Raw genomic sequence first — 57,671 nt, 5'->3', positions numbered from 1 at the left:
GCCACGACATCCGGCGTGCGAGCCACCTGGGCAGCGAACACCGCCGGAATTGACGTCACCGCGGTGACCGGCTGGGTCAAAACTGACCGGTTACCCCACCCGTTCAGGTGGTCCTGCTCAGCGTCATCCACCAAATCCACCGACGACAGCAGCAGGGTCGGGTCAGTGGTCAGGGCCGCCAACACCCGCTCTAACCGCTCCGCTAGCTCGGAGACTTCGAAGTTCGAAAATGGCAGCGCTGCGCCCACAGTGCTAAGGAAGAGCTGCTCACTGGCGCTGGAGAAGATTAAGCCGAAGCCGCCGACAATGCCGGGATTGCTGTACGACGCTGATGCAGCGGCAGTACCGAACGAAACAGTCGACGTAGACGGGAGGAAGTTAACACTCACCCGATCGGCTAGTTGCCCTGGACCGCGATGCTGAGTTTTGCGCTCAAGGGCTTGCACCGGAAACCGCTGATGCTCCAGTGCTTCCCGTATTCGTGTGTCAACGTACTGGCAAAAATTGGCAACGGAAGTTTCCGGCGAGACCTTCAACACCAGCGGTACGATGCCGGCAACCATTCCCGGAAGCGTCTTCGACTCTGGACGTACACGTCTGGTGACCGGGAAATCCAGCACCACCTCTGGGCCTTCGGCACACCACCCACGTACTAGAAGCGCGCATGCGGCGGTAATGACCGACGATCGTGGCACGTTCCACGCTTCGGCTGCTTCGTCAACGTAGCGAACGATGAGAGGGTCTATTTCAACCGGCGCAGAAAGCTGATTCTGATCACGTCTGCCCGAGGCTTTTGACAACCGGTAACTCGGTCCGCTTTCCGGTAAAAGGTTCTCCGCCCAATAAGCCTGGTCTTTGGAATAATCTTTGGAGCCTTCGTACTCTGATTCGAGGTCGACCAAGTCCTGCAATGAACCAAAAAAAGCAGGAGGGATGGGTGTGCCTGAAACTATCGCCGAGTACAGAGCGGCAATCCGATGGCCGACGAGCAGAATTCCGGTTCCATCAATAACTATATGATGACCCCAGGCGAACAAGTAAAATTCATCGGTCCCGGTTCGGAATAAGGCGAATCTGAACAGCGGACCGGTGAAGGGCATTGGCGTGCGTTGGATCGATGATGCGGTCTCGTGAGCTTGCTCCACCGGATTAGGCTCGGAGCTCAGGTCGTAGAAGGGCAGCTCGATGTCCGGATAATCCATCACTTTTTGGTAGATCTGGCCGTCTATCTCAAAGATGCTGGCCCGAGTTGGTTCCGCCTCTTGTATTGCTCGGCGGATCGCCCACTCAAGGACATCACGATCTACCGTTCCTTCGATTTTCAGGAACAGGCCGAGCTGCCATTCCGCGCCGGTGTCACCCGTTTCCTGCGCAAGCCATATGTCTAGCTGTGCACGTGTTAGCGGAAGCGCCCGGTCGTCAAGCTTTATTGGCGGTGTGCGCGTCGGCGGAAGTGCCCTGTCACCAAGTTCCATCGGACTTCCCGAACCCAGACGGTCTAATTATCAGAAGCCCGGCTCCTCGCCAGCCGTTCGCGCAGACTCTTGGGCCGTATATCGGTCCAGTTTTGTTCGATGTAGTCCAGGCACGCTGCGCGATCCGCTTCACCGAAAACCACCCGCCAGCCGGCTGGGACATCAGCGAAGGTTGGCCACAGGCTATGCTGCTCCTCGTCGTTGACCAAGACGAAAAAGCTGCCATTTTCGTCGTCGAACGGATTGATGCTCACTAGGTCCCCCTGTTCCCCCAGGCCTATCTAATTGACACAAGCGCAACCGTTCTGAACTATACGTGAGACCAACAAGGCGGGTCCGAGGTTTCGACAAACTCACTGAAGAGGGCTTCGGACAGCGGTGATTGGTGCGTTGTACTGGGTTTGCGCGTTGCCTTGCCGTTGCCCTTACCCGGGAAAGCGAAGGTTGGCCTGGCCTTGCTACGCGTGCTCTTAGTGCACGATGGCGTTTCGTAAGTCGGTTGTGCCGCCGAACCGGGCCTTCCGGCCATTCCTGCCAGCCACACCTCTGTATTTGGTGCGGCGAGGGACTAGTTGCACGCCCAAATTAAGCGCCGTTGCTGTCAGGAATCGAGATAAGCGGGATAGCAAATCCCTCTCCCCTTTAGGTCGGCTCTCCGGTGAGCCATGACGCGTTGCAGGCTCGATCGCAGCGCACACCATGGGGCAATAGGGCACCACGGCACGATTGCTGGCTCGCGTCGAGGTCACCGATGCAGCATGGTTTTCCTCAGCGGGCGACCCCAAGCGGACAACGATCGCCTCGACAGCACATGTTCTGAGTACGGCCGAGCGATAACGTAATCTCCACCGTGGCCGAGGATAACGGGCACCATGCGGTTCACGGGTCCGCGCGGGACGTCGGTGCCCTGCATTCCACCCACGTCGTATGCATTACGATCCCATATCACGCCCATATCGCGTTGCGAACGAGGCGATACGGAGGCCGTCGGCATGGTTTACTCATCAAGATCTGGCCGCGCTCCCGCGGGCGCCGCGGCTTGAGGGTGACCGCCGTATGGCTAGCCTGCGACGCGCACCGCACTCGAGGTGCCGTCGTCTGGCGTGTCGCGGACGACGTGTAGTTGCATGCTCGAGTGGCTCACATAGCGCCAGCTATGAAGACGGAGGGGATTCGCGATTTTCAGCGTTCTGAGGAGATTGTGGATCCCGTTGGTAATACTCGTGGTCATCGCCAGCGGAGGATTCACCGTGACACGGCTCCACAACGTTTTTGGCTCTGAGAAACGCCCCTCGTATGCCGACACCAAGACCAACGACACCAAGCCTTTCAACCCCAAACACATGACGTATGAGGTCTTCGGACCCCCAGGAACGGTGGCAACCATCAGCTACTTCGACGTCAATGCTGACCCGCGGCGATTGGATAACGCTCGCCTGCCGTGGTCGGTGCAGTTCGCGACCAGCGAGGCGACGGCCGTTGGAAGTGTCGCGGCGCAGGGGGACAGTAACAGCATCGGCTGCCGGATCGTGGTGGACGGTGAGGTCAAAGCCGAACGAATATCCAACGAAGTCAACGCCTTTACCTTCTGCCTGCTGAAGAACGGATGATCGGCGAGCACATGGCCAGCGAACACACCACGCCACCATTCGCAGCGCGGATGATCCATCGGTTCTCTGTGCCGGTCATCTTGGCGTGGTTGGCGATCGCCTTCATCCTGAGTGCCGCTGTCCCCTCACTGGAGCAGGTCGAGAAAGAACGTTCGGTATCGCTGGCTCCCAGCGATGCGCCGGCATTCAAGGCGGCGAATCGGGTCGTTGAGGACTTCAAGGAATCCAATTCCGGCAATGTTGCGGTGGTCGTCTTGGAGGGTCAGCAACCCCTGGGCGACGAGGCTCACCGGTACTACAACGATTTGATTCGCCAGCTGGAAGGTGATCCGAAGCACATCACCCACATTCACAATTTTTGGGGGGATCCTCTCACGGCGGACGCCGCGGAAAGCGCCGATAACAAAGCTGCGTATGTCCAGTTGGACCTCGCCGGCGAGCCGGGCCAGACCTCGGGGAACGAAGCCGCCGAAGCCGTCCGGGACATCGTGGGGCGGACGCCACCACCACCGGGGCTCAAGGTGTATGTCACTGGCCCGGCGGAGATTGCTGCGGACCTAGGGCGCAGTGGTGACAGGACGGTCATCACAATCACAGTGTTAAGCCTCGCCGTGATCTGCACTATGTTGTTCCTGGTCTACCGCTCGGTCATCACCGTAGTTCTTTTGTTGCTGATGGTCGGGGTGGAATTGCAAGTCGCCCGAGGCGTTGTCGCGTTCATCGGCCATCACGCGCATATCGGTCTTACTACCTTTGTCGTGAACCTCCTGACCTCCCTTGCTATCGCGGCTGGTACGGACTACGGGATATTCTTTTTCGGGCGATATCAAGAGGCGCGCCAGGCCGGCGAGGATCGCGTCACGGCTTACTACACCACTTACCGCGGGGTCACCAAAGTTGTCTTAGCTTCCGGTCTGACGATCGCCGGAGCCCTTTTCTGCCTTCGTTTTGCCCGGCTGAACGCTTTCTCGGCCATTGGGATTCCGTGCGCGGTGGGTATGGTCATTGCGGTGGCTGTGGCGACCACTCTGGTTCCGGCAGTTATCGCCTTAGGCGGCCGCTTCGGTCTGTTTGAGCCCAAGCGCATGGTCATGGGTCGTGGATGGCGGCGGATAGGCACGTCGATCGTCCGCTGGCCAGCGCCAATCCTGGCCGCGGCATTAGCAGTCGCGCTCATCGGCCTATTAGCGCTGCCGGGGTACATACCTAGCTATAACGATCAGAAGTATATTCCGAAAGATATTCCCGCCAACCTGGGCTATACAGCCGCAGCGCGCCATTTTCCCGAGTCGCGAATGCTGATGCCAGAGATGTTACTGGTCGAAACTGATCATGATCTTCGCAATTCGGCAGATATGCTGATACTGAACAAACTAGCGAAGGGCGTCTTCGCGGTTCCAGGCGTCGCCAATGTGCAGGCCATCACTCGCCCCACTGGAGACCCGATCCAACACACGTCGATACCGTTTATACTCAGCATGGGGCAGGCCAGCCAGCTGCAAAATTTAGCGTTCCAGAAAGAACGCATGAAAGACATGCTCAAGCAGGCTGACGAATTGTCGACAACGATCAGCCTGATGCAGCGCATGTATGCCTTGATGCAACAGCTCGCCGGTACCACTCATCGCATGGTCGGTAAAACGCATGAGATGGCAGAGATCACCGATGAGTTGAGGGACCACGTTTCGGATTTCGAGGACATGTGGAGGCCCATTCGCAGTTATTTCTACTGGGAAAGGCATTGCTACGACATTCCCATCTGCTGGTCGCTGAGATCAATATTCGATGCGATCGACGGTGTTGACGAGGTTACCGATAAGCTGCAGGACCTTGTCAAAGACCTGGATCAGATAGACGTGCTTATGCCCCAGCTACTGACCCAGTTCCCGCCGATGATTGCGACCATGCAGAGCTCGCGGACCATGATGCTGACCATGCACAGCACAATGTCCGGAATTTTCGGCCAGATGGAGGACAACAGCGACAATGCGACAGCTATGGGGAAGGCTTTCGACAAAGCCAAGAACGACGACACCTTCTACCTGCCGCCGGACATCTTCAAGAACAAGGACGTCCAACGGATCCTGAAGGTCTTTGTGTCGCCGGACGGGAAAGCCACCCGGATGCTTATCACCCAGAAGGGCGATCCCGCGTCACCCGAGGGCATCTCGCGGGTCGATGCAATAAAAACCGCGGCCGAGGAGGCGCTGAAGGGAACTCCGCTGGAAAACGCGAAGATTTACCTCACCGGCACCGCCGCGATGGCGAAAGACATAGTAGACGGCTCCCGATACGATCTGTTGATCGCGGCAGTGGCTGCGCTGTGCCTGATTTTCATCATCATGCTGATCATGACCAGAAGCTTCATCGCGGCGCTGGTTATCGTCGGTACGGTGGCGCTTTCGCTCGGAGCGTCGTTCGGGCTTTCGGTCCTCGTCTGGCAGTACCTCCTCGGCATACAAATACACTGGGTGGTGCTGGCGATGTCGGTGATCGTCCTGTTGGCGGTCGGATCTGACTACAACCTGCTGCTGGTATCACGTATGCGAGAGGAAATCGGTGCCGGCATAAAGACGGGCATCATCCGCGCGATGGGTGGTACCGGCAAAGTCGTGACGAATGCAGGCCTGGTGTTCGCTTTCACCATGATGTCCATGGTCGTCAGCGACCTGACCATCATCGCGCAGATCGGGACCACCATCGGCCTCGGGCTGCTGTTTGACACGCTGATCGTGCGCGCGTTCATGACGCCGTCGGTCGCCGCGCTGCTAGGACGGTGGTTCTGGTGGCCGCAACAAGTGCGTCCTCGGCCTGCCAGTGCATTACTTCGGCCGACAGGACCTCGTCCACTGGTACGGTCCTTGTTGCTGAGGAGCTAGCGATGGCTACCTTCTGCTGGCTTTGGAAGGCCGAATGAGGAACCAACCACCTCGGCAGGCGCTGGTGGCGCGCACAATCCACCGGTTTTCGCTCGTCGTCATCCTGGCGTGGGTGGCGCTGGTTCTGCTTGTCACCTTCGGGGTTCCATCGCTGGAGAAGGTCGGTCAGCAGCATTCGGTGTCAATGAGCCCCAAAGACGCGCCGTCTGTACAGGCCATGGTCCGGATGGGCAAAGACTTCAAAGAGTCCAATTCGGACAGTTTCGCGATGATCGTCCTCGAGGGGCAGCAGCCACTCGGCGAAGAGGCTCACAAATACTATGCCGAGCTAATTCGCGAGTTAAGAGCTGACCCGAGGCACGTTGAACACGTCCAGGATTTGTGGGGAGATCGGCTCACGGCGGCGGGCGCCGAAAGCGCCGATGGCAAGGCCGCATACGTGCAATTGAATCTGGCCGGCAACCAAGGCACCACGCTGGGCGACGAATCCGTGGCAGCGGTGCGGGATATCGTCAAGCGGACGCCGGCACCTCCTGGGGTCGCGGCCTATGTCACCGGCGCGTCTCCACTCATCGTGGACATGCAGCACAGTGGAAACAAATCCATTGTGAAGATCACCGCAGTGACGGTCGCAGTGATCTTCACAATGCTGCTTCTTGTCTACCGCTCGGTCATCACCGTGGTCTTGCTGCTGGTCATGGTTGGCATCGAATTAGCGGCGGCCCGAGGAATCGTGGCTTTTCTCGGCAACAACGATATTCTTGTACTTTCCACGTTTGCCATTAACCTGCTTGTGTCTCTCGCGATCGCGGCCGGAACAGATTACGCAATATTTTTCTTTGGCCGCTATCACGAGGCACGTACCGCGGGCGAGGATCCAGAAACGGCCTATTACACCACCTACCGCGGGGTCGCTCCCGTTGTCTTGGCTTCCGGTTTGACGATCGCCGGTGCGATTTTCTGCTTGAGCTTCACCCGGATGCCCTATTTCCAGACCATGGGTGTCCCGTGCGCCGTGGGCATGGTCGTTGCGGTCGCGGTGGCGCTCACGCTGGTGCCGGCAGCTATCGCCGCCGGCAGCCGCTTTGGGCTATTCGAGCCGAAGCGCACCGTCAGAGTCCGTCGCTGGCGTCGAGTAGGCACCGCTATTGTCCGCTGGCCCGCGCCGATTCTGACTGCCGCATGCGCGATCGCACTGATCGGTCTGCTGACTCTGCCGGGCTACAAGACAAGCTACGACGACCGCAAGTATATTCCTCAAGACCTCCCGGCCAATTTGGGTTATGCGGCAGCCGACCGGCATTTCTCGCAGTCACGAATGATGCCGGAAATCCTGATGATCGAGTCCGATCACGATATGCGCAATCCAGCAGACTTTCTGGTACTCAACAAACTAGCCAAGGCAGTCTTCCGGATTCCCGGAATCTCGCGGGTACAGGGCATCACCCGGCCGGAGGGAACACCGATTAATCATACTTCTATACCATTTTTGCTCAGCATGCAAAACGCGATGCAGCAGCAAGATATGAAATATATGAAAGCCAGAACAGACGACATGCTGAAGCAGGCCGATGACATGGCCAAGATGATCGGCATAATGCAGCATATGTACGGTGTGACGCAACAAATGACCGCTATAACTCATCACACCATTGTTACCACGAAGGAAATGATCGCTGTCACTGATGAGTTGCGGGATCACATTGCGGACTTCGAGGATATGTGGCGGCCCATTCGTAGCTACTTCTATTGGGAAAAGCACTGCTACGACATTCCGATCTGTTGGTCATTGAGAAGCATATTCGATACCATCGACGGTGTCGATGTACTTACCGAGAAGATGCATGAGCTCGAGAAAGACCTCGATCAAATGGATACGCTCATGCAGCAGATGCTCCAGTACTTCCCGCCGATGATAGCGAACATGCAGAACATGCGCACCATGATGCTCACCATGCACAGCACCATGTCCGGGACCTTCGACGAGATGGAAGACTCCAGCAACAACGCAATGGCCATGGGACAAGCATATGATGCCGCCAAAAATGACGATTCTTTCTACCTACCTCCGGAAGTTTTCCAAAACAAGGACTTCCGCCGCGCGATGAGTTCCTTCCTGTCGCCCGACGGGAAAGCAGCCCGATTAATTATCTCGCAGCGCGGCGACCCCGCTTCGCCCGACGGAATCAAGCGAGTCAACCAGATCAGGACGGCCGCAGAGGAGGCACTCAAAGGCACACCCCTGACGAGCGCGAAAGTCTATGTCGCCGGCACGGCGGCAACCTATAAGGACTGGTCGGACGGCTCTACCTTCGATCTATTGATCGCAGGAGTCGGTTCGCTCTGCCTCATTTTCATCATCATGCTGATCATCACGCGAAGTTTTATTGCCGCACTGGTTATCGTCGGCACGGTGGCAATTTCTTTGGGTGCTTCCTTTGGACTGTCGGTGCTGGTCTGGCAATATATCCTGGGCATCAAGCTGCACTGGATGGTGCTTCCGATGTCGGTGATCATCCTGTTGGCCGTGGGGTCTGACTACAACCTGCTGCTGGTGTCCCGGATGAAAGAGGAAATCGCCGCCGGAATTAAGACGGGCATCATCCGTGCAATGGGTGGCACCGGCAAAGTCGTGACGAACGCTGGTCTGGTGTTCGCGTTCACAATGATGTCGATGGCAGTCAGTGACCTGCGCATCATCGCACAAGTGGGAACGACTATCGGTCTCGGTCTGTTGTTCGACACGCTGGTCGTGCGCTCGTTCATGACACCGTCCATTGCCGCGCTGCTCGGCCGGTGGTTCTGGTGGCCGCAAACAGTGCGCCCCCGGCCCGCTAGCCAAATGCTCAGGCCGTACGGACCGCGTCCGTTGGTTCGGTCCTTGCTCCTCAGGGAAGAGCACGACGACGACCCGGACACAGTTGAATTACCGACGGTGTCCCTCCGGGGTTACCCACGCCGTTGATCAGCGCCACAACGGGCGACCATGCGGCAGTGGAATTCGAGAAGATTGGTTTAAACCACGATCACTAGCGAAGGAATTCGGCGCCATCGGAAGCAAGTCGCGCATTATTGAACCCGCCGCACGTTTATTCCGTTTAGCGTTTCATTCATTCCTGGCGTTGACGCTGGCCTCCCCGGTCTAACTTACCTAGACCGGTAATTTCAAGGCTGACCGACTTCCGTTGTCCGGCTGCACCAAGCATGAAAAGTATATCGCCGATAGGAGCGCCCAGCCAAAATCGCCAAAATGGCCTGCGGTAAAACGCCCAGGTGTAGTTACCCGGCATGTCCAACCAGTGTAATCCGATACGGAGAATGGAGTACCACACGCGCCTCCAGCGCGCAGTAGTCATCTCGACGTTCATCTCCATTATCTCGAGGCCCCAAGCCCGGTATTGCCATTCCAGCTCGTAGCGGCTCTGGAAATCGTAAAACGCCCGTAGTTCGCCGTCGGTGACCAAATACTCGTCGAAGACCAAGATAGATCCTTCGACGAAGTGATTTTTACACGCTTCCAACGCATGCAGGCAACTGTCATATGTATCCAAATCCATGTGAAAGAGCCTGATTGGTACGCCTGGGTGGTCGGCCAAGAACGGCGTCAACGTGTCATAAGTACTGCCCCTAATAAAGTGCACCTTGCGACCGAGCACCGCCGGTAAGTCGTCGTAGAAGGTCACACCGGTATCGCGCATAAACCGTTGCGCCAACGGTTCTGATACTGAAAAAGACCCCCGCTCTATAACCGCCTGGCCCTCGACTTGCCAGTCTTCGACAAGTCCCGTAAAGGTATCGAAGCCGTACACCGTGCAATTGCAAGCATCAGATATGAGTCTTGTCGACCACCCGATCCAGACACCTAGATCGAGAACCAGTTCGTCAGGATGCTCGCCGCAATGCCTGGCTAGGCGCGATGCCTCCCACAAAAGCGTATGGCCTCGAATCCTCCGCTGGCGCAGATCCGACATCGTGCGGCCGATAAACGAACGATATGAGTCGTCATAGACGCTGATGTCGCGAGCGTATAAGTTCGGAATGAAGCGGTCGCGACCCCGATAAGCCAGGCGTGCGCAGAGGAGCAAAACCAGAAGTAGGGCGATCGCGACGGCGAGGGCTGGTTCTAAATAACATGCCGCAACGACCATGAGCGCGCCGGCAATGAGAAATGCTCTCCATATGCGGTGTATGGTCATCCGATCTACTGCCCGCTGATCGGCTCGCCCCACGGGTTCACCTCCAGGTCTCGGCTCGGGTGACCTAAGGGCGTTGAGCCTGATGGCCGATGTTCGACTGGGCGGACTGCTCCGCTTATCGCTCATACGCCGAGATCGACATGAATACCAGCGTCATGGATGCCGCCCAGCTGCAAAGCACACCCGGCTGGTATGCCATGGACTGATGCCGAGACGACCGTAGAACAGGAGTTCTTCATCGGCCATGTCCCGTGGCTAACCAGTGAAGCGTCGCCTCATCGAGCTTCACAGACAGTGCGGCTACGTTCTCCGCGAACTTCTCGGATGTTGTGCAGCCGACCACGGCAAACGCGTGGAGCGGGTGGCACAGCACGTACGCGAGCGCAACCTGCGCAACGGTGAGGTGATGCTCACGCGCGAACGACCTTGTGCGCTCGAGCCGTTGGATGTTCTCTTCGGACCCGAAGTGGCTCGCACACCACCGGCTGACACGGTTGAGGTCTGGGTTCTCCGGCTGGTAGTGGTCCGAAAAAAACCCGCGGGCGAGGCTGGAATACGCGAACACTGGCAGCTCTTGCGCCGCATACCATTCTCTTGCGACATGCTGGCCGTCCCCTGCCAGGGTGACGGCGCCAGGGTAGAAAGCCTGCGTCCACTCGGCGAGGCTGAATTGAACGCTCGACGCGCTGAACGGTTTCAATCCATTGCGAGCAGCAAACGTATTGGCGGCGGCAATGCGCTCGTGCGACCAGTTAGAGGCACCTATCGCTTTGATCTTGCCCTCGTCGACGTGACGGTTGAGCTGCTCCATGAGCGGTTCGACTGGTGCGGTGGGATCGTCGTAGTGAAGTAGATACAGATCAATACAATCGGTGCGGAGCGCCTTGAGGGATGCGTGCAGGTCGTGCGACACAACCGACGGAGAGACCCGCGGGCGTCCTAAGAGGAGGTTGGGAGCACATCCTTTACTGACGACCACAACGTTGTCGCGGTTCCGCCGCGCCCGAATCCAGGCACCCAACGTGCGTTCGCTGTCCCAGTACATGCGTGCTGTGTCGAAGGTATTGCATCCCAGCTCAAATGACTTATCTAAAAGCGAGAAGGCTTGTTGCTCAAGGCTTCTTGTTGGCGACCACGGCAGTCGCCGGCCGCGCAACCGATCAGTGCCGAAGACGATTCTGGAGACGGGCTTATCAATGCCGGCAACCTTCCCGTAGTCCATTAGATCGCGGGCCTCAGATAGTCGCGAACGATGAACTGACACGCTCGAACGGTGAGGGCCATCATTGTGAGCGTCGGATTCTGGAATCCGGAGGAGACGAAACATGCACCGTCCGTCACGAACACGTTGTCAGCATCCCAGCACTGACAGAGCGGGTTAAGCACTGAGTTCTCTGGGTGGTCACCCATGCGTGCGCCTCCGGTCTCATGAACGGCACCGCCGGGTGGGAAGAGGCGACCCCGGCGGCCGACATTGCGGTTCTTATCCACCTGCAAACCGCCGGCGGCAGCGATTTCCGGGAGTGTCCGGCTCATGTGGGCCACCATATTGACTTCATCGGGAGAATGGCTGCACTCGATTCTTGCTGCGGGCACTCCCCATGCGTCCTTCACGCTTGGGTCGAGCGTGACGTGATTTTCGTATCGGGGCTGCATCTCGCCGAAGGCGGCCATGCCCCATGCGGGCATGCCGCGGCCGACCGCGACCTGAATGCCGTAGCCGCCGGGAAAATTCGTGGATTCGCTTTGGCAGAAGCTCGGAATATAGAGGCCTGTTGCCACAAAGTCGAAACCGTCCTCCTTTGGAGCGGGCTCGACATCCTCTTCACGGACCTTGCCCGACTCTGCGTAGGTCACGTGATCGCACAAGTAGCGACCGAGATGGCCTGACGACCCACCGACACCTAAGGGATGCTTCTCGCACGCCGAGTTCAGGAGGATCCGCACGCTCTCGATTGCCGAGGCACACAGGACAACGACCTTGCCACGGACTGTCTGCGGTTTCCGGGTTAGTCGCTCGATGTATTCGACGCCGGTCGCTTCACCTGAGTGCGCGTCGATCAGCAATCGGCTCACGACAGCGTCTGTTCGGATCTCAAGGCGGCCGGTTGCCAGCGCGAGTCTGATGGGAAGCGGAACCCGATTGTTGTCGTACTTGACGATCCGGGCATGGGTGACGTGGACGTTGGGAAGTCGTCTCTCGACATTGGCCAGAAACGATTCTTCCATTTTTGTTGTCTTCGCAGGCCCGATGAACTGTCCGTCCGGACAATTTGAAATGCCCGCGGGTTTTCCGTAGACCCCGAGCGTTCGCTCGACCACGTCGTAGTACGGAGCTAGGTCTTCATAGGACAACGGCCAATCGACACCGACGCTACGGATGCTTGCGGCTTTCAGCTCGTAATCCGACATGCGGTAAACCTGCCTGCACCAGGTGTGCAGGCGTCCGCCGAGTTGCCGGCCTCTGTACCAGCGAAACGCATTTCCCCGTGGCGTCGTATAGGGGTTCTCTCTGTCGTTGACGTAAAACTGCTTTGTATTCTCCGTGAACGCCGGGCTTCGCGCCTGAATGTGCTGGCCTCGAATCGCCGATTTGATGCGGCCCGCAATCCCCATTACGCCCGACTGGGCGTCGGCAGGAAAGTCGCGTGCGAGGTCCAGACATCTGCCGGCCTCGAGCAATACGACGTTGAGCCCCCCTTCCGTCAGCTCCTTGACGGCCCACGAGCCGGAAGCTCCGGAGCCGACGACGACAGCGTCATAGATGGAATCACTGCTGGGCATACGTGAGCGTCTCGCTTGCTGCGTGCGTGTCACGTTCGTCATCGGGAGCGGCGGTTGGCCGAATCGCACTGCCCTCTTGTAACAGGACACGCATGCTTCGAAGTGTTCCCCCCTGCAAGGTCTTGCTGGGGCGGAACGTTACACCACCGGCACTCTCGGAGTCTCTCGAATCATGCAACAGCAGACGCTAGCTGCGTCCTGGCGCGTCTGTCGGTGTGGCCGACCCCGTGAACTGGTCCACGATGGGTGAGAGTTGTTCATCGGTGGGTACAGAGCGCAGCGTAGCGGGCCGGGGCTTGGTAGCCCAGCGCTGAGTGCCGACGGTGGTGGTTGTAGTCGTATTTCCAGTCGCCTATGACCACTCGGGCCTGCGCCAGTGACCAGAAGCTGTTGATGTTGAGGCATTCGTCGCGGATACGAGAGTTGAACGATTCGACGTAGCCGTTGCGCCAGGGCTCTCCGGGCGGGATGAAGGACAGACCGACATGCCCTGCCGCCCAGTCGGCCATTGCCGCGCAGGCAAATTCAGGTCCGTTGAGTCAACGCAGCACCACCGGATAGGTGCCTCGATCGGCGGCAATGCGTTCGAGCTCGCCGATGACGTCATCGCCGGTGATGTTGCGCTCGACCATGTCGCCGAGGCATTCGCGGGTGCGCTCGTCGACGATGGGCACGATCTTGATCGGTCGTCCGTCGGTGGTGACGTCGAACTGGAAATCGGCGGCCCACACCTGGTCGGGAGCATCCGCGCTGACCTGCGGCGCGGTGGAGGTTCCGCGGCGTTTGCGCCGACGTCGCCGTGGCACGCGAAGCCCTTCTTCACGCAAAGACGTTGAGTCTTTTTATGGTTCACATTCCAGCCTTCATCGCGCGCATCGTGGTAGGCGGGCCGAAACCGGCGACGGGGTTGTTTCTTGGCCCAAGCACGCAGCCAGCTACGCAACGCCGCGTCGGGGTCCTTCGGTGTCGCCGACACCGGTTGGTGTCGTTGGGTGCTGCGGTGTTGCCCGGTCACGCGGCAAGCCAGCCGTTCGCTGACCCCCAGCAACGTGCTGGAGATGATGAACGGCGGCCCGCCGGCGTTCCGGGCTTAGAAGTTTCCCTTCGCGATCTCCTTGAGTGCGGCCTTCTCCAACTCGGCGTCGGCCAGCAGCCGTTTAAGGGTGCTGTTCTCCCGTTGGAGGTCCTTGAGCCGTTTGGCGTCCTCAGCTTTCAGACCGCCAAATTGGTTGCGCCAGCGGTGATACGTGGCCTCGGAGACACCCAGCTCGCGGAAGACCGCCGCGGTGTCCTTGCCCTGGGCCAACCGCCGATCCGCGGTCATCAACTTGCGCACAATCTGCTCGGGAGTGTGCCGCTTCCTCCTCGCCATAATCTTGTCGAGCCTTCCTGCCCAAAACCTGGGCTGCAAAACTCTCACGCATCCCGGACCAACCAACCGGGGTCAGCGCAGGTGCGCACGTACCGACTACAGGATGTCGCCAGCAAACCGGTCGGGCTGCCTATCCACGCCCTGAAGCCTAGTAAACGGCAACAGCATGGAGCGCGACGCGGCTATATCATTGCGATGCGTGAGCAAATCAACCACACCAGCAGGTACTTCTGGCCCATGCCGAAGGTGATTGCTGGTCCGCGGCTACATCCAGTCGAAAATACGCCGGGCCGCACTTCGTGCAGATGCGTTTACGTGTCGGAAATTCAAGGCCCTGATGCCAGAAAATCGTCGAGGTACGAGGGTGGCTGCAGGTTAAGCAACTGCTCGCGGTCGGCGGCGAGATCGGCGAAGTCGAGCGCCTCGATCTGCGCCGGGGAGTACGTCAATCGCGATTCCGGCAATCCCTTCCGTACGAGTCCAACACCAAGGTCGCAATTCAGCACCACGACGCGCAGGTCGTTCCGGGTGCTACGCAGATGGACGATCGCCTTCCAGACATCCCCGCTCCAGACAAAGTGCCACCGATTGTGCGCACGAAATTCGGCGTACGACGCCGCTGGATAGGCGATCGTGGCCTTCGCGGGGTTACAGTCGTGCAAAACAATGACGCCGTCGTCGCGCAGGTAGCGCAGCGTGTTTTCGATGTCGCGCAGTACCTGCCCATAAGTGTGGAGCCCGTCGATGAGGGCGACGTCGATGCCGCGCTCTTCAAGGAAGGCCGTCTCATTCGCGAAGAAGTCATCGCTCGTCGTCTCGAAGTAGTAGGTGGCACGCGCCTTGGCCTCGACTTTCCGGCGGGAGCGGGGCGAAAGCCTGAACTCGGGGTCGACGGCAATTTTCTCATCAGCGCTAATACGCCGGAGCGAGAATCCGTACCCGACGCCGATCTCGAGGTAAACGCGCTGCAAGCGCCCGTTCAGTGCTTGCTGTGCGGCCTTAATCCGGTTCATGCGACGATCCTTTTCGGGGCGGGGCTTCTGCCGAACAGTAGGTGCTGCGGCAAATCTCTTTCCGCAAGGTTCCCGGGGACGCCAGCTTCTAACCAGTGCGCCATCCGTACATCTGAAGTTACGTCTCCTCCGCCGTTTGCTCGGTTGTACGTCGGCGCAAACAAGTCTCCGCGTAGGCGGCCGGGCGGCAACGGTCGAATTGGCAGTAACTGAGGGCGATGCGGAAGCCTCGATGTCAGGCTGTCACGCATCGACGCCGACATGCTGTGACGATTGTCTTAGAAATGTGGCCTCGTTGATCATCGCGCCGGAGCGCCGTCGCCTTCAGCCCACACGCCTTGAGCGGGCGAAATCTTCGACAAGATCAGCGGCCGCCGCAGTGCTTTCCGCGGGCTTGCTCATCCGGGTGGCGATCTCACGGGCGCGGGCGACATAGTCGGGAGCGAGGATGGTGCGCAGATCGGCGACCAACGATTGCAGGGTGGTGGTCGAAAAGCGCCGAGCGGTGCCTACTTTCAATCGCTTGACTTGAGCTCCAAAGAACGGCTGATCGGACGTATTCCATAGGATCAATGTGGGGACTCCGGCGCGCAAGACTGCGGCCGTGGTGCCCGCGCCGCCGTGGTGCACGACCGCGCGGCAAGCCGGAAAGGTGGCCGCATGATTCACCGCACCTACCACCTTCACGTGGTCGCAATCGGTGACGTCGTCGAAGTGAGTCCCGGCGGAGCAAACCAACGCCCGCTCCCCTAACTGCGCGCATGCCGTGCTGATCATGGCCAGTGTGTCGCCGGGAGATTCGATCGGTATGCTGCCAAAGCCGAAGTAAATTGGCGGTGTTCCGGCGGCAATCCACGACGCGATCTCGTCATCGGCATCCGTTGGCAGCTCCATCGTCAGCGCACCGGTAAAAGGCCGTCGTCCATCGTATTTCGCCCATTCGGCTGCCAGCCCGGGAAAGCACAGCTCGTCGTAGGCCTGGATTTCCAGCGATCCGCGCTGGGCGATCCGTCGCGGCGCGGGGCAGGTTGCCTTCGGCAGGCCAAGTTCGCGACGTTGCGCATCCTCCGGTTTCTTCGTCCAGCGCCAATACATCCACTCGTCAACCCTCATCGCGAATCGGCCCAGCGGCGACGGCAGCATCGAAATGTAGTGGCCGTTGGCCCGTATCGGGAAGTAGTGCAACGTGGCCAGCGGAATGTCGTAGTATTCGGCAACGTTGGCGGCCGGCGGCTCGGTACTCATGCAGGTGATCAGCAGGTCAGCCCCGTCCGCCAGTGGCGTCAGTGACTTGCTCATCTCCATCCAGCATTGGGTAACAAGCTCCCCCAGTTCGCGCCACGCCCGGATCACCTCCTGGATCCTCCAGGGATTGCGGTATAGGGATGTCGAGAAATTGCGCTGTGCTTCCAAGGGTGCCCGTGCGTCTATCCCGTAAGGGACCGCCGCAAGCCCAGCCGACTCAGCAAAGGGCACCATGTCGGGTGGGAAGGCCATGCGCACGTCGTGGCCGCGGCGTAGGAGTTCAAGCCCGACAGCGGCGCCGGGCTCGACATCGCCGCGGCTTCCGTAACATGCCAGTACAAATTTCATTGCAGCTCCTGGCCCTCATTTCTCGCGCGCGTAATGCGTAACGAAAGTGGCAGTCCGCACCCCCAGTTCAGCCGCCCAGCAGCATAATCCTCTTTCTCGCGCTGTAGACCTGAAACTCAGAAGTTTGCGCAACGGGCCGGATGTTGTCTCCGGATCGCAATCGAGGCCCATGGCCGGGGATGCCGAGCGTGGCAGTGAACCGGATGCCAACTTGTCTCAGTGATCGGCAATCACCACCCAACATGCCCGCATGGCGCCGACTCTTGCTCAGCGACACGCGATGGCGGTACTCGACTCTGGGCCTGGTCGACCAGGCAGGCATCCGCCGCAGATTCGCGGCAACGGCTTTTGATGCAGCGGTATCGGCGCATTCCGATCTCTTTGGCGCGCAGGAGATTCGCTCGGCCTATCTGCCGCCGCCAGAACCGTCATTGGTTCCCAGTCGCATCGATTCCGGGCCGCCACGCGCGGTCAACTGTTCAGCGTTTCCCCACTTCCCGCCCCCTAGTGGTCTCATCGATAGTGCCCAACCGGGCGACTTCTCCGGGCTGCCAACATGCCCATGACGCTTTCGGGCCTACGTCGGGCAAAGCCGAGTGAGAGCGTTGTCGACGAGTTATGAGGCGTGGGATCACGAAGACAAGCTGCTCATTGGGGGGAGGGCCCAAGTTAAAGGAACCGCTTGGAAAGAGCGCCTTGTCACCGGATTGCTATCCCACCGGAAACCACCGCGTCAATGCTGGCGAGATGTAACAATGCCGCTGAAGAACTCACCCCTACTAATAAGTCAGTGACCCTTGCACCAAGCCGAAAGCGTTAGCCCTATTGAACGGACGCAGGGCCCACGCGCGCCAAGAACCGGATTTCGCCCGGACATCGAGGGTCTGCGCGCCGTCGCGATACTTGCGGTTGTCCTGTTCCACGCCGAGGTGCCTGGTATCGGCGGCGGATTCACCGGCGTGGACGTGTTCTTCGTCATCTCGGGATTTCTTATCACGGGGCTGCTTTGGCGCGAGGTGAGCACCGCTGGAAGCGTGCAGCTGCGCCGCTTCTACGGGGCGCGAGCCCGCCGACTGCTGCCGGCGTCGGCCACCGTAGGCGTCGCTATCGCGATCGCTTCGGCACTACTGCTACCTCCGTTGCTGGCCCGCACCGTATTTGGTGATGGCATCACCTGTGCCTTGTATGTCGGTAACTACAGGTTCCTTATGGAAGGCAACGACTACTTCGTCAGTGTGATGCCTCCGTCCCCTTTCCAGCACTACTGGTCATTGGGCGTCGAGGAGCAGTTCTATTTGGTGTGGCCCGCTTTGATTCTCGGTACGGCGTGGTTCATCCGGCGTGCGCGCCGGCGCACCAAGGCCGATGCCAGCTTCTCCGCGACTCCGTACCTGGTGGTGCTTGCAGTGGTCGCGTTCCTGTCGTTTGCGTTGTCGCTGGTCGCTACCAATTACTGGGCGCCGGGTGTGGCGTTCTACTCGCTGCCCACGCGAGCCTGGCAGTTAGCCGTCGGTGGTCTGGTGGCTCTCACGGCCGCCCGGTGGCGTCGGTTACCGCTACTAGGCGCCACGGTCGCAGGATGGGTAGGGCTGGTCGTCATCGTGTTGGGCTGCACACTGCTGCATACGAGTACGCCCTACCCGGGTAGCGCAGCCTTGTTGCCCGTCCTCGGCACGGCTCTGGTGATCGGCGCGGGCTGCGCCGCACCTTGGCGGGGATGCGGGCGCGTGCTGGCATGGGCGCCGATGCGGGCGGTAGGCCGGGTGTCGTATTCGTGGTATCTGTGGCACTGGCCGGTGTTGCTGTTTGCCCCACTATTGTTGGGCCACCCGCTGGGCCTGGCCGGCAGATTGACAGCGGCCCTCTTCTCCGCCGGACTGGCTGTGCTCACCCTGTATATGGTTGAGAATCCGTTGCGATTTGCCGCTTTTCTGCGGCGGTCTCCCGCCGGGAGTCTCGCGGTTGGCGGCGTCGCCACGGCGGTAGCGGTCTGTGTTGGCGTGGCGCTGCTGGTATTAGTCCCTGTCCCAGTCGGCCGCGGCGCGCCGGCTGCGGCGGTGACGGTCACTGCGACGTCACCTCCGCGGAGCGACGACATTCACTTGTACGACGCGGCGGTGCAACACGCGTACGCCCAGGTGCAAGCCGCGGTCGCGGCATCCGCCGAGCTGAAGGCCATACCGTCGAACCTCGACCCGCCACTTGCCGAGGCGGCAGCCGGACAAAAGGCGATGTTGGTCGACGGCTGCATGCGCAATTACTTCGAAGTGGGACAGCCTGAGTGCGCGACAGGCGACACCGCCTCGACAACGACGGTGGCCTTGTTCGGCGACTCGAATGCCACGATGTGGAGTCCGGCGTTCCAGCAGGTGGCCGCAAAGCGGCACCTGCGGCTGGAAAACCTAACCAAGGTGGCTTGCCCGCCGATGGAGCTCTCGATCAACACTCCCTTGCTGCGCCGGGACTACACCGAGTGCGATCAGTGGCGCAGCCAAATTCTCGCTCGGTTACGTGCCGAGCATCCGCGGCTGGTCGTGGTGAGCATGTCGCGGCAGTACGGCACCGGCTACGTTTTGACCTCGAGTTTGAGGTCATACGACCGCGCGTGGATGGACAGCTTAACCCGCCTGGTGCAGCAACTGCGTGGCACTGGTGCGCAGGTACTGGTGCTCGGGCCGATCCCGGATCCGCAGTCACTGGTTCCGATCTGCCTGTCCGAGCACCTCGATGATGCAACCGCCTGCTCGCCCCAGAGGTCCACGGCGGTCGACGACTCCGGTATCGCGGGCGAGACCGCGGCCACAAAAGCCGGTGGCGGACAATACGCCGACATCACGGCTCTGTTCTGCACCGCTGAACGCTGCCCCGTCATCGTGGGCAACACATTGGTGTACCCCGACGACCATCACGTGACGCTGGAGTACGCCCGGCTGTTGGCACCGGTAATTCTGGCGCTGGTCGACCGCACGCTCGCGCGGCGTTGACACCCGCAGACTTGACGGCCGCGCGCTCCCACGAAAGCAGCTGGGCCGAGGCCGTGTTCAGGCCAGCCGGGCGTGCAGGTCGTACCACTTGAATAGGCCGAAAAGCCCTGCCGTTACTCCGACGACGCGTTGTGTAACCGGGTGATCTTTGAAATCGAAGACGGGCCTAGGGAGCGTTCGCTGCATAATTCGCGTCGCCTGGCCGCCGAAGCCAGTGAGGTTGTATCGGCGATGCAGGGCTTGCCCTCTGCGCAAGGCTTTGTCGATGGTCTCCCATCGAACTGGCAACTCTTCACCAAACAATCCGGTGGTGTTCGTGGTGAGCTTGGTTTCGACGAAGCGGCCTTCTCTGGGCGGATTCGGCGGCTTGTGCCTTGGAACCTTGGTCTGATCGACGTAGGCGAAACGGCGATACCCCAGTTCCCACAACGTCGAAAGCTCTTCGAACACCAAGTCAAACGAACCCGGAGGGGAACTGACGCTTGATTCAATGGATATGAAGTCCGGCACGCTGTCGAGGTGCTTCAGAGCGCGGACACAGAGCATGTCCGACCCCTCGATGTCGACCTTGAGGTAATGCGGAACTCCGACCTCCTCGAGGATGCTTTCGAATGTCTGCGTAGGCACGTCAACGTAGTGGTACTTCACCCCTGCCATCGACTCGTTGCGCTCGATGAACGCATCTGACATCGAACTCCAAATCGATTGCTCGTCGCAGACAGCCAGCGGCAATGTCCCCGCTTTCTCGGCTATCGCGACGGGAAAAATCTGCAAGCGCCCCGAATCGATCTCTGAAGCGAAGCGATCGCGAGCGGCCTCAACAAGCCCAGGGTTCGCCTCGATCGCGACGACGTCGAAACCCTTGGCGAGATAGAACGCCGTGTCCTGTCCATCGTGCATGCCGACGTCGATGATCAGGTTCGGACGCTTCATCTGGTTCTCCATAGTGCCAAGCCACTATCGGCTGGAATGCAAACTGGCAATTGTGGCGGTCGGTGCAGAGTTAGAAGACAACCCCCGCCGGAATAGTAGCGTGGCTGCGGCGCCCCAATGAGCAATTTATGTCGGGCAGTGGCCCTCCACCTCGGCTCCAGCCCGCCGCCAAGACGCCTTCAACGCGTCTACCACCTGCGAATGCGCCGACCGCTCCAGCGCCTTGTCGACGCGCACTAGGCTGGATCCTTGTGGAACCGGTATACGGGACGATCATCCAACTCGCACGGCTGACCTGGCGGCTACAGGGAATCAGGTTCACCGTCGCCGGAGTGGAGCATTTGCCGGAGACGGGTGGCGCGGTGATCGCGATCAACCACACCAGCTATTTCGACTTCACCTTCGCCGGATTGCCCGCCTACAAGCAGGGCCGCGGCCGCAAGGTGCGGTTCATGGCCAAGCAGGAAGTGTTCGAGCACAAGGTCTCCGGGCCGATCATGCGGGGTTGCCGCCACATCCCGGTGGACCGTGAGAGCGGAGCGGCCTCGTTCGAAAAGGCCGTCGAAATGCTCAAGGCCGGCGAGCTGGTGGGCGTCTATCCGGAGGCGACGATCAGCCGCAGCTTCGAGATCAAGGAGCTCAAGTCCGGAGCCGCGCGGATGGCGATTGCGGCCGGCGTGCCGATCGTCCCGCACATCGTGTGGGGCGCCCAGCGGGTCTGGACCAAAGACCATCCCAAGAAGCTGCTCCGCCCCAAGGTGCCGATCGCGGTCGCCGTCGGCGAACCGATCCCGCCCACGCTGCCCGCCCCGGAGCTGACCATGTTGCTGCATTCGCGCATGCAGCATCTGCTGGAACGAGTGCAGGACTCCTATGGGCCGCATCCGGCCGGCGAGTTCTGGGTGCCGTACCGGCTCGGAGGCGGCGCACCGACGTTGGCCGAAGCCGCCCGGTTGGACGGGGAGGAAGCCAGCAGGCGCGCTGCGGCCAAAGCGGCCCGCCGGCCCGATACGGCCGGTGCGCCGGAGTAGACGGAATGGAACCGGTCTATCGCACCCTGGAAATCGCGGCCAAGGCCGTGGTCAAAGTGCTCGGCAGCCAGATCACCTACGAGGGTCTGGACAACATTCCGCGAACCGGCGGCGCGGTGGTCGCTATCAACCACACCAGCCATCTTGACTGGATGTTTGCGGCACTCGCGGTGCATCAGCGTCGGCGCCGGATGCGGTTCATGATCAAGTCCGAGATGCAGCAGGTGAAGGTGGTCAATTACCTCATCAAGCACACGAAGACCGTTCCCGTCGACCGTGAAGCGGGGGCCGAGGCGTACAAGGCTGGTGTGCAGCTGCTGCGCGACGGCGAGGTGTTGGGTGTGATGCCGGAGGCCACGATCAGCCGGAGCCTGGAACTCATGGAGTTCAAGACGGGTGCGGCGCGAATGGCGCTGGAAGCACAGGTGCCGATCGTTCCGATGATCGTGTGGGGTTCTCAGCGGCTTTGGACCAAGGACCATCAGACGAACTTGGGCCACAAGAAGATTCCGATCATGGTGGCGGCCGGCTCGCCGCTGCCGCCAGAAGGCGAGGTCGACGAGCTCACGAGCGCGTTGCGCGGCGAGATGACGTTGGTGCTGCACCGGGTACAGCAGCAGTATCCGCACCCGGAAGGGGCATGTTGGGTGCCGCAGCGAATGGGCGGCGGTGCACCCTCACCGCTCGAGGCGGCCCGGTTGGACGCCGAGTGGGCCAGCAGGCGCGCTGCCGCCAAAGCGGCCCGCCGGCCCGATACGGCCGGTGGGCCGGAGTGAGCGCATGGAGCCCGTTTTTCGCACGCTGGAAATCGCCGCCAAGGCCGTGGTCAAAGTACTCGGCAGCCAAATCACCTACCAGGGCCTGGAAAACATTCCCCAAACCGGCGGCGCGGTGATCGCCCTGAACCACACCAGCTACGTCGACTGGCTCTTTGCGGGTCTTGCGGTGCTTCAACGCGGACGGCGCATCCGATACATGATCAAAGCCGAGATGCAGCAGGTAAAAGTGGTTGATTACCTGATCAAGCACACCAAGACGATTCCCGTCAACCGCGCGGCGGGCTCGCAGGCGTACGCGGTTGCCGTGCAGCGGTTGCGCGACGGCGAGGCGGTGGGAATCATGCCGGAGGCCACCATCAGCCGTAGCTTCGAGCTCAAGGAGTTCAAGACCGGCGCGGCGCGGATGGCCCTGGAGGCGCAGGTTCCGATCGTTCCGATGATTGTCTGGGGCGCTCAGCGAATATGGACAAAGGACCGCCCGAAGAGCTTGGGGCACAAAAAGATTCCTATCACAGTGGCGGTCGGCTCGATATTGCCCGCCGAAGGGGACGTCGACGAGCTCACCACCGCGCTGCGCGATGCGATGACGTCGTTGCTGCACCGGGTGCAGCGGGAGTATCCGCACCCGCGAGGGGCGTACTGGGTGCCGCGACGACTCGGTGGCGGCGCGCCCTCACTCGACGAGGCAGCCGAGCTGGAGGCGCAGGAAGCAGCGGCGCGCGCAGCCGGCCGCGAATCCGAGCCAGGGGAGAAGGCATAGATGGCTGAGCCGGTGTTTCGCACGATCGAAGTCATTCTCAAGGCCGCGATCGCGCTCAACGGCATCAAGATCACCTTCATCGGTGAGGAGAACATCCCCGAACACGGCGGCGCCGTGGTTGCAATGAACCACACCAGCTACGTCGACTGGGTTCCCGCGGAGTACGCCGCGACGCGCCGCGGGCGCCGGCTCCGGTTCCTGATCAAAGCCGAGCTGCAGCAAGTGCGCTCCGTCAACTTTGTGATCAAACACGTCAAACTCATTCCGGTGGACCGCAGCGCCGGAGCCGGCGCCTATGCGGTAGCTGTCCAACGGCTGCAGGAGGGCGAACTGGTCGGAGTTCATCCGGAAGCGACGATCAGCCGCAGCTTCGAACTGCGGGATTTCAAAACCGGTGCCGCCCGGATGGCGCACGAAGCAAATGTCCCGATCATCCCGCTCATCGTCTGGGGCGCGCAGCGCATCTGGACCAAGGACCACCCAAAATCATTGGGACACAGCAAAATACCGATTACCGTCAATATCGGCGCACCGATTTATCCGATGGACACCATGGAAGAAACCCTTGCCGCACTGCGTGAAGCGATGACCAAGCTGCTGTATGAGACGCAAGAGTCCTACCCGCACCCGCCCGGCGCTTACTGGGTGCCGCGACGGCTGGGCGGGGGAGCGCCGACTCCCGAGGAAGCGAAGCTGCTCGACGAAGCCGAACTCGCCGAACGGGCCAAGCGAGCACAGGCAGCGCGTGAGCGCGTGTGGTTCTACCGCCGCCCCCAGCTTGGCGCCAAAGCGGATCGCGCCGGTACTGAGAAGCGGCAACGGCGGTTGCGCTTCTCTGCCAACAACGAACACGCACGGCACAGCGCCTGAGCAAGGGGCGGATGTCGTGCATCGAACTGGCCTGGCCAGCAGCGTGGAAATGACGCTACCGAATAGCGAAGCGGGACTGACCAAATGACGCTGCCGGCGCTCATCGCCAGCGACGTGGACGGCACCCTCCTCGGCGACCACGACGCCGTTACGCCCCGTACTCGCAACGCCGTTCGCGCGGCAGTCACCTCTGGAACCACGTTCATTCTGGCCACCGGCCGCCCGCCGCGCTGGGTGCAGCCCCTCGTCGACGACCTTGGGTTTGCGCCAATGGCGGTGTGCGCCAACGGCGCTGTCATCTATGACTCGGCCACTGACCGGGTGGTGTCCGCGCGCACGTTGCCGGTCGACGCGCTGGCCGAGTTAGCGGAGATCGCGACACGGGTCATCCCCGACGCGGGGCTGGCCGTGGAACGTATCGGGGTCAGCGCCCACGATACCGCGACGCCGCAGTTCATCAGTTCGCCTGGCTACGAGCATGCCTGGCTGAACCCGGACAACACCGAGGTGTCGATCGAAGACTTGCTGAGCGCGCCCGCCATCAAGCTGCTGATCCGCAAGGCGGGCGCCCGCAGCGACGACATGGCCGCCGCACTGGCCAAACACGTTGGCTCCCAAGGAGCTATCACGTACTCCACGAACAACGGGCTGATCGAAATCGTGCCGCACGGCATCACCAAGGCCAGCGGTGTGGAGGAGATCGCCGGCCCGCTGGGCATCTCACTCGACGACGTGGTGGCGTTCGGCGACATGCCCAACGATGTGCCGATGTTGGTACGGGCCGGCCATGGCGTAGCGATGGGCAACGCCCATCCGGAGGTGCTGGCGGTGGCCAACGAGGTCACCACGTCCAACACCGACGACGGCGTCGCCCGAGTACTGGAACGCTGGTGGCTTTAACCGACCGGCTCTAACCGGTCTTAGTGCGTCGCGCTCATCGGCCGCGAGAACCGCTCGAGTTGGACGGGCGGTCCGCTGGCCGCCGGTGGCGGCAGTTGCTCCGCCACGCCGTCGATGACCCGGACCACCGTTGCGGTTTCCCGGTCGAAGTTCAACGTTCCGTGCTGGAAGTTCTGCTTGACCCATTGCGGCTCTTGGATTTCGGCGCTGGTGGGCAAGCCCAGCGCACCTCGCTCATAACCCAATGAAGCCCAGGCCTCGTAGATCGCGCCGGTGAGAGGCTCGGCGCCGGTCTCCGGCGACCAGTACATCGCTCCCTTGTCGAAGGTGGCGTAGCGCGCGGAGCCGGCCCCGGTCGCTTCGGGGGATGTCGGCGCGCCCAGCGCGCTGTTCATGCCGCCCATCTCCTGCCAGCGCGCGTAGATGGCGCCGCCTTCCAGTGACGCGGCGACGTCGTCGGGGCCGGGGGCATCGTTGAAATGCGCTGCGATTTCCCGGATTTTGTCGAGCAGCGCATACACCATGTTGCCCGGACAGGCGGTGGGGCCGACGTCGCGGTGGCTGAAGATGACCGGCAGGGTCAGAGCGGCACCCCCGGGGACGCGGGTGTATTCGCCTCCGGCCGAGGACAGCGTTGCGGTGCCTTTCGGGTTGACGTGGTCCAGCCCCAGCCGCCAGCCGAGCAGCCGGCCGATGGTGCGCAACTGGATCGACGTCGGCGGCACGTCCTCGAAGTCGCCGATCATCGCCACCCCCCAGGTCTCGCGGTTGAATCCGCCGGTGTGGGAGCCCTCGACCGGTTTGGTGATCCCGCCGGCGCGACCCTCGAACACCTGGCCGTACTTGTCGACCAGCGCGTTGTAGGCGATGTCGCACCAGCCCAACGTTTTGGTGTGGTAGGCGTAGATTTCCCGCACGATCTCGGCGGAATCCTCGGGGGAGTAGTCGTTGCTGCCGGCCGTGTGGTGCACGATCGCCGCGTGGATTCCGTTGTCGTACACCGGATTGCCGCACCGCATCGACTCGTCGGCGCCCCATTGGGCCCGGCTGATGATATTGGGTGGCTGCCCGGGCGCCAGCACCGCGGTCGGCGGATTCCACTGGGTGTCTGCCGGCGCCTGCGGCGGGGAGATCAAGACGGCCGAGACGTTTTGGGGCAGCGGCTGTTCGACGGTGGCTGGCACATACCCCAGACCAGTCGGAGCGTGGCGCGGTGGAGGCGACGTCACCGGCGCGCCGGGCGGGCGGGTGATCGCGATCTGCACGGTCGTGGTGCGGCCGACGAATACCGGCTCGGTGCCGCGCGGGCCGCGTGCGGCTTCCGCCGATCCGTCACGGCCGCCCGATTCCAGCGCCTCGGTCCCGTACCAGGGACCCCAGGACCCGTCGGCGCGCTTGGCTCGCACCCGCGCCGATGTTCCGGTCAAGTCCCCGCCGGTCAAGGCGACCATGGAAAACGGTGTGGACTGGGTGATTTCACGGACCGTGACCCCACCGCCCACCCCGATCAGCGGCTGCTGGGCGACGTGGGCGTCGGTAGGTCGCGTCGGCGCCTCGCCGCGGCCCGAGTCGAGCGCCCAAGGCAAGATCACGGCGGTGGCCACGACGGCGCTGAGCAACATCGTGGGTGCGGGGCGGCGGCACAGCACCAGATGATGTTACGTATGTGTCTTCTGTTGCTAATGATTCGACACGGGGAATTTGTCAACAAAGCACGGCAACGGCACCGCAGAGTCTTGGCCTTGGGGCGCCCCCAGGCCCAGGTCCACTCTGCGGTGCCGTCTGGTGACAGGTTCTTATGCCACCCGCGCCGCGTCAGGCCCCCGGCACTGGTGCCGGTGGAACCGGCAGGGCAGCAGCCGGTGCCGCTGCACCCGCGTTGGCGCCTTGGACTGCCTGCATGATCGAGGGCATTACCATCCCCTTGATCAGGTCGATGGCCTGGCTGGCTCCCAGCTGGTTGGCGGTGCTCATCACATCACTGATGATTCCGCCGCTGCCACCGCCCGTGCTCGCCGCCGGTGCCGCACCTAACGACGGGTCGCCGAGGATCGGATAGGTGCCGCCCGCACCCGGGTCCAATCCGACGGGCGCGGTGATCGGCACCTCACCGGGAGTGGTCAGGCCCGGGCTGGTGAGGCCCGGGCTGAGGCCTGCCGGGCTGGTCAGCGACGGGTCGATGCCGGTCCCTGGGGTCAGCCCGGCCGGGTTGGCCAGGCCCGGCACTGTGCCGGGGCTCGTCAGACCTGGGCTGGTCAGACCGGGATTGGTCAGGCTGGGATCGGTCAGCCCCGGGGTGGCCCCCGGAGTGGCACCCGGCGTGGTGAGACCCGGTGTGCCCAGGCCGGGCGTGGTCGCCCCCGGCGTGGTCAGGCCCGGGGTCGTCGCACCCGGAGTGGTGAGGCCCGGTGTGGCCGTACCCGGTGTTGTCAGGCCGGGTGTGCCCAGGCCGGGTGTACCCAGGCCGGGTGTACCCAGGCCGGGTGCCGCCCCTGGCGTGGTGAGCCCCGGGCTGGTGAGCCCCGGGGTCAGTCCCGGAGTCGTGAGCCCTGGGGTGCTGGCAGGCGACATGCCTGCGCCGCTGAGGCTCGGCACCGGCGGCAGGTTGATCCCGAATTGCGACAGCCCCTGCGACAGCGCGGACATCAGCTCGTTGGGCAGGTCGGTCGTCATCGCGGCCCGCACGAATTCGCGGTGCGAAGGCGCGGGCTTGGCGTCGGCCGTCAATTCGGACACCGTGACATAAGCGAAAGGACTCGCGACTGCCAGCGCGGCGACTGCGCTCATGGCTGTCGAGAGCTTGCGTCGACGTCGGTTCGGCACGGAAGTCTCCTCAATCTGGACTATGTGGTGTTCGGCCGACTTGCAGGCGCAGCACGACATGAAGCCGACGTGATTGATGCTACTGCTGTGATTACTGAGACTGGTGTGACGATATCGAATCGTGAGGCAATCGCGACCTAGAACCAATAGTGGGGTGGACGACAACCCAGGCCGTTAATGCCGAGAGCGTGCCGGCGGCGCGCCCAAAGTGCCGCGCGCCGCCAATCGGGGTCGGGGCGCGCGGGTCAGATACCCTAGGCAACCGATGACCGCTCGTTTTGACCTCTTCGTCGTCGGCTCCGGATTCTTCGGGCTGACGATTGCCGAGCGCGTGGCCACCCAGCTGGGCAAGCGGGTACTGGTGATCGAAAAGCGTCCGCACATCGGCGGCAACGCCTATTCGGAGCCCGAGCCGCAGACCGGTATCGAAGTCCATAAATATGGGGCACACCTGTTCCACACGTCCAACACCCGGGTATGGGACTACGTGCGCCAGTTCACCGACTTCACCGGCTACCAGCATCGGGTCTTCGCGCTGCACAACGGGCAGGCCTACCCGTTGCCGATGGGCCTGGGCCTGGTCTGCCAGTTCTTCGGTAAGTACTACAGCCCCGACGAGGCTCGCCAGCTCATCAAAGAGCAGGCCGCCGAGATCGAGTCCGCCGACGCGCAGAACTTCGAGGAGAAAGCGATCTCGCTGATCGGGCGGCCGCTGTATGAGGCGTTCATGAAGAACTACACCGCCAAGCAGTGGCAGACCGACCCCAAGGAGCTGCCCGCGTCCACCATCACGCGGCTGCCCGTGCGCTACACGTTCGACAACCGCTACTTCAACGACACGTACGAGGGCCTGCCGGTCGACGGGTACACCGCGTGGCTGAAGAACATGGCCGCCGACGAGCGCATCGAGGTGCGGTTGGACACCGACTGGTTCGACGTGCGAGAAGAACTCCGCGGCGCCAGCCCGGATGCCCCGGTGGTCTACACCGGCCCGCTGGACCGCTACTTCGACTACACCGAGGGCCGGTTAGGTTGGCGCACTTTGGATTTCGAGGTCGAAGTACGCGACACCGGCGACTTCCAGGGGACGCCGGTGATGAACTACAGCGACCTCGACGTGCCCTATACCCGCATCCACGAATTCCGCCACTTCCACCCGGAGCGCGACTACCCCAGCGACAAGACGGTGATCATGCGGGAGTACTCACGGTTCGCCGATGACGACGACGAGCCCTACTACCCGATCAACACCGAAGCCGACCGCGCGCTGCTGGCCGCCTACCGGGCCCGGGCCAAAGCGGAGACCGCGTCGTCGAAGGTGCTCTTCGGCGGACGGCTGGGAACCTATCAATACCTGGACATGCACATGGCCATCGCCAGCGCGCTGAGCATGTTCGACAACGTGCTGGCACCCCACTTGCGCGACGGTAAGCCACTGGTGGACAACGACAAAGAGAGCGTACGCGCATGAGTGCTGCGGTGAGTCTGCTGGCCCGGGTGATTCTGCCGCGCCCGGGCGAACCGCTCGACGTGCGCAAGCTCTACCTGACGGAGTCGACGACCAACGCGCGGCGCGCGCATGCGGTGACGCGGACGACGCTGCAGATCGGTGCGGAGTCCGAAGTTTCGTTCGCCACGTACTTCAACGCATTTCCGGCCAGCTATTGGCGGCGCTGGAGCAGGTGCAAGTCGGTGGTGCTGCGCACGGAGTTGACCGGCACCGGGCGCGTCGACGTCTACCGCACCAAGGCCACCGGTGCGCGGATCTTCATCGAGGGCCGCGGTTTCGAGGGCAGTCCGGAGCAGCCGGCGGCACTCGAATTCAATGTGGGGCTCGACCCTTTCGAGGACGGGGGGTGGATCTGGTTCGACATCACCACCGACACCGACGTCACGCTGTGCAGCGCAGGCTGGTACGCGCCCGAGCCGGCGCCGGGTGTGGCCAACATCGCGGTGGGAATCCCGACTTTCAACCGGCCCGGCGACTGCGTCAACGCCCTGCGGGAACTGACCTCGGACCCGTTGGTGGACAAGGTGATCGGCGCGGTGATCGTGCCCGATCAGGGCAAGGCAAAGGTCCGCGACCACCCCGATTTCGCTGCTGCCGCCGCCGCGCTGGGCAACCGGCTGTCCATCCACGACCAGCCCAACCTGGGTGGCTCCGGCGGCTACAGCCGGGTGATGTACGAGGCGCTGAAAAACACTGACTGCCAGCAGATCCTGTTCATGGACGACGATATCCGCATCGAGCCGGACTCGATCCTGCGGGTGCTGGCCATGCACCGCTTCGCCAAGTCGCCGATGCTGGTGGGCGGGCAGATGCTCAACCTGCAAGAGCCGTCACACCTGCACATCATGGGCGAGGTGGTCGACCGGTCGAACTTCATGTGGACCGCAGCGCCCTACGCCGAGTACGACCACGACTTCGCCAAATTCCCGTTGAGCGACAACAATATTCGCAGCAACCTGCTGCACCGGCGCATCGACGTCGACTACAACGGCTGGTGGACCTGCATGATCCCACGCCAAGTCGCCGAGGAACTCGGACAGCCGCTGCCGCTCTTCATCAAATGGGACGACGCTGACTACGGGTTACGCGCCGCCGAGCATGGCTACCCGACCGTCACGCTGCCCGGCGCCGCCATCTGGCACATGGCGTGGAGCGACAAGGACGACGCAATTGACTGGCAGGCCTACTTCCACCTGCGTAACCGGCTGGTGGTCGCGGCCATGCACTGGGACGGCGACATCATTGGCCTGGTGCGCAGCCACCTCAAGGCAACGCTGAAACACCTTGCCTGCCTTGAGTATTCGACTGTAGCGATCCAGAACAAGGCAATCGACGACTTCTTGGCGGGCCCGGAGCACATCTTCTCGATCCTGGAAACAGCTCTGCCGGAAGTGCACCGCATCCGCCAGGCTTACCCCGACGCTGTCGTGTTGCCTGCGGCCAGTGAGCTGCCGCCGCCGGCGCAGAAGACCAAGCCGATGAAGCCGCCGGTGCATCCGCTGGCCGTCAGCTACCGGCTGGCCCGCGGCACCCTGCACAACCTCACCCAGGCCGACCCGGCGCATCACCAGCGCCCGCAGCTCAACGTGGCGACGCAGGACGCCCGGTGGTTCCGGCTGTGCATGCTCGACGGCGCCACGGTGACCACGGCCGACGGCCGCGGCGTGGTCTACCGGCAGCGCGACCGCGCCAAGATGTTCTCGCTGTTGTGGCAGTCGCTGCGCCGTCAGCGCCAGCTGGCCAGGCGGTTCGACGAGATGCGCCGGACGTACCGCGAAGCGTTGCCGGTGCTGTCCAGCAAGCAGAAGTGGGAGACCGTGCTGCTGCCTGCAACACCCAAAACGCCGGCACATGGCTGAGGTGGGCGCGCCGCGCGGGGAAGTGGCGGCGGTGGTGGCGGTCCAGTCGGCGCTGGCCGGCCGACCCGGTGTGCTGGCCGCGGCCCGCGGGCTCTCCCACTTCGGTGAGCACAGCATCGGCTGGCTGGGGGTGTCGCTGCTCGGCGCGGTCCTACAACCGCAGCGGGCCCGGGCCTGGCTGCTGGCCGGAGTCGGCGCCTTCGCCGCGCACGCGGCTGCGGTGCTGATCAAGCGGCTGGTGCGCCGGCCGCGTCCCGACCACCCGGCTGTCGCGGTCAACGTCGGCACCCCGAGCCGGCTGAGCTTCCCGTCGGCGCATGCGACGTCCACCACTGCGGCGGCCATCCTGCTGGCTCGAGCCACCGGGATCCCGCTGCCTGCCCTGTTAGTGCCGCCGATGGCGTTGTCGCGGATACTTCTGGGCGTGCACTACCCCAGTGACGTGGCCATCGGCGTTGCAGTCGGCACCGCGGTCGCGGCGGTTGCCGTGCGGGCCGACACACGGTTCAACGGCGGGTCGGGCGATGAGTGAGGACGTGGCACCCGTGACCGGGCCCCCGGCGAACCTGATCGTCGGCGTGGTCAAGGCGATCCGCCCGCGGCAGTGGGTGAAGAACGTGCTGGTGCTGGCCGCTCCGCTGGCGGCGGCGGGCCGTGGCATGCACTACAACTACGTCGACGTGTTGGGCAAGGTGGCGGTGGCGTTCGTGGTGTTCTGCCTGGCGGCCTCGTCGGTGTACCTGATCAACGACGCCCGCGACGTCGAAGCCGACCGCGAGCACCCCACCAAGCGGTTCCGGCCCATCGCTGCCGGCGTGGTTCCCGAGTGGCTGGCGTACCTGCTGGCGGCGGTGCTCGGGGTGGCGTCGTTGGTGATCGCCTGGTGGCTGACGCCGAACCTGGCGCTGGTGATGGCCGTCTACATCGGCATCCAGCTGGCCTACTGTTTCGGGCTCAAACACCAAGCCGTGATCGACATCTGCATCGTGTCGTCGGCGTATTTGCTGCGGGCGATCGCGGGCGGCGCCGCGGCCGATATCCCGCTCTCCCAATGGTTTTTGCTGGCCGGCGCATTCGGCTCGCTGTTCATGGTTGCCGGCAAGCGCTACGCGGAGCTGGTGCTGGCCGAACGCACCGGCGCCAAGATCCGAAAATCGCTTGAAACCTACACCAGCACCTACCTGCGGTTCGTGTGGACGATGTCGGCCACTGCGGTGGTGGTGTGCTACGGGCTGTGGGCGTTTGAGCGCGACGGCTACTCCGGCTCCTGGTTCGTGGTGTCGATGGTGCCGTTCACCATCGCGATCCTGCGGTACGCGGTCGACGTCGACGGCGGGCTGGCCGGCGAACCCGAGGACATCGCGCTGCGTGACCGGGTCTTACAACTACTGGCGCTGGCGTGGATAGGAACAGTCGGTGCTGCTGTTGCGTTCAGCTAGTCCCCGCGTCGCCGCGGCATCCCCCGGACCAACGGCGCTGTGGCGGCCCCGTTTTGCGTACGACGCCACGGTGCGGATCAGCCTGTGGGTCAGCGTGGTCGTGGTGGCGGTGTTGTTCGGCTGGGGCGCCTGGCAACGACGCTGGATCGCCGACGACGGCCTGATCGTGCTGCGCACGGTGCGCAACATGCTGGCGGGTAACGGGCCGGTGTTCAACGTGGGCGAGCGGGTCGAGGCCAACACCTCGACCGCGTGGACCTTCTTGTTGTATCTGGGCAGCCTGGCCGCCGGGCCGATGCGTCCGGAATACGTGGCGTTGGCGTTGGCCTTGGCGCTCAGCATGATCGGGGTGGTGCTGCTGATGCTCGGTGCGGGCCGGCTGTATGCACCGAGCCTGCAGGGACGGCGGGCGGTCATGCTGCCGGCCGGGGCCCTGGTCTACATAGCGGTGCCGCCGGCGCGCGACTTCGCCACCTCCGGTTTGGAGAGCGGGCTCGCGCTGGCCTACCTGGGTTTGCTGTGGTGGATGCTGGTGTGCTGGTCGCAAGCGCTGCGGGTCCGCCCGGAGGGGCGGGTGTTCACCGCGGCGCTGGCCTTCGTCGCCGGGTGCAGCGTGCTTGTGCGTCCCGAGTTGGCGCTGATCGGTGGTGGCGCGCTGATCATGATGCTGATCGCCGCCCGCGGCTGGCGGCGACGCGCCCTAATAGTGGTCACCGGCGGGCTGTTGCCGGTCGCCTACCAGATTTTCCGGATGGGCTATTACGGGCTGTTGGTGCCCGGCACCGCGCTGGCCAAGGACGCCGCCGGCGACAAATGGCCGCAGGGCATGATCTATCTGGCGAATTTCAACCGGCCTTACCTGCTGTGGGCGCCAGCGATGTTGTTGCTGGCTCTGGGCCTGCTCCTGTATTCCACCCGCACCGAACCATGGTGGATTCGCCGCAAGGCACCCCTCGGTTACGGCGGGTTGGCCCGTGCGGTACAAAGCCCGACGGCCGTGGTGATCTTCATCGTCGTCAGCGGCCTGCTGCAGGCGCTGTACTGGATACGCCAGGGCGGCGACTTCATGCACGGCCGGGTCTTGCTGACACCGATTGTCTGTTTGGTGGCGCCGGTGGCGGTGGTCCCCGTGGTGTTTCCCGACGGCACCAGGTTCTCCCGGGAGACCCGCTACGTGCTCTCCGGCGCCGTGAGTGCGGTGTGGCTGGCGGTCGCGGGCTGGTCGCTGTGGGCGGCGAACTCGCCGGGCATGGGCGACGACGCCACCCGCGTCACCTATTCGGGCATCGTCGACGAGCGCCGGTTCTATGCGCAGGCCACCGGGCATGCCCATCCGCTCACTGCGGCCGACTACCTGGACTACCCGCGGATGCGTGCCGCACTGGTCGCGATCAACAACACGCCCGGCGGGGCGTTGTTGCTGCCGTCGGGCAACTACAACCAGTGGGACATCGTTCCGGCGGCCCCGCCGCCACCGGGTACCGCGCCACCTGTCGAAAAAGGGCCGCACACAGTGTTTTTCACCAACATCGGCATGGTCGGGATGAACGTCGGGCTCGACGTCAGGGTGATCGACCAGATCGGATTGGCGAATCCGCTCGCGGCGCATACCGCCCGGCTGAAGCATGGCCGAATCGGGCACGACAAAAACCTGTTCCCCGACTGGGCGATCGCCGAAGGCCCGTTCGTGGGCGTTCCGCCGTATCTGGACGCGGCCTGGGTCGAACAGGCCCGTGCGGCGCTGAAATGCCCAGCGACCCAGGCGGTGCTCAACTCGGTGCGCGCACCGATGGGCCTGCATCGGTTCATGTCGAACTTCGTGCACTCCTACCAGTTCACCAAGTACCGCATCGACCGGGTTCCGCTCTACGACCTCATCCGGTGCGGTCTGGAAGTGCCCGAAACCGGTGCGCCGGTGGACACCGGCTTCCCGGCGGCCGGGCCGTAAGCGCCGCGGGACAATGCTGACGGCTGCAGCGGCCGCCGACGACTTGCCGAATCGCGCTGAGGCGGGCAAATCGGGTTATGCGTGCGATCTGGGACCGCTGTGGCACAAGTGACTGTCGCGACTCAAGGTGCATCCGCAGAAATTTTTTCCACGGCTCATCGGCAGCGCCGGCCCGGCCCCACGCATTGCCGGCCAGCAACGCTGCATTCAACCTCTCACCGGCATGCAACCCGCTGTGAGCACATGCTGTAACGCCGCCGCCGGACGCGACGATGCACCGGATGACCTTGGCGGACAGCCCGCTATGCAGTGCCATCCGACAAGAGCGATCCGCCCAACGTGTGGTTGACTACACGGGCACAGCTGCGCCTGGAGCTCACCGGGCCGTGCCATGATGCAGTCCGACCTCCGAAAGGATGGGCCGAACAAAGGATGAGGAAACAGGAATGAGGCTTGTTGACAGGTTTCGCGGCGCGGTACAGGGAATGTCGCGCCGGCTCGTGTTCGGGGCCGTTGCTGCGGCCTTGCTGCCGGGTGTGATCGGTGTCGCCGGGGGTTCGGCGACCGCTGGGGCGTTTTCCCGTCCCGGCCTGCCGGTCGAGTACCTGATGGTGCCGTCGCCGTCGATGGGCCGCGAGATCAAGGTCCAGTTCCAAAGCGGTGGGCCGAACTCGCCGGCGGTCTACATGCTGGACGGTCTGCGCGCCCAGGACGACTACAACGGCTGGGACATCAACACCCCCGCCTTCGAGTGGTACTACCAGTCCGGCCTGTCGATGGTCATGCCGGTGGGTGGACAGTCCAGCTGGTACACCGACTGGTACAAGCCTGCTTGCGGTAAGGCCGGCTGCCAGACCTACAAGTGGGAGACCTTCCTGACCAGCGAATTGCCGCAGTGGTTACAGGCCAACCGGCAGGTCAAGCCGACGGGCAGTGCTGCGGTCGGCCTGTCGATGGCTGCGGCGTCGGCGCTGAACCTGGCGAACTATCACCCGGCTCAGTTCGTCTACGCCGGCGCGATGTCGGGCCTGATGGACCCCTCGCAGGGGATGGGGCCGTCGCTGATCAACTTGGCGATGGGTGACGCGGGCGGCTACAAGGCTGCCGACATGTGGGGTCCGAAGGAGGACCCGGCATGGCAGCGCAACGACCCGCTGCTCAACGTCGGCAAGACGGTCGCCAACAACACCCGCCTATGGGTCTACTGCGGTAACGGCAAGCCGTCAGACCTGGGCGGCGACAACATGCCGGCGAAGTTCCTGGAGGGCTTCGTGCGCACCAGCAACATCAAGTTCCAGGACGCCTACAACGCCGCAGGCGGTCACAACGCAGTGTTCAACTTCCCGGACAACGGCACGCACAGCTGGGAGTACTGGGGTGCGCAGTTGAACGCCATGAAGCCTGACCTTCAGCGGACGCTGGGCGCCACACCCAACACCGGTGCACCCGCGGCCGGTGCCACCAACGCCGCCGCTACTGCCAGCCACGGCTAAGCGCGGAATTGCACGACTGACGGCGGCGACCCTTCCGGGTCGCCGCCGTTAGTCATTTCTGCCCATCCGCGCCCACGGCGTGTGGTTCACTACCTTCCGGGACGGGGCCGGGGTCCGTGCGAAACAAGTGAGGTGGACATGAGGGTTGTGTCGACGCTGCTGCGAGTGCTGTGGGCCGCTGTGCTGACACTCGGGTTGTGGGGCATCGGTGCGACACACCTCGGGACGGCCCGCGCCGCGGGCTACGAGACGCTGATGGTGCCGTCGGCGGCGATGGGCCGCGACATCCCGGTGGCATTCCTGGGCGGGGGTCCCCACGCCGTGTATCTGCTCGACCCGTTCGACGCCGGCCCCGACGTGAGCAACTGGGTGACCGCGGGCAACGCGATGAACACCCTGGGCGGTAAGGGCATCTCGGTGGTCGCGCCCGCCGGCGGGGCGTTCAGCATGTACACCAACTGGGAGCAGGACGGCAGCAAGCAGTGGGAGACCTTCCTGTCCAGCGAGCTGCCCGACTGGCTGGCGGCCAACAAGGGCCTGGCCCCCGGTGGGCACGCCGCCGTCGGCGCTTCACAGGGCGGATACGGCGCGATGGCGCTGGCCTGCTTCCACCCCGACCGGTTCGGCTACGGCGGATCGCTGTCGGGATTCCTGTATCCGTCGCGTACCGACGAGAACGGCGCCATCGTCGCCGGCATGGCGCAGTTCGGCGGGGTGGATGCCTACGGCATGTGGGGTGCGCCGCAGCTGGGCCGGTGGAAGTGGCATGACCCTGACGTGCACGTCGGCATGCTGGTGGCCAACAACTCTCGCGTATGGGTCTACAGCCCGATAGGCGGTGCCAGTGATCCGGCCGCGATGATCGGTCAGGAGGCTACAGCGGCTGGCAGCGGCAAGTTCTTCTACCAGGACTACCGCAATGCCGGCGGCCACAACGGACACTTCGAATTTGGTAGCGGCGACAACGGCTGGGGGTCGTGGAGCGCCGAGTTGGCCGCGATGTCCGGCGACATCGTCGGCGCCATCCGCTAACACCTGCCGCACCCGGAGCCGGTGCGGCGAGCCGGTACCGTGAAGGAGTCCAGCAGCCGGTACGACGGCCATGCACGGCCGACGACATCCGACCGACTCTGCTAGCGGGAGAACATGGTTAAGAGATCGCGGGGTAATTCCCAGCGCAGGCGCCACCGCGTCCTCGCGTTGATCGCCGCCGCTGCCGTGGCCCTTGTCGTGGCGTTGGTCATCACCGTCGTGGTGGTGCTCGTCCGGCAGCGCCAGGGCCCGCCGAGCGCGGTGCCGCCCAGCATCGTGCCACCGCCCAGCACGTCGGGCCGCGCGCACAAGCCGCGTCCGGCGTTCCAGGACGCCAGCTGCCCCGACGTGCAGTTGCTCTCCGTTCCGGGTACCTGGGAGTCGTCGCTGCAGCTTGATCCGCTGAACCCGGTGCAGTTTCCGAAGGCGTTGTTGCTCAACGTCACCGGCCCGATCACCCAGCAGTTCGACTCCAGCCGGGTCGAGGTGTACACGGTTCCCTACACCGCGCAGTTCCATAATCCGCTGAGCGGCGACACGCAGATGTCGTACAACGACAGCCGCGCCGAGGGCACCCGCGCGGCGGTCAAAGCCATCACCGACATGAACGACAAGTGCCCGTTGACCAGCTACGTGCTGATCGGCTTCTCGCAGGGGGCAGTGATCGCCGGCGACATCGCCAGTGACATCGGCAACGGCCGCGGACCCGTGGATGACGACCTGGTGCTGGGCGCGACGTTGATCGCTGATGGTCGTCGGGAGCAGGGCGTGGGTAAGGACATCGGCCCGAATCCCCCGGGCGAGGGGGCCGAGATCACCTTGCACGAAGTGCCGGTACTCGAACAGCTGGGCTTGACCATGACCGGCGCGCGGCCAGGCGGTTTCGGCGCCCTCAACAACCAGACCAACGAGATTTGCGCGCCCGGGGACCTGATCTGCGCCGCACCGCAGGAGGCGTTCAACATCGCGAACCTGCCGACAACGCTGCAGACCCTGGCCGGCGGCGCCGGACAGCCGGTGCATGCGATGTACGCCACAACGCAGTTCTGGAATCTCGACGGGCAATCGGCCACCGAGTGGACCTTGAACTGGACGCACGACCTGATCGAGAAGGCGCCGCACCCCAAACACGGATGACGCACCCACGCACCGCACCGATAACAGTTCGATGACGCGGTACCTTCTGATTTGGCCCGGGACAGGGCGCCCCTTAACATGACGAGAGTTTAAGAGAAAAATAAGAACACTGTGCTCGGCATGGTCGGGGTCGACGCGGTGCAGACGGAGGCGAGTGGTCTGTACCATCTGTGAGGTTTAGCGTTCGCGGTGAGCGACGCGGGCGAAGCGTGCGGCCGACCGCCGGGCCAAACCGACGTTTGAAGCTTCTGACAGGAGACTGGCATGGCGTACCACAACCCGTACATCGTTGACGGACACATCAGGTTTCCTGACAACACCAACCTGGTGATGCACGTCGAACGGTGGGCCAAGGTGCGCGGCCCGCGAGTCGCCTACCGATTCTGGGACTACTCCACCGAACGCGACGGCGTCGCCCGCGAAATATCGTGGGTCGACTTCGCGGCCCGCAACCGCGCGGTGGGGGCACGGCTGCAGCAGGTCACCAAACCCGGCGACCGTATCGCAATCCTGTGTCCGCAGAATCTGGACTACCTCGTCGCCTTCTTCGGCATCTTGTACGCCGGGCGGATCGCGGTGCCGCTGTTCGACCCGGCGGAGCCAGGTCACGTGGGCCGGCTGCACGCGGTGCTCGACGACTGCAGCCCGTCGGCGATCCTGACCACCAGCGACTCCGCCGAGGGGGTCAACAAGTTCTTCCGCACGCGCCCGGCCAAGGAGCGCCCCCGCGTCATCGCCGTCGACGCGGTGCCCAACGAGGTCGCCGCCACGTGGGAGCCGCCGCTCGACACGAAGTTCGACACCATCGCCTACCTGCAGTACACCTCCGGCTCCACCCGGGTGCCGACGGGTGTGGAGATCACGCACCTGAATCTGGCCACCAATGTGGTCCAGGTGCTGAATTCCTTTGACGGGGAGGAAGGCGACCGGGGTGTGACCTGGCTGCCGTTCTTCCACGACATGGGCCTGATCACGATTTTGCTCACGCCGGTGCTCGGTCTGTCGCACACGTTCATGACGCCGGCCGCGTTCGTGCGCCGGCCCATCCGCTGGCTGCGTGAGCTGTCCCGCGTCGACGAGGACTACCCCGGCGGGGTCTATTCCGTCGCACCGAATTTCGCGTTCGAGCACGCCGCGGTGCGCGGCGTCCCGAAAGACGGCGAGCCGCCGCTGGATCTGAGCAACGTCAAGGCGATCCTCAACGGCAGCGAGCCGATCTCGGTGGCGTCGATGCGCAAGTTCAACGAAGCCTTCGCCCCATATGGCTTGCGCGACACCGTGATCAAGCCGGCCTACGGTTTGGCCGAGGCGACGCTCTACGTCTCGAGCACTCCGACCAAGGAGGCGCCGACCGTCATCTACGTCGACCGCGACGAGTTGAACAGCCACCGTTTCGTCGAGGTCGATCCGGACTCGCCGAAGGCCGTCGCGCAAGTGTCTTGCGGCAAGATCGGTCTGGACGAATGGGCGGCGATCGTCGACGTCGATACGGCCAGCGAACTGCCCGACGGACAGATCGGCGAGATCTGGCTGCACGGCAAGAACATGGGCATCGGCTACTGGAACAGAGAAGCGGAGACGTCTGAGACCTTTAAAAACATCCTCAAGTCGCGGACCAACCCGTCGCACGCCGAGGGTGCTGCCGACGACGCGTTGTGGGTGCGCACCGGCGACTTCGGCACCTATTACAAGGGCAACCTCTACATCACCGGCCGCATCAAAGACCTCGTCATCATCGACGGCCGCAACCACTACCCGCAGGACCTGGAGTTCTCGGCGCAGGAAGCCAGCAAGGCGTTGCGCACCGGTTTCGTTGCCGCTTTCTCGGTGCCGGCCAACCAACTGCCCCAGGAGGTGTTCGACAACCCGCACTCCGGGCTCACCTACGACCCGGACGACACCTCCGAGCAGCTGGTGATCGTCGCCGAACGCGCCCCCGGCACCCACAAACTCGACCCCCAGCCGATCAGCGACGACGTCCGCGCGGCGATCGCCGTCCGGCACGGGGTAACGGTGCGCGACCTTCTGTTGGTGCAGGCCGGCACGGTGCCGCGGACCTCCAGCGGCAAGATCGGGCGGCGCGCCTGCCGTGCCGCCTACATCGACGGCAGCCTGCGCCGTGGCATCGCATCACCAACCGCTTTCGCTGACCAAGGCTGACGAGCATGCCCGACACCGACATCGACACGCAAGAGACCCCGGCAGCCGAAACCCCTTCTGCGCGCACCGATATGACAGTCGCCGAGATGCGGCGGTGGCTGCGCGAGTGGGTGGGCCACGCGACCGGCAAGTCGCCGGACTCCATCGACGAATCCATCCCCATGGTGGAGCTAGGTCTGTCGTCGCGCGACGCCGTGGCGATGGCCGCCGACATCGAAGACCGCACCGGGGTCACCCTGTCGGCCACCGTGGCGTTCCAGCACCCGACCATCGAGTCGCTGGCCACCTACATCGTCGAGGGCGAACCCGAGATCGCAGCGGCCGACGACGACGAGGACTGGTCGCGCCTGGCGCCAACCGACCGAGTCGACATCGCGGTGGTGGGGCTGGCCACCCGTTTCCCCGGCGACATGGACGCCCCGGAGGAAACCTGGCAGGCGTTGCTGGAGGGCCGCGACGCGATCACCGACCCGCCTGAGGGCCGCTGGTCGGAGTTCCTCGACGAGCCGCGCATCGCCGAGCGGGTCGCCAAGGCGCGCACCCGCGGCGGCTACCTCAAAGACATCAAGGGCTTCGACTCGGAGTTCTTCGCGCTGTCGAAGACCGAGGCCGACAACATCGACCCGCAGCAGCGCCTGGCGTTGGAGCTGACGTGGGAGGCGCTGGAGCACGCTCGCATCCCGGCCTCGAGCCTGCGCGGCGAGGCGGTCGGGGTGTTCATCGGCGCCTCGGTCACCGACTACGCCTTTTTGGCGATGTCTGACCCGACGGTCACCCACCCGTACGCGATCACCGGCAACGCCCACTCGATCATCGCCAACCGGGTGTCCTACTTCTACGACTTCCACGGGCCGTCGGTGGCTGTGGACACCGCGTGCTCGAGCTCGCTGGTCGCCGCCCACCAGGCGGTACAGGCGCTGCGCAGCGGCGAGTGCGACGTGGCCGTCGCGGGCGGGGTGAACGCGCTGGTCACCCCGGTGATCACGGTCGGGTTCGACGAGGTCGGCGGGGTGCTGGCGCCCGACGGTCGGATCAAGTCGTTCTCCTCCGACGCCGACGGCTACACCCGCTCTGAAGGCGCCGGCATGCTGGTGCTCAAGCGGGTCGACGACGCCCGCCGCGACGGCGACCAGATTCTCGCCGTGATCGCCGGCAGCGCGGTCAACCACGACGGGCGCTCGTCCGGTCTGCTGATCCCCAACCCCGACGCGCAGGCCGACGTGCTGCGCCGCGCCTACAAGGACGCCGGCATCAATCCGCGCACCGTCGACTACATCGAGGCGCACGGCACCGGCACCATCCTCGGCGACCCGATCGAGGCCGAGGCGCTGGGCCGCGTCGTCGGCAAGGGTCGCCCCGCCGACAAGCCGGCGCTGCTGGGCGCGGTGAAAACCAACATCGGACACCTGGAATCAGCGGCCGGGGTGGCCAGCCTGGCCAAGGTGGTGCTGGCGCTGCATCACGACAAGCTGCCGCCGTCGATCAACTACGCCGGGCCAAACCCGCACATCGACTTCAACGCGGTGCGCCTGAAGGTCGCTGACACGGTCAGCGACTGGCCGCGCTACAGCGGGTACGCGATTGCCGGGGTGTCGAGCTTCGGATTCGGCGGCGCGAACGCGCACATGGTGTTGCGTGAGGTGCTTCCCCGCGATGTCGTGGAGCGCGACGAGCCTGAGACCGAGCCGGAAGACAAGGCGCAGACCAACGGACAACCAGAGACGGTCGCCCCCGCGGAGGGCCGCTTCGACGAGTTCGGCGGGTTCATCGAGGAGCATCCGGCCGCATTCGAGGAGCCCGAACTGCCCGGGCTGACCGACGAGGCGAAGCGGCTCAAAGAGGTTGCTCTGCAGGAACTCGCTGCTTCTGAGCCGCCGACTCCGCTTGTGCCGCTTGCCATTTCGGCGTTTTTGACCTCGCGCAAGAAGTTGGCCGCTGCGGAGCTGGCCGACTGGATGGAAAGCCCTGAAGGACAGGCGTCGTCGCTGGAGTCGATCGGGCGGGCGCTGTCGCGGCGCAACCACGGTCGTTCGCGTGCGGTGGTGCTGGCCCGCACTCATGAGGAGGCCATCAAGGGTCTTCGCGCGGTCGCCGAGGGCAAGCAGGCGCCGAACGTGTATGCCGCCGACGGGCCGGTCACCAGCGGGCCGGTGTGGGTGCTGGCCGGCTTCGGTGCCCAGCACCGCAAGATGGCCAAGAACCTGTATTTGCGCAACCCCGTGTTCGCCGAGTGGATCGACAAGGTCGACGCGTACGTGCAATTCGAGCGCGGCTACTCGATCGTCGAGATGATCCTCGACGACTCTGTGGATTACGGCATCGAGACCACCCAGGTCACGATCTTCGCGATCCAGGTCGCGCTCGGTGAGCTGCTCAAGCACCACGGCGCTCGGCCGGCCGCGGTGGTGGGCCAGTCGCTCGGTGAGGCGGCCGCGGCCTACTTCGCCGGCGGGCTGTCGCTGGCCGACGCCACCCGCGCGATCTGCTCGCGCTCGCACCTGATGGGCGAGGGCGAGGCGATGCTGTTCGGCGAGTACATCCGGCTGATGGCGCTCGTCGAATACTCGGCCGACGAGATCAAGACGGTGTTCTCCGACTTCCCGGACCTGGAGGTGTGCGTCTACGCCGCTCCCAACCAGACCGTCATCGGCGGGCCCCCGGCGCAAGTCGACGCGATCATCGAGCGCTGCGAAAAAGAGGGCAAGTTCGCCCGCAAGTTCCAGACCAAGGGCGCCAGCCACACCTCGCAGATGGACCCGCTGCTCGGTGAGCTGTCCGCCGAATTGCAAGGCATAGAGCCGCATCCCATCACGATCGGCTACTTCTCCACCGTGCACGAGGGCCGCTACATCAAACCCGGCGAGACCATCCACGACGTCGACTACTGGAAGAAGGGCCTGCGGCATTCGGTCTACTTCACCCACGGCATCCGCAACGCCGTCGACAACGGGCACACCACGTTCCTGGAGCTTGCGCCCAACCCGGTCGCGCTGATGCAGGTGGGCTTGACCACGGCCGCTGCGGGTTTGCCTGACGCGCAACTGATTCCAACGCTGGCGCGCAAGCAGGACGAGGTCGACTCGATGACGCAGGCGATGGCCCAGCTATACGTGCACGGCCACGACCTCGACATGCGCACCCTGTTCACCCGCGCGTCTGGGGCCGGAGGCCCCGAAGATTTTGCAAACATTCCGCCGACGCGGTTCAAGCGCAAAGAGCACTGGCTGGATGCGCGCTTCTCCGGCGACGGCTCGGTGATCATGCCCGGCACCCACGTCGGACTGCCCGACGGCCGCCATGTGTGGGAGTACGCGCCGCGCGGTGGTGAGACGGATCTGGCCGCGTTGGTGAGAGCGGCTGCGGCGCAAGTGCTTCCGGACGCGCAGCTGGTCGCATCTGAGCAGCGGGCGGTGCCCGGCGAGGGGGCCCGGCTGGTGACGACGCTGACCCGGCATCCCGGTGGGGCGTCGGTACAGGTGCATGCCCGCATCGACGAGTCGTTCACCTTGGTCTACGACGCCCTGGTGAGCCGTAGCGGTCAAGCGGCGGTGTTGCCGATGGCGGTCGGTGCCGGCTCGGCCATCGCCTCGACAGTGACTGCGCCGTCGGCCCCTGTCGAGGAAGAGCACGAAGCCGAAACCCTGCAGGACAGTTTGACTTTGCGCAACATGCCGGCCGGTTTCACCAAGTGGTCGCCGGATTCCGGTGAGACCATCCACGACCGGCTGGCCACCATCGTCTCGGCGGCCATGGGATACGAGCCGGAAGACCTCCCGTGGGAGGTGCCGCTGATCGAGCTCGGCCTGGACTCGCTGATGGCCGTGCGGATCAAGAACCGCGTCGAGTACGACTTCGACTTGCCGCCCATCCAGCTGCAGGCCGTGCGGGACGCCAACCTCTACAACGTCGCGAAGCTGATCGAGTACGCGGTCGAGCACCGAGACGAGGTGCAGCAGCTCCACGAGTACCAGCGGACCAAGAGCGCCGAGGAGATCGCCGAGGAACAGGCGCGGCTGCTCAGCGGCGCGACGCCGACCACCGCGGCGGCACCGGCGCCGGATCCGCAAGCGCCGCCGGAAACTCAGGCGGAGCAGCCGTCGGCGCCTGCCGCCGATGTGCCGCCACCGCCGCCGTCGGATCAGCCTGCGGGCCCGGCGAAGTCGGCGGACGCCTCAGCGCTCAACCAGCAGGCCGTCGCCGAGGCGCTCGGTTCTGACGTGCCGCCGCGCGACGCCGCGGAGCGGGTCACGTTCGCGACGTGGGCGATCGTCACCGGCAAGTCACCGGGCGGCATCTTCAATCCGCTGCCCAAGCTCGATGACGCCGCCGCCGAAAAGATGGCGCAGCGCCTGGCCGAGCGCGCCGACGGGCCGATCACCGCCGAGGACGTCAAATCCGCCGAGACCATCGAGGCGCTGGCCGAAAAGGTGCGTGAGCACCTGGAGGCCGGGCAGGTCGACGGGTTCGTCCGCACCCTGCGGGCCCGGCCCGAGGGCTCCTCAAAGATCCCGGTGTTCGTGTTCCACCCGGCCGGCGGGTCGACGGTGGTGTACGAGCCGCTGCTCAACCGGCTGCCGGCCGACACACCGATGTACGGCTTCGAGCGGGTCGAGGGCAGCATCGAGGAACGCGCGATGCGCTACGTGCCCAAGCTGGTGCAGATGCAGGGCGACGGGCCGTTCATCCTCGCGGGCTGGTCGCTGGGCGGCGCGCTGGCCTACGCCTGCGCGGTCGGCCTGAAGCGGCTAGGTTGCAACGTGCCGTTCGTCGGGCTGATCGACACCGTGCGCCCGGGCGAGGAGATCCCGCAGACCAAGGAGGAGATCCGCAAGCGCTGGGATCGCTACGCCCGCTTCGCCGAACGGAACTTCAACGTGACGATCCCCGAGATCCCGTACGAGCAGCTCGAGCAGCTCGACGACGAGGGCCAGGTGAAATTCGTGCTCGATGCGGTCAGGGCCAGCGGCGTGCAGATCCCCGGCGGGATCATCGAGCACCAGCGCACGTCGTACCTGGACAACCGGGCGCTGGACACCGTGCAGATCCAGCCGTACGACGGTCACGTCACGCTGTACATGGCCGACCGCTACCACGACGACGCGATCATGTTCGAGCCGCGCTACGGCATCCGCCAGCCCGACGGCGGCTGGGGCGAATACGTGTCCGACCTGGAGATCGTGCACATCGGTGGCGAGCACATCCAGGCCATCGACGAGCCGTACATTGCGAAGGTGGGAGCGCATATGACCGAGGCGCTGGGCAGGATCGAAGCCGAACAGAGGGCCCGCAAGTGAGCACGAAGACCACCGCCGAGCTACTGGCTGAACTCCGCGAAAAGCTGGAACTGGCCAAGGAGCCCGGTGGAGAGAAGGCTGCCGCCAAACGCGACAAGAAGGGCATCCCGAGCGCCCGCGCGCGCATCCACGCGCTGCTCGACCCGGGCAGCTTCCTGGAGACCGGCGCGCTGTGCCGCACCCCGGGTGACCCCAACGCGTTGTTCGGCGACGGCGTCGTCACCGGGCACGGCACCATCAACGGGCGCCCGGTCGGCGTGTTCTCCCACGACCAGACCGTGTTCGGCGGCACGGTCGGAGAAATGTTTGGCCGCAAAGTCGCTCACCTCATGGAGTGGTGCGCGAAGGTCGCCTGCCCGATCATCGGCATCAACGACTCCGGCGGCGCGCGCATCCAGGACGCGGTCACCTCGCTGGCGTGGTACGCCGAACTTGGTGCCCGCCACGAACGGCTGACCGGCCTGGTTCCCCAGATCTCGCTGATCTTCGGCAAATGCGCTGGGGGAGCAGTGTATTCACCGATCGAGGACGACCTGATCGTGGCAGTGCGCGACCAGGGCTACATGTTCGTCACCGGTCCCGACGTGATCAAGGAAGTCACCGGCGAAGACGTCACACTCGACGAGCTCGGCGGCGCCGATGCCCAGGCCCGTTACGGCAACATCCATCAGGTCGTCGACTCCGAAGCCGCAGCGTTTCAGTACGTGCGTGACTTTCTGTCGTTCCTGCCGTCCAACTGCTTCGACGAGCCGCCGATCGTCAATCCCGGCCTGGAGCCCGAGATCACCCCGCACGATCTCGAGCTGGATGCGATCGTGCCGGACAACGACAACACGGCCTACGACATGCACGAGATCCTGCTGCGGCTCTTCGACGACGGCGACTTCCTCGACGTCGCAGCGCAAGCCGGGCCGTCGATCATCACCGGTTTCGCCCGGGTCGACGGGCGTCCGGTCGGCGTGGTCGCCAACCAGCCGATGGAACTCGGCGGGTCGATCGACAACGAGGCCTCGGACAAGGCGGCGCGGTTCATCCGGTTCTGCGACACGATGAACCTGCCGCTGATCTTCGTCGTCGACACCCCGGGCTTCTTACCCGGTGCCGAGCAGGAGAAGCGCGGAATCATCAAGCGCGGTGGCCGTTTCCTGTACGCGACGGTGGAAGCTGACGTGCCGAAGGTTACGATCACCGTGCGCAAGTCCTACGGCGGCGCGTACGCGGTGATGGGGTCCAAGCAGCTGACCGCGGACTTGAACTTCGCGTGGCCGACGGCGCGGATCGCGGTGATCGGCGCCGAGGGTGCGGCGCAGCTGCTGATGAAACGCTTCCCCGACCCGAACGCGCCTGAGGCGCAGGCGATTCGGCAGAGCTTCATCGAGAACTACAACCTCAACATGGCCACCCCGTGGATCGCCGCCGAGCGCGGGTTCATCGACGCGGTCATCGAGCCGCACCAGACCCGGCTACTGCTGCGTCGAGCCCTGCACCTGTTGCGCGACAAGCAAGTTCAGCACGTCCAGCGTAAGCACGCCCTGATCCCGATCTAAGGGCGAGCAGACGCAAAAGCCCCCATTTCGTGCCGAAATGAGGGGCTTTTGCGTCTGCTCGCCACCACTTAGCGGAGGTAGTCGGCCAGCGCGTTGCCGACCGCGGCGGCGCCCATCGCGTTGGGGTGCAACGGCGCAGCGGGGTGCACGGCGATGAAGCCCTCGACGTAGCGCTGATCGGGTGGCGCGCACATGTCATGGCCGACGGACAGCGGCCGGGTGTCGAAGAAGTCGATGTGCTTGTCGACGGCCAGTTGCTTTTGCCGGTCGTCGAGTTCGTTGAGTTTTGACTGGAAGTAGTCGGCGTCCTTCGGGGTAACGGGCTCGTCGGGAAAGCAGCCACCGGGCCGGATATACGTTAGGTAGCCCACCAGGATGATCCGTGCGCCCGCGGCTTTGGCGCGGACGTCGTCGATCATCGCCGCCCATACCGGCACGTGTGCGGTGATCGCGGCAGAGATCCGGTCCACACCACCGGTGACGAATTTGTCGGCGCACGGCGGCGCATTGATCGACGTTGCTCTGCATTGCGACGCTTCGGAGGCCAGCCCAACGTCGTTGCCCCCGATCGTAATAGTGACCAAAGTGGTTTCCGAAGTCACGGCGTCGATCTGCGGCGGCACCGGGCCGCTGGACGTCAACTGTTCCTGACCGGTGATGTCTTCGGTGGCCGCGCCGCTGCAGGTGACGTCGGTGAAACGGGCCGGCGTTATCCGCCGGGTGAGGACCGACGGGTAGTCGTTTGTCGACTTCTGGCAACCGGGCGGCGGCGCGGGGTCGGGTACTTTGGGCGCGGCAGCGGCGGAGTCGCCCATGGCGACGTAGTCGACGGGCTTGGGCGGTGGCGAAGTCTTCGTCGCCGAGTGGCCAGTGCACGCAACCGCCAGTGCACCAACCAGCGCCGGGAAGCGAACCCGTAGCGATCCCTCACACATCCGATGAGTGGCTTAAATCGGCGCCACAAAGTCGGAGGTGTAGTACTCGGTCGGCGTTTGGGACTTTGGGTTCGGCCGCTGAACGACTACCCAGACGCCGGTGGCTCCCGGCTGAATGCCGGCCTGCAGGGTGGTGGCACCGCGTCCGCCCGCGTCGGTGTCCAGGCCGCCGAACGCCGTACCCGGATCCCCGGGACCACACGTCGACCACGACGGCCGCGGTACCTCGATCAGCCCGACGTCGTAGTGGGTGCCGGGCGACTGAGTGTCCACCAGTTGCACGTCCGCGACGACGGAGTTCGCACCAGTACGTATCAGCGTGTCGGCCGTAGCGTAGGCCGGCTGTGACGGCGTCGCGCCGTCGATCCTGCTGCCGTCGCATCGGCGCAGAGCATTGCTGAGCGCAACCCGCGTCCCATCGCCCGACGGAGCAGCCAAAACGGTTCCGGTGGTATTCACCAAAGGTGCCGCCATGACCATGACCAGTGCGATGGCCGTCGGTGACACCACACCGCGAGTCAGTTTGCGCATCGACTCCACCTTCTCGGCAATCGTTTGTCGGCTCGAATGCCAGTACGTATAGACCACGCTCGGGAAGCTAAACCGAATGTCGGCTGCGAGCGGGCCCGGCGAACGTCCCACCCGGCCCAGACCGAGCATCTGCAGGGCGGCCCGCTGCGCGCTGGGGTAGTCGATGTACTTGGCGGTCAGCCCGTCAGCCGTCAGTTGCGCCCGCTCGCGGCTGCCTCGATGAAACGTCAGTCGGAGGTTTCGGACTGTTTCTGCACCTTCTTGCCGGTCTCGGTGGACTCCCTAAGTTCCTTCTTGGCGTCCCGGGCTTCGTCGGCAAAGTCCTTCACACTTTCGTCGCCTTCTTCAGCGCGCACCGGGCACCTCCATTCGCTCGACGGATGCGGTCCTATTTCGGGCTACCCGCCGCCGGCGAGCACGAATCGCCTGCTCGAGTGGGAAGTTATGGCATGCAAATCGCGCTTGGATTCACGCGGTCGCTGCAACAGATGCGGACGGGTCTGAGAGTAGCCGATCGAGTTCCTCGGCAGGGGTGCGCCAGTTGAAGCGTTTGCGGGGGCGGGCGTTGAGCTCGGCGGCGACGTTGTCGAGGATCCCGGGTCCGTGAAAGGACAGGTCGGTGCCTTTGGGGAAGTACTGGCGCAGCAAACCATTGGTGTTCTCATTGGTGCCGCGCTGCCAAGGGCTGTGCGGGTCGCAGAAGTAGATCGGCAACCCGGTGGCCTCGGTGATCTTGGTGTGCAAGGCCATCTCTTTGCCTTGGTCCCAGGTCAGCGAGCGACGCAAAACCTCGGGAATCTTCGGGATCGCCGCGCTCATCGCCTCAGCGACGGTGGCGGCGCTGCGGTCCTCGGATAGGTGCAGCAGCATCACGAACCCGGTGGTGCGTTCGACCAGGGTGCCGATTTGGGAGGCCTGGTTTTGGCCGGTAATCAAGTCGCCCTCCCAATGCCCCGGGATCGCACGATCGTCGGCCTCAGCCGGGCGTTCACTGATGTTGATCATGTCCTTGATCCGGCCCCGAGTGTCGATTGTGCTGCGGCCCTGAGGTTTCCGTTGGGTCCGGCCGGTGCGCAGCGCGGCCTTGACCTGGCGGGCCAGTTCCCCCCGGGGCTGCACATACATGGCCTGATAGATCGTCTCGTGAGACACCCACATCTCCGGATCGTCGGGGAAATCTTCGCGCAGCCGGCCCGCGATCTGCTCGGGGCTGTGCCGCTGTTCCAAGCGTTGCACAACCTCGCCCAACAAGGCCGGGTTGGACTCCAGCTTGCGCGGCTTGGGGCGAGCCCGGGCCGCATCGACGACGTCTTGGCCGACCCGGGCCCGGTAGCCACAGCTGGTTGCTCCTCGAGCTTTTTCCCGGCTGATCGTCGAGGCGTCACGCTGTAACAGCCGCGCGATGTCGGCCTGGGGGAAACCCGCCTCCAGCAACTCTTCGAGTCGGCACCGCTCGGTAAACGACAACAACCGCGACGCCGCGGCCGGCTCTAGATCAGCAACAACTGGTGTTCTGGGCACGTAGCCAGCCTGATCGACCCAGCGTCGCGCGGTGTGCTCCGACACGCAGGCACCCACCGCCGCCTGCGCCGGGGTCAACCCCGACCGCAGCGCCTCCCAAAATACGTCCCTGACCTGCTGCGAATACCGGATGCCGTGGTGCTTGCTATTGGTCTGATATCCCGCGGCCTTGGCCCATTTTCGGCCTGTGGTACCCGCCACCCCCGCCACCGTGGCGGCCGCCGTCGGCGACAACCCCGATCCAACAGCCCTCCAAAACTCCTCCCGCACCAAAGCCGCCGACTCGACGCTCAGATGAACACCATGACCCCGAAACCCCGTCTGATAACCCATTCGGCCCCAACACCTCCCGATAAGGTGTTGCAGCGATCACTTGAGCCTGACGCGAAAAAGTGTGCAACAACTTCACACTCGCCGCACTCACGCCTTGATCCGGATCTGCCCGGGCGACCACCAGCCGCTGCGGGTCGCGGTGCCGAGCTGCAGGTCAGCGGGCTGGGCGTTGACGATCGTGTCGAACTTGCGCAGCGAACCCCAGTCACGGCCCCAGTCCCGCGACAGGTACGTCGCCATCACATGGGCCCGCAGCAACAGGTCGGTTTCGCCAAGCAGACCGCCGTTGACGCCGTCTTCCCAGGTGTCGGTGTCTTGCTTCTTGGCGGTGTAGTCGGGGGTGATGCGGAACTTCGGGATCTCGGTGACGCCGTAGGCGTGCAGCATCGGCCGCTGGCACGGGAAGGCCAGGCCCACCGCCCAGTCCATCAGCACCGGCTGCGACGAGCCGACGTACTCCTGCAGCGAGCGCACGTCGGGCACCCGCGGCGGGGTCACCGCGATCCAGTCCTCGGGCGTCAGCGACAAGTCCTCGGCGACCACCCGCACCGCGGTGGCGTCCGACGGGATGTCCGAGCGGGCGAAGCGCAAGTTGCGCCACGCCTTGGGCTGTTCCCCGTACAGGTCGTAGGGCACCAGCCGGCCCGCCGCTACCGGAGCGCCGTCGGGCCCGGGCTTGCCGTATTCCAGTACGACGGTCTGCCCGCTGGTGTGACCGTGCAGCACGCTGTTGCCGGCGATCTTTCCCGCCGCAGTCACCACCACCAGCGGATGCCCCTTGTCGGGCGACGGCAGCTGATACCACGCCGAGGTGAGCAGACTCTGCTGTTGCGCGCCGGTGGTGTAGCTTCCGGCCAGCGGTACGCGCGCCGGGTCGAGCCCGTACGGCAGCGGCACGGTCGAGCCGTTGATGCCGGGGGTTTTCAGCTTGGTCGGGGCGTCCCAGTCGTAGTCGGTGCCCGGTTGCGGCGGGTGATACCGAATCGCTTCGGCCACAGTGTGATCCGGCACGCCGTTGGGTGTGAACCCTATCGCGTTGACACCGCCCAACGGTCCCAGTGCGCCGTAGTTGCCCGGCAGCGCAGGCATGAAGCCGGCGTTGGTGTCCGGCTCGACCAGTACGTCGGCGGCCAGCCCGCAGCCGCCCACGAACGCCCGCAGGTTGGCCCAGCCGTTGGAGTAGGTCGGGTATTGGCGCACGATCCCGGTCACCATCGTTGCCACGAACACCACGGCCATGAAGCCAGCGGCGATCGGCACCGGCGCTGCGGTCAGCGCCCGCGCGACTCGGCCCTCGCCGCTGTCGCGCGGCGCGAAATGCAACCAGCTCGCGTACAGCGCGGCCAGCAGAAACAGCACGAAAAAGATGGTGCTGACGGAGATTCCGCCGACTTTGGGCATCGAGCTGTTGAACGGCACGCCGTAGCTGGACACATACCACCACCCGTTGGTGGTGGCGAAGCACAGCGCCAGCACGAACAACAGCGCGGCCAAAAACGCCATCCGATTGCGTGACCAGCGCAGCACCTTCGGCGACACCAGCACCGTGGTCAGCGCGGCCATCGCCGCGCCGACCGCTGCGAACAGCCCGAAGTGGTGCACCCATTTGGTCGGAGTGAACATCAAGAAGAACATGGTGCCGAAGATGACACCCATCAGCCGCCAGGCCGGCCCGCGAGCAACGCCTGGAATTCGCTTGCGCCGCAACATGATAAACACCGCGGTGAACAAGCACAGCGCGGTGACCAGGAAACCGAACCGCCGCGACAGCGAACCATCCACCGTGGGCAGGAATATGTAGTAGTAGCGGAGGTTCTCGGTGTACCAGGCCTGGCTGGGCCCGATCGAACTGCGAATCCTGGTGGCTTCCAACACGGTTGCCATCGTCTGGTCGGCGAACACCACGGTCAGCACCACAAACCCTGCCGCCAGCAGCGGCGCCACCAACGGCAAGGTGCCGACCAGCCGATGCCGGTGCACCAGAATCCGCAAGATCGGCCGACCGCCGGCCACCAGGGCGGCCACCGCGATCAGACCGGTGGGCTGGATGCCGAGCGTGAACGCCGCCGCGACGACCGCCAGCGCCGCCGGAGTGAGCCGGCTGTAGCGCATGGACCGCTCGATCAGCACATAGGTGATCAGCGAGCCGACGGCGATGATCGGCTCAGGCCGCAGGCCGTTGTTGAACGGCATCCACGCCGTCAGCAGCACCATGGCTGCCGCCCAGGCCGCCGCCTTGCTGGATGCCACCGCCGGCCCTAACCGGGGCAGCACTTCCCGCGACAGCAGCAGCCAGCACACCAGGCCCGCAACAAGGTCGGGCAGCCGGATCCAAATGCTCTGGTCGCTGACATGGGTCATCAGCGCAAGCAGGTTGTAGTACCAGCCGAACGGGTCCTCCGGGCTGCCGAACCAGCGGAAGTAGTTGGACATGTAGCCCGCGTGGTCGGCGACACGGGCCATGCCCAGGATGTAGCCGTCGTCGGAAGAGTTCGCGCCTATGACATGCCAGAGCAAAAACGCGAATATCACGGTCGCGTCGACCAGCGTGAAACCGCGCCAGGTGGCCGGGATCAGCCGGCGCATCCGGCGACCGTCCAACTGGTCCAGGCGCCACAGCGCGACCAGCGCGACGACGGTCGAGCCGATCGCCACCACGATCGCGGCCAGCTTGAGAATCGTTGGGTGAGTAGAGAACCGGGTGTCGATGGTCGCCGAGAACTGCAGCCCGGGTGGCGCCGGGCCGGTCAGGTCGGTGAACACCCCGACGATCTGCGGGCGCAGGTTCGGATCGTTGAACCCGCTGCGCAGCGGGTGCCCACCCGGGTCGGTCAGCCCGACGAACGTGGCGAAGGTGCCGGCGTGCGAGGAGGTGATCTCGATCCGCTGACACTGCGGCGAAACCACTTGCGAGCGCGGCACACTCGCGATCACTACGTTGCGGTCGGTGACGTCCACCCGGTCGCGGGTGACGTTGACGAACAAACCCTGCAGTGCGGCGTCCTTGCCGTTTTTCGGTGCGGTGCCCAAGAGCATCGCGCCCTGCGGCGGCATCGAGCTCACCACCGCGCAGGGCACCGTGACCGTCATCGCCACCGGCGTCTGCGAGATCAGCGGCGCGGTCACGTTGTTCAGCTGGCCGTGCTGCGGCCAGGTCAACGTTGCCGTCGTCTGCACGACCGGCAAAAGCGGTGTGGCAATTGACAGCAGGAACCCGAGCAGACCCGCGATCGTCGCCACCCAGCGGGTCACCCGCACGTCTCGGGCCACGGTTTCCGGGGCTGTCGGTTCGGTCTGGGTGAGCGTCATGGCAGTGCTCGAATCGGTCCTTGCCGGCTCCAGCCGTACACGGTGACCGCACCCTGCTCGATGACGGCGTCGGGTGCCCGGTCGGGCGGGACCAGCCGGGAGTACTTTTCCACCGACCCCCAGTCGCGGAACCAGTCGCCGCGCAGATATGTCGGGATCGTGGAGGTGCTCAACAGCGCCTGGGTGAACAGGAACGGCCCGCCTTTTTCGGCCGACTCCCACAGGTTCGACGACGACGCCGTCTGCTTGTGGTCGGGCAGGATGCGGTATTGCGGAAGTTCAGCTACGCCAAGGTGTTCGGAGAACGGCCGCTGGCAGGGGAAGTTGGCGGCGGTCGCGATGTCCATGAATACCGGGGCGTGCGACCCGATCAGTTGCTGGAGGGTTTGCAGCACCGGCACCCGCGGCGGGGTGAAGGCGAACCATTGGTCCGAGCTGAGGTTGGGGTCGTCGGCGACGATGCGTGCCACATTAGCGTCCGGCGGCGCCCACGCCAGCGGGAACCGCAGGTTGCGCCACGCCTTCTGCGGCCCGATGTCGATCGGTTCGAACTCGCCGAGCGGTTGGGTGGTGCCGTCGGGGCGGCTGATGCCCCACTGCAGTCGCAGCGGTTGGCCGTAGCTCAGCGTGCCGTCCTCTTCGTGTGACCAGATGGAACCGGCGGCGGCGACCACGACCAGCGGACGGTCCGGGGTACGCGGGGGCAGCTGGTACCACACCGAGGTGGCATGCGCGGCCACGGCGTTCTCGCCGTAACTGCCCATCACCGGTGTGCGCGCCGGGTCCAGCCCAAAGGGCAGCGCCGCCCGCGACCCGTTGACCCCGACGGGGCCGTAGCCGCCGGCCGTTCCCGCGGAGTCACTGACCGCGGCGTTGGGCTTGTTAGGCGAGGCGTCGGAGTTGACCAGCCCGGGTTTGGACACCACCGGGTCGGAGGTGAGGTCCTCGGCGACGCCGTTGGGTTTGAACCCGACGGGCTTCACCCCGCCCAGGGGACCGTCCGGGCCGTAGGGCTGTCCCGGAAGTGGTTGCAGCAGACCGGCATTGGGATCCGGCTCGGCCAGCACGTCGTCGGCCATCGCGCAGCTGGTGTCGGACAGCCCGGAGCGCAGCGCGGCGATGTTGGCCTTGGCGGTGGTGTAGACCGGGTAGCGGGCCGCAGCGGCTTTGGCCATCGAACCGACTTCGACGAGAACCATGATCGTGGCGACGGCCAACAGCGGCGTGGATGCCAGAATACGGTTGCGCCGAGTTGGTTTGACCTCGGTGTGCCCCGCGTAGTCGAGCCGGAAGTGCTGCCAGGCCGCCAGCAATCCGGTCGCGATCGAGGCCGTCAAAAACATCGACGTCACGGGGTGGCTGGCGATGACGGGCTGGATGTCGCGCCAGGGCACGCCGTAGTTGCCGACGTAGAACCAGCCGTTGATGCCCGAGGTGGCCCAGGCCAACACGAACAGCAGCGCGGTGATGTACAGCGACAGGTTTCGGCGGCTGTGCAGACCGACCGTGGCCAAGGTGAACGCGGTGACGGCGCCCAGCGCCCCGGCCAACCCGGCGAACGCGCCGAACTGGATGGCCCACTTCGTCGGCGTGAATGTCAACAGCAGCAGCCCGACCGCGGTGGTGCCGACCAGCCGCCAGGCCGGGCCGCTGGCCACGCCCCCGATCCGGCCGCGCCGTAGCAGCACCACGAGCACACCGAACAGACACAGCAGCAGCACCAGCACGGCGAAGCGGCGGGTCATCGACGCGTCGACATTCGACTCGACCGTCACGAAGTAGTAGCGCAAAAACTCCTGATACCACGAGATCGTCGGCCCCACAACGTATTTGATGCGTGCGCTCTCGGCCACGGTGGCCAGTGTCTGGGCGCGGAACACCACGACCGCGATCAGCGACAGCGAGGCTGCCAACACTGCCAGCGGCGCCAACAGCCCGTCGGCTGCCCGGCGCCGCATGATGATCCGGGCGACGGTCCGCGCACCGGTCAATAGCGCACCCAGGGCGATCAGGCCCTGTGGAGCGAGAGTTGCGGTGAGCATCGCGACCACGATCGCGACCGCGGCGGGAACGAGCCGCCGGGTGGCGATCGCCTGCTCGACCAGCACCCAGGTGAGCAGCGTGCCGAACGCGATCAGCGGCTCCGGGCGCAGGCCGTTGTTGAACGGCAGCCATGCGGCCACGAATACCGCGCCCGCGGTCCACACCGCCACACGGTTGCCTGCCAGGCCGCCCCTGGCCGGACCCAGCCGCGGCAGCACGTAGCGGCTGATGATCAGCCAGCACCCGATGCCTGCGGCGGTTGCGGGCAGCCGCATCCACACCCCCGCGGTGCTGACCGACGCCAGGTGCGCCAGGACCGCGGGATACCAGTCGAAGGGGGCCTCGGTGGTGCCGAAGAACCGGTAGTAGTTCGGCACGTATCCGGCTTGGCGTGCGGCTCGGGCGATGGTGAGGTTGTAGCCGTCGTCGGAGGTGGTGGCCCCGATGACATGCCACACCAGCAGCGTCGCGATCACGGCGGTGTCGGCCAGCCAGGTGGCCCAGGTCGCCCGCAACCATCGCCAGCTGCGCGGTGTGCGCGGCCCCGCGCGGCGGTCGAGGACCGCCAGCGCCGCGATAGCGGCGATGACTGACAGCACGCCCAGGGCCATCGCGGCCTTTTTCATGACCGTGGCCGTCGTGATGAACCGGGTGTCGATGTCGATACGAGCCGAGAGCCCCGGCTCCGGACCGGTTTTCAGGTCGGTGAAGATGCCGCCGACCTGAGGTTTCTTCTCAGCCGGCAGCGTGCCGGCGGCGCCGGGGATACCGACGAAGTCGGCGCCGACCCCGCCGGCGCCGGCCCAGATGTGCAGGACGCTGCATGCGCCGGCGGCCACCGCGGGCCGGGGCGCCACCGTCGCCACCGTGTCCCGGAACGCGACGACGACGGTGTCTTTGTTGGCGCGTACGAACAGCCCATGCTTGCCGGTCTGGAATCCGTCGGCGGGCAGTGTCGACAGGACGATGCCGCCGCCGGCCGGCAGCGTGGCGATCGCCGCGCAGGGAACAGAGATGTCCAGGGCTCGCGGCGCCCCGGACACCAGCGGGGCGGTGATGCCGGTGACGTGTCCGTCGGCGGTGGCGCCTTGCGGCCAGAGGATGGTCGCGGTGGTCTGCTTGACCGGCAGCAGTGCGATCACGCTGCACAGCAGCAGACCGGCGACCCCGGCGACGACGGCGATTATCCGGGCGATCCGCTGCGCTGATCGCTGATTACCGTCGTGGGACACGAGGGTCGATGGTATGCGACGGTTTTCGCTTCGCCCGCGCGGCGGGCGGGACAACACACGGCCGGCCACGCCGACTCTGCGCCCATAGCGTCGACTCTGCGCCCATAGCGTGGTTTTCCGACGCGACGTGACTGTAGGTGCAGTATCGGCGCAGTGGACGCAGACTCGATGTCGCGGTTCAGCCGAAGGCGCCGGGATCGGCCAGCGGGATGAGGATGTGCGACGGCGTCGGCCCGCCCTGGTGGAGCTGGTAACGTCCGCCGGCCAGGGCACGACGCGCGGGCTTGGTGGGCACCAGGTGTGGGAAGTCGTACGTGGTCACGATGAGCCGCAGCCGGTGCTCCGG

At 64.4% G+C, this 57,671-nt stretch carries 36 protein-coding genes and 2 pseudogenes (2 of these 38 running past the window's edge); 20 read left to right on the top strand and 18 right to left on the bottom strand.

All coding sequences use genetic code 11. From position 1 onward, the window contains the following. Positions 1–1,475, bottom strand: a pseudogene (locus G6N15_RS23750) (non-ribosomal peptide synthase/polyketide synthase); its annotated part reaches 21,930 nt to the left of the window's first position; the annotation flags it as partial. A gap of 23 nt (positions 1,476–1,498) precedes the next feature. After that, entirely contained in the window at positions 1,499–1,729 is a 231-nt protein-coding gene (locus G6N15_RS07805) for an MbtH family protein (protein ID WP_083088728.1), read from the bottom strand. A 936-nt stretch (positions 1,730–2,665) separates the two neighbouring features. Between G6N15_RS07805 and G6N15_RS07800 the strand changes: the two genes are divergently transcribed. From G6N15_RS07800 to G6N15_RS07790, 3 genes are read left to right on the top strand one after another with little or no spacing between them, the layout of a single operon-like run. Further along, positions 2,666–3,085: an MmpS family protein gene (locus G6N15_RS07800; RefSeq protein ID WP_083088727.1), complete on the top strand. Its 420-nt coding sequence runs from the start codon at positions 2,666–2,668 to the stop codon at positions 3,083–3,085. Beyond that, a complete protein-coding gene (locus tag G6N15_RS07795) occupies positions 3,082–5,964 on the top strand; it encodes an MMPL/RND family transporter (protein ID WP_139797911.1) in 2,883 nt (960 codons plus the stop codon). Before G6N15_RS07800 ends, G6N15_RS07795 begins: the two co-directional genes overlap by 4 nt. Positions 5,965–5,998: 34 nt before the next feature. Beyond that, positions 5,999–8,929, top strand: a complete 2,931-nt coding sequence (locus tag G6N15_RS07790) for an MMPL/RND family transporter (protein ID WP_083088726.1) — start codon at positions 5,999–6,001, stop codon at positions 8,927–8,929. A 145-nt stretch (positions 8,930–9,074) separates the two neighbouring features. Here G6N15_RS07790 and G6N15_RS07785 read toward each other — a convergent pair whose 3' ends face one another. From G6N15_RS07785 to G6N15_RS07760, 6 genes and pseudogenes are all read right to left on the bottom strand, one after another. After that, positions 9,075–10,160, bottom strand: a complete 1,086-nt coding sequence (locus G6N15_RS07785) for a class I SAM-dependent methyltransferase (RefSeq protein ID WP_083088725.1) — start codon at positions 10,158–10,160, stop codon at positions 9,075–9,077. Between the two features lie 235 nt (positions 10,161–10,395). After that, on the bottom strand, positions 10,396–11,382 hold the full coding sequence (locus tag G6N15_RS07780; RefSeq protein WP_163747981.1) for an aldo/keto reductase: 987 nt from the start codon (positions 11,380–11,382) through the stop codon (positions 10,396–10,398). After that, positions 11,382–12,944 carry a GMC oxidoreductase gene (locus G6N15_RS07775; RefSeq protein WP_083088723.1) on the bottom strand — a complete coding sequence of 521 codons (1,563 nt, stop codon included), beginning with the start codon at positions 12,942–12,944 and terminating at the stop codon, positions 11,382–11,384. The genes G6N15_RS07780 and G6N15_RS07775 overlap by 1 nt, the downstream gene beginning before the upstream one ends. 257 nt (positions 12,945–13,201) lie before the next feature. Then, positions 13,202–14,316, bottom strand: a pseudogene (locus tag G6N15_RS07770) (IS3 family transposase). Between the two features lie 326 nt (positions 14,317–14,642). After that, positions 14,643–15,329, bottom strand: a complete 687-nt coding sequence (locus G6N15_RS07765) for a class I SAM-dependent methyltransferase (RefSeq protein ID WP_083088722.1) — start codon at positions 15,327–15,329, stop codon at positions 14,643–14,645. Positions 15,330–15,653: 324 nt separating this feature from the next. Further along, a complete protein-coding gene (locus tag G6N15_RS07760) occupies positions 15,654–16,922 on the bottom strand; it encodes a glycosyltransferase (protein ID WP_083088721.1) in 1,269 nt (422 codons plus the stop codon). Between the two features lie 797 nt (positions 16,923–17,719). On the opposite strand from G6N15_RS07760, the gene G6N15_RS07755 reads away from it, so the two are divergent. Beyond that, the gene (locus G6N15_RS07755; RefSeq protein WP_083088720.1) at positions 17,720–19,906 is read left to right on the top strand and encodes an acyltransferase family protein; all 2,187 of its coding nucleotides are present in this window, start codon (positions 17,720–17,722) and stop codon (positions 19,904–19,906) included. 57 nt (positions 19,907–19,963) lie between these two features. On the opposite strand, the gene G6N15_RS07750 is transcribed toward G6N15_RS07755, so the two are convergent. Then, positions 19,964–20,839 carry an FkbM family methyltransferase gene (locus tag G6N15_RS07750; RefSeq protein WP_232070371.1) on the bottom strand — a complete coding sequence of 292 codons (876 nt, stop codon included), beginning with the start codon at positions 20,837–20,839 and terminating at the stop codon, positions 19,964–19,966. Positions 20,840–21,090: 251 nt separating this feature from the next. Between G6N15_RS07750 and G6N15_RS07745 the strand changes: the two genes are divergently transcribed. From G6N15_RS07745 to G6N15_RS07725, 5 genes are all read left to right on the top strand, one after another. After that, complete coding sequence (locus G6N15_RS07745) at positions 21,091–21,870, top strand: lysophospholipid acyltransferase family protein (RefSeq protein WP_083088718.1); 780 nt, start codon at positions 21,091–21,093, stop codon at positions 21,868–21,870. Positions 21,871–21,875: 5 nt separating this feature from the next. Beyond that, positions 21,876–22,646, top strand: coding sequence for a lysophospholipid acyltransferase family protein (locus G6N15_RS07740; protein ID WP_083088717.1), 771 nt, complete (start codon positions 21,876–21,878; stop codon positions 22,644–22,646). A gap of 4 nt (positions 22,647–22,650) precedes the next feature. Further along, positions 22,651–23,409, top strand: a complete 759-nt coding sequence (locus G6N15_RS07735; RefSeq protein ID WP_083088716.1) for a lysophospholipid acyltransferase family protein — start codon at positions 22,651–22,653, stop codon at positions 23,407–23,409. Next, the gene (locus G6N15_RS07730) at positions 23,410–24,279 is read left to right on the top strand and encodes a lysophospholipid acyltransferase family protein (protein WP_083088715.1); all 870 of its coding nucleotides are present in this window, start codon (positions 23,410–23,412) and stop codon (positions 24,277–24,279) included. 84 nt (positions 24,280–24,363) lie between these two features. After that, positions 24,364–25,179: a Cof-type HAD-IIB family hydrolase gene (locus tag G6N15_RS07725; RefSeq protein ID WP_083088714.1), complete on the top strand. Its 816-nt coding sequence runs from the start codon at positions 24,364–24,366 to the stop codon at positions 25,177–25,179. A 20-nt stretch (positions 25,180–25,199) separates the two neighbouring features. Here G6N15_RS07725 and G6N15_RS07720 read toward each other — a convergent pair whose 3' ends face one another. Then, positions 25,200–26,828 (bottom strand): N-acetylmuramoyl-L-alanine amidase, encoded by a 1,629-nt coding sequence (locus G6N15_RS07720; protein ID WP_083088713.1) that lies wholly within the window; start codon positions 26,826–26,828, stop codon positions 25,200–25,202. Positions 26,829–26,994: 166 nt separating this feature from the next. Further along, on the bottom strand, positions 26,995–28,002 hold the full coding sequence (locus G6N15_RS07715) for a hypothetical protein (protein ID WP_083088731.1): 1,008 nt from the start codon (positions 28,000–28,002) through the stop codon (positions 26,995–26,997). Positions 28,003–28,267: 265 nt separating this feature from the next. On the opposite strand from G6N15_RS07715, the gene glf reads away from it, so the two are divergent. From glf to G6N15_RS07660, 11 genes are all read left to right on the top strand, one after another. After that, the gene (glf, locus tag G6N15_RS07710; protein WP_083088712.1) at positions 28,268–29,473 is read left to right on the top strand and encodes a UDP-galactopyranose mutase; all 1,206 of its coding nucleotides are present in this window, start codon (positions 28,268–28,270) and stop codon (positions 29,471–29,473) included. Further along, on the top strand, positions 29,470–31,371 hold the full coding sequence (locus G6N15_RS07705) for a glycosyltransferase (RefSeq protein WP_083088711.1): 1,902 nt from the start codon (positions 29,470–29,472) through the stop codon (positions 31,369–31,371). The genes glf and G6N15_RS07705 overlap by 4 nt, the downstream gene beginning before the upstream one ends. Beyond that, complete coding sequence (locus G6N15_RS07700) at positions 31,364–31,903, top strand: phosphatase PAP2 family protein (RefSeq protein WP_083088710.1); 540 nt, start codon at positions 31,364–31,366, stop codon at positions 31,901–31,903. Before G6N15_RS07705 ends, G6N15_RS07700 begins: the two co-directional genes overlap by 8 nt. Beyond that, complete coding sequence (locus G6N15_RS07695) at positions 31,896–32,810, top strand: decaprenyl-phosphate phosphoribosyltransferase (protein WP_083088709.1); 915 nt, start codon at positions 31,896–31,898, stop codon at positions 32,808–32,810. The genes G6N15_RS07700 and G6N15_RS07695 overlap by 8 nt, the downstream gene beginning before the upstream one ends. 37 nt (positions 32,811–32,847) lie before the next feature. After that, entirely contained in the window at positions 32,848–34,758 is a 1,911-nt protein-coding gene (zomB, locus tag G6N15_RS07690; RefSeq protein ID WP_139797913.1) for a flagellar motor control protein ZomB, read from the top strand. Positions 34,759–35,204: 446 nt separating this feature from the next. Beyond that, positions 35,205–36,251, top strand: a complete 1,047-nt coding sequence (ag85A, locus tag G6N15_RS07685) for a diacylglycerol acyltransferase/mycolyltransferase Ag85A (RefSeq protein WP_083088708.1) — start codon at positions 35,205–35,207, stop codon at positions 36,249–36,251. Positions 36,252–36,389: 138 nt separating this feature from the next. After that, on the top strand, positions 36,390–37,283 hold the full coding sequence (locus tag G6N15_RS07680) for an alpha/beta hydrolase-fold protein (RefSeq protein WP_083088707.1): 894 nt from the start codon (positions 36,390–36,392) through the stop codon (positions 37,281–37,283). Between the two features lie 114 nt (positions 37,284–37,397). Then, positions 37,398–38,420, top strand: a complete 1,023-nt coding sequence (gene culp6 / locus G6N15_RS07675) for a carboxylesterase Culp6 (protein ID WP_083088706.1) — start codon at positions 37,398–37,400, stop codon at positions 38,418–38,420. A gap of 264 nt (positions 38,421–38,684) precedes the next feature. Continuing rightward, the gene (gene fadD32, locus G6N15_RS07670; protein WP_083088705.1) at positions 38,685–40,580 is read left to right on the top strand and encodes a long-chain-fatty-acid--AMP ligase FadD32; all 1,896 of its coding nucleotides are present in this window, start codon (positions 38,685–38,687) and stop codon (positions 40,578–40,580) included. A 71-nt stretch (positions 40,581–40,651) separates the two neighbouring features. Continuing rightward, on the top strand, positions 40,652–45,874 hold the full coding sequence (gene pks13 / locus G6N15_RS07665) for a polyketide synthase Pks13 (protein ID WP_372506513.1): 5,223 nt from the start codon (positions 40,652–40,654) through the stop codon (positions 45,872–45,874). Continuing rightward, on the top strand, positions 45,871–47,421 hold the full coding sequence (locus tag G6N15_RS07660; protein WP_083088703.1) for an acyl-CoA carboxylase subunit beta: 1,551 nt from the start codon (positions 45,871–45,873) through the stop codon (positions 47,419–47,421). The genes pks13 and G6N15_RS07660 overlap by 4 nt, the downstream gene beginning before the upstream one ends. A 68-nt stretch (positions 47,422–47,489) precedes the next feature. On the opposite strand, the gene G6N15_RS07655 is transcribed toward G6N15_RS07660, so the two are convergent. The 7 genes from G6N15_RS07655 to G6N15_RS07630 form a co-directional block, all read right to left on the bottom strand. Beyond that, on the bottom strand, positions 47,490–48,356 hold the full coding sequence (locus G6N15_RS07655) for an SGNH/GDSL hydrolase family protein (RefSeq protein WP_083088702.1): 867 nt from the start codon (positions 48,354–48,356) through the stop codon (positions 47,490–47,492). A 12-nt stretch (positions 48,357–48,368) separates the two neighbouring features. Further along, positions 48,369–48,887 carry a hypothetical protein gene (locus tag G6N15_RS23130; protein WP_232070370.1) on the bottom strand — a complete coding sequence of 173 codons (519 nt, stop codon included), beginning with the start codon at positions 48,885–48,887 and terminating at the stop codon, positions 48,369–48,371. A 227-nt stretch (positions 48,888–49,114) separates the two neighbouring features. Continuing rightward, positions 49,115–49,243: a hypothetical protein gene (locus G6N15_RS23505; RefSeq protein ID WP_264019050.1), complete on the bottom strand. Its 129-nt coding sequence runs from the start codon at positions 49,241–49,243 to the stop codon at positions 49,115–49,117. A gap of 112 nt (positions 49,244–49,355) precedes the next feature. Further along, positions 49,356–50,741 carry an IS30 family transposase gene (locus G6N15_RS07645; RefSeq protein WP_232070369.1) on the bottom strand — a complete coding sequence of 462 codons (1,386 nt, stop codon included), beginning with the start codon at positions 50,739–50,741 and terminating at the stop codon, positions 49,356–49,358. An 87-nt stretch (positions 50,742–50,828) separates the two neighbouring features. After that, positions 50,829–54,050 carry an arabinosyltransferase EmbB gene (gene embB / locus G6N15_RS07640; protein ID WP_083088458.1) on the bottom strand — a complete coding sequence of 1,074 codons (3,222 nt, stop codon included), beginning with the start codon at positions 54,048–54,050 and terminating at the stop codon, positions 50,829–50,831. Then, a complete protein-coding gene (locus tag G6N15_RS07635; RefSeq protein WP_083088459.1) occupies positions 54,047–57,325 on the bottom strand; it encodes an arabinosyltransferase domain-containing protein in 3,279 nt (1,092 codons plus the stop codon). Before G6N15_RS07635 ends, embB begins: the two co-directional genes overlap by 4 nt. A gap of 178 nt (positions 57,326–57,503) precedes the next feature. Then, positions 57,504–57,671, bottom strand: partial view of a CocE/NonD family hydrolase gene (locus G6N15_RS07630; protein ID WP_232070429.1) — the final stretch only. The gene runs 1,596 nt beyond the window's last position; 168 of the gene's 1,764 nt are visible here — the last part of the coding sequence; the start codon falls outside the window, past its right edge; the stop codon is at positions 57,504–57,506.

The organism is Mycobacterium noviomagense (assembly GCF_010731635.1).
Lineage (GTDB): Bacteria > Actinomycetota > Actinomycetes > Mycobacteriales > Mycobacteriaceae > Mycobacterium > Mycobacterium noviomagense.
Note: the sequence above shows the minus strand (reverse complement) of the source record. Positions and strands in the feature narration are given on the sequence as shown.

Bases quoted from the DNA above. Each gene is read 5' to 3' on its own strand.
- G6N15_RS07655 (WP_083088702.1), bottom strand. From the start codon at position 48,356: ATGTGTGAGGGATCGCTACGGGTTCGCTTCCCGGCGCTGGTTGGTGCA.
- G6N15_RS07700 (WP_083088710.1), top strand. From the start codon at position 31,364: ATGGCTGAGGTGGGCGCGCCGCGCGGGGAAGTGGCGGCGGTGGTGGCG.
- G6N15_RS07760 (WP_083088721.1), bottom strand. From the start codon at position 16,922: ATGAAATTTGTACTGGCATGTTACGGAAGCCGCGGCGATGTCGAGCCC.
- G6N15_RS07790 (WP_083088726.1), top strand. From the start codon at position 5,999: ATGAGGAACCAACCACCTCGGCAGGCGCTGGTGGCGCGCACAATCCAC.
- culp6 (WP_083088706.1), top strand. From the start codon at position 37,398: ATGGTTAAGAGATCGCGGGGTAATTCCCAGCGCAGGCGCCACCGCGTC.
- G6N15_RS07705 (WP_083088711.1), top strand. From the start codon at position 29,470: ATGAGTGCTGCGGTGAGTCTGCTGGCCCGGGTGATTCTGCCGCGCCCG.
- G6N15_RS07765 (WP_083088722.1), bottom strand. From the start codon at position 15,329: ATGAACCGGATTAAGGCCGCACAGCAAGCACTGAACGGGCGCTTGCAG.
- G6N15_RS07775 (WP_083088723.1), bottom strand. From the start codon at position 12,944: ATGCCCAGCAGTGATTCCATCTATGACGCTGTCGTCGTCGGCTCCGGA.
- embB (WP_083088458.1), bottom strand. From the start codon at position 54,050: ATGACGCTCACCCAGACCGAACCGACAGCCCCGGAAACCGTGGCCCGA.
- G6N15_RS07725 (WP_083088714.1), top strand. From the start codon at position 24,364: ATGACGCTGCCGGCGCTCATCGCCAGCGACGTGGACGGCACCCTCCTC.
- G6N15_RS07750 (WP_232070371.1), bottom strand. From the start codon at position 20,839: ATGAAGCGTCCGAACCTGATCATCGACGTCGGCATGCACGATGGACAG.
- G6N15_RS07730 (WP_083088715.1), top strand. From the start codon at position 23,410: ATGGCTGAGCCGGTGTTTCGCACGATCGAAGTCATTCTCAAGGCCGCG.
- G6N15_RS07785 (WP_083088725.1), bottom strand. From the start codon at position 10,160: ATGACCATACACCGCATATGGAGAGCATTTCTCATTGCCGGCGCGCTC.
- ag85A (WP_083088708.1), top strand. From the start codon at position 35,205: ATGAGGCTTGTTGACAGGTTTCGCGGCGCGGTACAGGGAATGTCGCGC.
- glf (WP_083088712.1), top strand. From the start codon at position 28,268: ATGACCGCTCGTTTTGACCTCTTCGTCGTCGGCTCCGGATTCTTCGGG.
- G6N15_RS07645 (WP_232070369.1), bottom strand. From the start codon at position 50,741: ATGGGTTATCAGACGGGGTTTCGGGGTCATGGTGTTCATCTGAGCGTC.
- G6N15_RS07680 (WP_083088707.1), top strand. From the start codon at position 36,390: ATGAGGGTTGTGTCGACGCTGCTGCGAGTGCTGTGGGCCGCTGTGCTG.
- pks13 (WP_372506513.1), top strand. From the start codon at position 40,652: ATGACAGTCGCCGAGATGCGGCGGTGGCTGCGCGAGTGGGTGGGCCAC.
- G6N15_RS07795 (WP_139797911.1), top strand. From the start codon at position 3,082: ATGATCGGCGAGCACATGGCCAGCGAACACACCACGCCACCATTCGCA.
- G6N15_RS07740 (WP_083088717.1), top strand. From the start codon at position 21,876: ATGGAACCGGTCTATCGCACCCTGGAAATCGCGGCCAAGGCCGTGGTC.
- fadD32 (WP_083088705.1), top strand. From the start codon at position 38,685: ATGGCGTACCACAACCCGTACATCGTTGACGGACACATCAGGTTTCCT.
- G6N15_RS23130 (WP_232070370.1), bottom strand. From the start codon at position 48,887: ATGCGCAAACTGACTCGCGGTGTGGTGTCACCGACGGCCATCGCACTG.
- G6N15_RS07780 (WP_163747981.1), bottom strand. From the start codon at position 11,382: ATGGACTACGGGAAGGTTGCCGGCATTGATAAGCCCGTCTCCAGAATC.
- G6N15_RS07695 (WP_083088709.1), top strand. From the start codon at position 31,896: ATGAGTGAGGACGTGGCACCCGTGACCGGGCCCCCGGCGAACCTGATC.
- G6N15_RS07735 (WP_083088716.1), top strand. From the start codon at position 22,651: ATGGAGCCCGTTTTTCGCACGCTGGAAATCGCCGCCAAGGCCGTGGTC.